General features: G+C 55.1%; 54 protein-coding genes and 1 pseudogene (2 of these 55 cut by a window edge). 13 read left to right on the top strand and 42 right to left on the bottom strand.

The features are described 5' to 3' along the window. The 7 genes and pseudogenes from ACQ4N8_RS10540 to ACQ4N8_RS10510 all read right to left on the bottom strand — a co-directional run. Positions 1-353, bottom strand: a pseudogene (locus tag ACQ4N8_RS10540) (DnaJ family domain-containing protein) (it extends 12 nt beyond the left edge of the window). A 179-nt stretch (positions 354-532) separates the two neighbouring features. After that, positions 533-1,342, bottom strand: coding sequence for an SDR family oxidoreductase (locus ACQ4N8_RS10535; protein WP_430704314.1), 810 nt, complete (start codon positions 1,340-1,342; stop codon positions 533-535). Between the two features lie 103 nt (positions 1,343-1,445). Beyond that, the gene (locus tag ACQ4N8_RS10530) at positions 1,446-2,081 is read right to left on the bottom strand and encodes an ABC-2 transporter permease (RefSeq protein ID WP_430704313.1); all 636 of its coding nucleotides are present in this window, start codon (positions 2,079-2,081) and stop codon (positions 1,446-1,448) included. Beyond that, positions 2,074-2,940: an ABC transporter ATP-binding protein gene (locus tag ACQ4N8_RS10525; RefSeq protein ID WP_430704312.1), complete on the bottom strand. Its 867-nt coding sequence runs from the start codon at positions 2,938-2,940 to the stop codon at positions 2,074-2,076. Before ACQ4N8_RS10525 ends, ACQ4N8_RS10530 begins: the two co-directional genes overlap by 8 nt. Before the next feature lie 2 nt (positions 2,941-2,942). Next, positions 2,943-3,326, bottom strand: coding sequence for a GntR family transcriptional regulator (locus tag ACQ4N8_RS10520; RefSeq protein ID WP_430704311.1), 384 nt, complete (start codon positions 3,324-3,326; stop codon positions 2,943-2,945). Between the two features lie 631 nt (positions 3,327-3,957). Beyond that, positions 3,958-4,170, bottom strand: coding sequence for a hypothetical protein (locus ACQ4N8_RS10515; RefSeq protein WP_430704310.1), 213 nt, complete (start codon positions 4,168-4,170; stop codon positions 3,958-3,960). 32 nt (positions 4,171-4,202) lie between these two features. Next, entirely contained in the window at positions 4,203-5,024 is an 822-nt protein-coding gene (locus tag ACQ4N8_RS10510) for a hypothetical protein (protein WP_430704309.1), read from the bottom strand. Between the two features lie 367 nt (positions 5,025-5,391). On the opposite strand from ACQ4N8_RS10510, the gene ACQ4N8_RS10505 reads away from it, so the two are divergent. Beyond that, a complete protein-coding gene (locus ACQ4N8_RS10505; protein ID WP_430704308.1) occupies positions 5,392-5,631 on the top strand; it encodes a hypothetical protein in 240 nt (79 codons plus the stop codon). Positions 5,632-5,706: 75 nt separating this feature from the next. Here the strand turns inward: ACQ4N8_RS10505 and ACQ4N8_RS10500 are convergent, their stop codons facing one another. Next, entirely contained in the window at positions 5,707-6,927 is a 1,221-nt protein-coding gene (locus ACQ4N8_RS10500) for an MFS transporter (protein WP_430704307.1), read from the bottom strand. 163 nt (positions 6,928-7,090) lie between these two features. Here ACQ4N8_RS10500 and ACQ4N8_RS10495 point away from each other — a divergent pair, with 163 nt between their 5' ends. Then, a complete protein-coding gene (locus ACQ4N8_RS10495) occupies positions 7,091-7,885 on the top strand; it encodes an alpha/beta hydrolase (RefSeq protein WP_430704306.1) in 795 nt (264 codons plus the stop codon). Positions 7,886-7,949: 64 nt separating this feature from the next. On the opposite strand, the gene rsgA is transcribed toward ACQ4N8_RS10495, so the two are convergent. The 3 genes from rsgA to ACQ4N8_RS10480 form a co-directional block, all read right to left on the bottom strand. Then, positions 7,950-9,137: a ribosome small subunit-dependent GTPase A gene (gene rsgA / locus ACQ4N8_RS10490; RefSeq protein WP_430704305.1), complete on the bottom strand. Its 1,188-nt coding sequence runs from the start codon at positions 9,135-9,137 to the stop codon at positions 7,950-7,952. Between the two features lie 575 nt (positions 9,138-9,712). Then, positions 9,713-10,405, bottom strand: coding sequence for an HAD family hydrolase (locus ACQ4N8_RS10485; protein WP_430704304.1), 693 nt, complete (start codon positions 10,403-10,405; stop codon positions 9,713-9,715). Positions 10,406-10,502: 97 nt separating this feature from the next. Then, positions 10,503-10,973: a DUF3939 domain-containing protein gene (locus ACQ4N8_RS10480; protein WP_430704303.1), complete on the bottom strand. Its 471-nt coding sequence runs from the start codon at positions 10,971-10,973 to the stop codon at positions 10,503-10,505. 226 nt (positions 10,974-11,199) lie between these two features. Here ACQ4N8_RS10480 and ACQ4N8_RS10475 point away from each other — a divergent pair, with 226 nt between their 5' ends. Next, positions 11,200-12,183 carry a YpdA family putative bacillithiol disulfide reductase gene (locus tag ACQ4N8_RS10475; protein WP_430704302.1) on the top strand — a complete coding sequence of 328 codons (984 nt, stop codon included), beginning with the start codon at positions 11,200-11,202 and terminating at the stop codon, positions 12,181-12,183. 90 nt (positions 12,184-12,273) lie between these two features. Next, positions 12,274-12,726 carry a DUF441 domain-containing protein gene (locus ACQ4N8_RS10470; protein ID WP_430704301.1) on the top strand — a complete coding sequence of 151 codons (453 nt, stop codon included), beginning with the start codon at positions 12,274-12,276 and terminating at the stop codon, positions 12,724-12,726. Positions 12,727-12,738: 12 nt separating this feature from the next. Here ACQ4N8_RS10470 and ACQ4N8_RS10465 read toward each other — a convergent pair whose 3' ends face one another. Then, positions 12,739-14,511 carry an ABC transporter ATP-binding protein gene (locus ACQ4N8_RS10465; protein WP_430704300.1) on the bottom strand — a complete coding sequence of 591 codons (1,773 nt, stop codon included), beginning with the start codon at positions 14,509-14,511 and terminating at the stop codon, positions 12,739-12,741. 42 nt (positions 14,512-14,553) lie between these two features. Next, entirely contained in the window at positions 14,554-14,853 is a 300-nt protein-coding gene (locus ACQ4N8_RS10460; protein WP_430704299.1) for a hypothetical protein, read from the bottom strand. Between the two features lie 151 nt (positions 14,854-15,004). Here ACQ4N8_RS10460 and ACQ4N8_RS10455 point away from each other — a divergent pair, with 151 nt between their 5' ends. Next, entirely contained in the window at positions 15,005-15,508 is a 504-nt protein-coding gene (locus ACQ4N8_RS10455) for an ADP-heptose synthase (RefSeq protein WP_430704298.1), read from the top strand. Between the two features lie 124 nt (positions 15,509-15,632). On the opposite strand, the gene ACQ4N8_RS10450 is transcribed toward ACQ4N8_RS10455, so the two are convergent. After that, the gene (locus ACQ4N8_RS10450) at positions 15,633-15,932 is read right to left on the bottom strand and encodes a HesB/YadR/YfhF family protein (protein ID WP_430704297.1); all 300 of its coding nucleotides are present in this window, start codon (positions 15,930-15,932) and stop codon (positions 15,633-15,635) included. A gap of 975 nt (positions 15,933-16,907) precedes the next feature. Between ACQ4N8_RS10450 and ACQ4N8_RS10445 the strand changes: the two genes are divergently transcribed. Both ACQ4N8_RS10445 and ACQ4N8_RS10440 read left to right on the top strand, forming a co-directional pair. Continuing rightward, a complete protein-coding gene (locus ACQ4N8_RS10445; RefSeq protein WP_430704296.1) occupies positions 16,908-18,665 on the top strand; it encodes an ABC transporter ATP-binding protein in 1,758 nt (585 codons plus the stop codon). A 3-nt stretch (positions 18,666-18,668) separates the two neighbouring features. Next, positions 18,669-20,741: an ABC transporter ATP-binding protein gene (locus ACQ4N8_RS10440; RefSeq protein WP_430704295.1), complete on the top strand. Its 2,073-nt coding sequence runs from the start codon at positions 18,669-18,671 to the stop codon at positions 20,739-20,741. Between the two features lie 148 nt (positions 20,742-20,889). Here the strand turns inward: ACQ4N8_RS10440 and ACQ4N8_RS10435 are convergent, their stop codons facing one another. The 4 genes from ACQ4N8_RS10435 to ACQ4N8_RS10420 form a co-directional block, all read right to left on the bottom strand. Next, a complete protein-coding gene (locus ACQ4N8_RS10435; RefSeq protein ID WP_430704294.1) occupies positions 20,890-21,777 on the bottom strand; it encodes a protease complex subunit PrcB family protein in 888 nt (295 codons plus the stop codon). Between the two features lie 73 nt (positions 21,778-21,850). Next, positions 21,851-22,249 (bottom strand): PqqD family protein, encoded by a 399-nt coding sequence (locus tag ACQ4N8_RS10430; RefSeq protein ID WP_430704293.1) that lies wholly within the window; start codon positions 22,247-22,249, stop codon positions 21,851-21,853. A gap of 4 nt (positions 22,250-22,253) precedes the next feature. Continuing rightward, positions 22,254-24,167: an OPT family oligopeptide transporter gene (locus ACQ4N8_RS10425; RefSeq protein ID WP_430704292.1), complete on the bottom strand. Its 1,914-nt coding sequence runs from the start codon at positions 24,165-24,167 to the stop codon at positions 22,254-22,256. 213 nt (positions 24,168-24,380) lie between these two features. After that, the gene (locus ACQ4N8_RS10420; protein WP_430704291.1) at positions 24,381-25,400 is read right to left on the bottom strand and encodes a CobW family GTP-binding protein; all 1,020 of its coding nucleotides are present in this window, start codon (positions 25,398-25,400) and stop codon (positions 24,381-24,383) included. 154 nt (positions 25,401-25,554) lie between these two features. Between ACQ4N8_RS10420 and ACQ4N8_RS10415 the strand changes: the two genes are divergently transcribed. Next, the gene (locus ACQ4N8_RS10415) at positions 25,555-26,067 is read left to right on the top strand and encodes a MogA/MoaB family molybdenum cofactor biosynthesis protein (RefSeq protein WP_430704290.1); all 513 of its coding nucleotides are present in this window, start codon (positions 25,555-25,557) and stop codon (positions 26,065-26,067) included. A gap of 75 nt (positions 26,068-26,142) precedes the next feature. On the opposite strand, the gene ACQ4N8_RS10410 is transcribed toward ACQ4N8_RS10415, so the two are convergent. From ACQ4N8_RS10410 to ACQ4N8_RS10395, 4 genes are all read right to left on the bottom strand, one after another. Then, positions 26,143-26,682 (bottom strand): hypothetical protein, encoded by a 540-nt coding sequence (locus tag ACQ4N8_RS10410; protein ID WP_430704289.1) that lies wholly within the window; start codon positions 26,680-26,682, stop codon positions 26,143-26,145. 102 nt (positions 26,683-26,784) lie between these two features. Next, the gene (locus tag ACQ4N8_RS10405; RefSeq protein ID WP_430704288.1) at positions 26,785-27,783 is read right to left on the bottom strand and encodes an acryloyl-CoA reductase; all 999 of its coding nucleotides are present in this window, start codon (positions 27,781-27,783) and stop codon (positions 26,785-26,787) included. Between the two features lie 847 nt (positions 27,784-28,630). After that, positions 28,631-30,937 carry a thiamine pyrophosphate-dependent enzyme gene (locus tag ACQ4N8_RS10400; protein WP_430704287.1) on the bottom strand — a complete coding sequence of 769 codons (2,307 nt, stop codon included), beginning with the start codon at positions 30,935-30,937 and terminating at the stop codon, positions 28,631-28,633. Between the two features lie 24 nt (positions 30,938-30,961). Further along, positions 30,962-31,969 carry a 2-oxoacid:acceptor oxidoreductase family protein gene (locus tag ACQ4N8_RS10395; RefSeq protein WP_430704286.1) on the bottom strand — a complete coding sequence of 336 codons (1,008 nt, stop codon included), beginning with the start codon at positions 31,967-31,969 and terminating at the stop codon, positions 30,962-30,964. Between the two features lie 284 nt (positions 31,970-32,253). Between ACQ4N8_RS10395 and ACQ4N8_RS10390 the strand changes: the two genes are divergently transcribed. Next, the gene (locus ACQ4N8_RS10390; protein WP_430704285.1) at positions 32,254-33,156 is read left to right on the top strand and encodes an SDR family oxidoreductase; all 903 of its coding nucleotides are present in this window, start codon (positions 32,254-32,256) and stop codon (positions 33,154-33,156) included. Positions 33,157-33,258: 102 nt separating this feature from the next. Here the strand turns inward: ACQ4N8_RS10390 and ACQ4N8_RS10385 are convergent, their stop codons facing one another. Next, entirely contained in the window at positions 33,259-34,755 is a 1,497-nt protein-coding gene (locus ACQ4N8_RS10385; protein WP_430704284.1) for a DHA2 family efflux MFS transporter permease subunit, read from the bottom strand. A gap of 256 nt (positions 34,756-35,011) precedes the next feature. On the opposite strand from ACQ4N8_RS10385, the gene ACQ4N8_RS10380 reads away from it, so the two are divergent. Next, the gene (locus ACQ4N8_RS10380; RefSeq protein WP_430704283.1) at positions 35,012-35,617 is read left to right on the top strand and encodes a TetR/AcrR family transcriptional regulator; all 606 of its coding nucleotides are present in this window, start codon (positions 35,012-35,014) and stop codon (positions 35,615-35,617) included. A 167-nt stretch (positions 35,618-35,784) separates the two neighbouring features. Here the strand turns inward: ACQ4N8_RS10380 and ACQ4N8_RS10375 are convergent, their stop codons facing one another. The 7 genes from ACQ4N8_RS10375 to ACQ4N8_RS10345 form a co-directional block, all read right to left on the bottom strand. Then, a complete protein-coding gene (locus ACQ4N8_RS10375; RefSeq protein WP_430704282.1) occupies positions 35,785-37,239 on the bottom strand; it encodes a nicotinate phosphoribosyltransferase in 1,455 nt (484 codons plus the stop codon). A 6-nt stretch (positions 37,240-37,245) separates the two neighbouring features. Further along, positions 37,246-37,794 (bottom strand): cysteine hydrolase family protein, encoded by a 549-nt coding sequence (locus tag ACQ4N8_RS10370; protein ID WP_430704281.1) that lies wholly within the window; start codon positions 37,792-37,794, stop codon positions 37,246-37,248. A 53-nt stretch (positions 37,795-37,847) separates the two neighbouring features. Continuing rightward, the gene (locus ACQ4N8_RS10365; protein ID WP_430704280.1) at positions 37,848-38,627 is read right to left on the bottom strand and encodes an NUDIX domain-containing protein; all 780 of its coding nucleotides are present in this window, start codon (positions 38,625-38,627) and stop codon (positions 37,848-37,850) included. Between the two features lie 90 nt (positions 38,628-38,717). Next, entirely contained in the window at positions 38,718-39,110 is a 393-nt protein-coding gene (locus tag ACQ4N8_RS10360) for a PaaI family thioesterase (protein ID WP_430704279.1), read from the bottom strand. Positions 39,111-39,254: 144 nt separating this feature from the next. Further along, positions 39,255-39,707 (bottom strand): RicAFT regulatory complex protein RicA family protein, encoded by a 453-nt coding sequence (locus ACQ4N8_RS10355; RefSeq protein WP_430704278.1) that lies wholly within the window; start codon positions 39,705-39,707, stop codon positions 39,255-39,257. A gap of 18 nt (positions 39,708-39,725) precedes the next feature. After that, positions 39,726-41,276, bottom strand: coding sequence for a tRNA (N6-isopentenyl adenosine(37)-C2)-methylthiotransferase MiaB (gene miaB, locus ACQ4N8_RS10350; protein ID WP_430704277.1), 1,551 nt, complete (start codon positions 41,274-41,276; stop codon positions 39,726-39,728). A gap of 244 nt (positions 41,277-41,520) precedes the next feature. Then, positions 41,521-41,727 carry a DUF1657 domain-containing protein gene (locus tag ACQ4N8_RS10345; protein ID WP_430704276.1) on the bottom strand — a complete coding sequence of 69 codons (207 nt, stop codon included), beginning with the start codon at positions 41,725-41,727 and terminating at the stop codon, positions 41,521-41,523. Between the two features lie 366 nt (positions 41,728-42,093). On the opposite strand from ACQ4N8_RS10345, the gene ACQ4N8_RS10340 reads away from it, so the two are divergent. The 3 genes from ACQ4N8_RS10340 to spoVAD are packed head-to-tail and all read left to right on the top strand — an operon-like array spanning position 42,094 to position 44,462. Then, complete coding sequence (locus ACQ4N8_RS10340) at positions 42,094-42,954, top strand: DUF421 domain-containing protein (protein WP_430704275.1); 861 nt, start codon at positions 42,094-42,096, stop codon at positions 42,952-42,954. A gap of 13 nt (positions 42,955-42,967) precedes the next feature. Continuing rightward, complete coding sequence (gene spoVAC / locus ACQ4N8_RS10335) at positions 42,968-43,456, top strand: stage V sporulation protein AC (protein WP_430704274.1); 489 nt, start codon at positions 42,968-42,970, stop codon at positions 43,454-43,456. 1 nt (position 43,457) lies between these two features. Further along, positions 43,458-44,462, top strand: coding sequence for a stage V sporulation protein AD (gene spoVAD, locus ACQ4N8_RS10330; RefSeq protein WP_430704273.1), 1,005 nt, complete (start codon positions 43,458-43,460; stop codon positions 44,460-44,462). A gap of 92 nt (positions 44,463-44,554) precedes the next feature. On the opposite strand, the gene pduL is transcribed toward spoVAD, so the two are convergent. From pduL to rimO, 12 genes are all read right to left on the bottom strand, one after another. Next, positions 44,555-45,127 carry a phosphate propanoyltransferase gene (pduL, locus tag ACQ4N8_RS10325; RefSeq protein ID WP_430704272.1) on the bottom strand — a complete coding sequence of 191 codons (573 nt, stop codon included), beginning with the start codon at positions 45,125-45,127 and terminating at the stop codon, positions 44,555-44,557. A gap of 120 nt (positions 45,128-45,247) precedes the next feature. Further along, positions 45,248-46,114 (bottom strand): 2-oxoacid:ferredoxin oxidoreductase subunit beta, encoded by an 867-nt coding sequence (locus tag ACQ4N8_RS10320; RefSeq protein ID WP_430704271.1) that lies wholly within the window; start codon positions 46,112-46,114, stop codon positions 45,248-45,250. Beyond that, a complete protein-coding gene (locus ACQ4N8_RS10315) occupies positions 46,101-47,876 on the bottom strand; it encodes a 2-oxoacid:acceptor oxidoreductase subunit alpha (protein WP_430704270.1) in 1,776 nt (591 codons plus the stop codon). Before ACQ4N8_RS10315 ends, ACQ4N8_RS10320 begins: the two co-directional genes overlap by 14 nt. Positions 47,877-48,093: 217 nt before the next feature. Further along, entirely contained in the window at positions 48,094-49,056 is a 963-nt protein-coding gene (locus tag ACQ4N8_RS10310; protein WP_430704269.1) for a dipeptidase, read from the bottom strand. A gap of 86 nt (positions 49,057-49,142) precedes the next feature. Further along, positions 49,143-49,403, bottom strand: coding sequence for a stage V sporulation protein S (locus ACQ4N8_RS10305; protein ID WP_006286829.1), 261 nt, complete (start codon positions 49,401-49,403; stop codon positions 49,143-49,145). Positions 49,404-49,567: 164 nt separating this feature from the next. Next, the gene (locus ACQ4N8_RS10300; RefSeq protein ID WP_430704317.1) at positions 49,568-50,362 is read right to left on the bottom strand and encodes a TIGR00282 family metallophosphoesterase; all 795 of its coding nucleotides are present in this window, start codon (positions 50,360-50,362) and stop codon (positions 49,568-49,570) included. Between the two features lie 107 nt (positions 50,363-50,469). Further along, positions 50,470-52,011, bottom strand: coding sequence for a ribonuclease Y (gene rny, locus ACQ4N8_RS10295; protein ID WP_430704268.1), 1,542 nt, complete (start codon positions 52,009-52,011; stop codon positions 50,470-50,472). 311 nt (positions 52,012-52,322) lie between these two features. After that, positions 52,323-53,165 carry a regulatory protein RecX gene (locus ACQ4N8_RS10290; RefSeq protein ID WP_430704267.1) on the bottom strand — a complete coding sequence of 281 codons (843 nt, stop codon included), beginning with the start codon at positions 53,163-53,165 and terminating at the stop codon, positions 52,323-52,325. Between the two features lie 115 nt (positions 53,166-53,280). Beyond that, positions 53,281-54,342 carry a recombinase RecA gene (gene recA, locus ACQ4N8_RS10285; protein WP_430704266.1) on the bottom strand — a complete coding sequence of 354 codons (1,062 nt, stop codon included), beginning with the start codon at positions 54,340-54,342 and terminating at the stop codon, positions 53,281-53,283. A 983-nt stretch (positions 54,343-55,325) separates the two neighbouring features. After that, positions 55,326-56,576, bottom strand: coding sequence for a competence/damage-inducible protein A (locus tag ACQ4N8_RS10280; protein ID WP_430704265.1), 1,251 nt, complete (start codon positions 56,574-56,576; stop codon positions 55,326-55,328). A 41-nt stretch (positions 56,577-56,617) separates the two neighbouring features. Then, on the bottom strand, positions 56,618-57,205 hold the full coding sequence (gene pgsA / locus ACQ4N8_RS10275; protein WP_430704264.1) for a CDP-diacylglycerol--glycerol-3-phosphate 3-phosphatidyltransferase: 588 nt from the start codon (positions 57,203-57,205) through the stop codon (positions 56,618-56,620). Continuing rightward, positions 57,202-57,671, bottom strand: the final stretch of a protein-coding gene (gene rimO, locus ACQ4N8_RS10270) for a 30S ribosomal protein S12 methylthiotransferase RimO (protein WP_430704263.1). It continues 859 nt past the right edge of the window; only the last 470 of its 1,329 coding nucleotides appear in the window; the start codon falls outside the window, past its right edge — the gene reads right to left on this strand; its stop codon occupies positions 57,202-57,204. Before rimO ends, pgsA begins: the two co-directional genes overlap by 4 nt.

Here is a 57,671-nt window from a genome sequence, read left to right as displayed (position 1 = left end):
TTGGCGAATCGCGTCCTCATACTGCCGGAACGCCGGATTGTCCTGCAGGCCCCGCTGGTCGGCCAGCAGGTTCAAACGCAGCTGCTGCTCCGACAGCCGCTTCTTCAGTTCCTGCTTCTCCGGCCCGTCCTCGCAGGCGGCGATCAAATCGCTCAACCGCACCATCTCGTTGTGCAGCATGACCTCCTCCGGTACGTACCCGGCGTTTTTCATCAGCTTGAAGGCCATCCGCAGGTCCTCGGGACTCCTGACAAATCCTCCAATTGCAGCGGCTTGCCTTTTCCGGGCAAATGATCGAATTCCCCGCGTTTCATCGCTTCGGCGATTTTTTGTTCCGCCAGCCAAGACAACATCATCGCTTCCTCCTTTTGAGATCAAATGTTAACCAAGTCGCCTTCGTTCTTTTCGCTGCTTCCATCATACCACAGACGCCGCAACGGCTTCCCGGCCACCCCCTCGGGCTGGTCCAAAGAAAATGAAAAGCGCCTCCGCGACCGGCGGAAGCGCTTATGCGCAATAGAACCCTGTACGGTTATAGCAGCGACTCCGCGCCGTCGATGACGATGCGGGCACCGGTAACATGAATCGCTTCGTCCGAAGCCAAGAAGGCTACCAGATCCGCGACGTTCTCCGGCTGCCCCGGCCCGTCGGCGAGCGGCTGGGAGCCCTCCGGATATTTGACGGGAATGATGATTTCCTCCAAATCCTTGCTTTTTTCCGTCGAAGCGTCGATATTGGTCGCGATTGCGCCGGGGCTGATGGCGTTGACGCGGATTTTGAATTGGGCCAACTCCAGCGCGATCATTTTGGCGAAAGCGACCTGGCCCGCTTTGGTCGTGCTGTATGCCGACATGCCAAAGCCGGAGAACGTGTCGTTTCCGTTGATCGAGCTCGTGATGACGATGCTGCCGCCGCCCCGCTTTTTCAAATAAGGGACCGTATGCTTGACCGTGAGGAACGTGCCGGTCAAATTGATGCTCAGCGTCTTCTCCCATTCCTCGAAGCTAAGCTCGTCGACCGGGGCTAGTTTGCCGTTGATCCCCGCGTTGGCGAAGACGATATCGATGCCGCCGAAATGGTCGGCCGCCTCGCGTACCGCCCGCTCGACCCGCGCGGGGTCAGCCACGTCGACGTCGAAGGCGCGCGCCGCGCCTTCGCGCATCGCATTGATTTCCCGCGCCGCCTGTTCCGTGCGCTCATCGAGCAAATCGAACAGCGCTACCTGCGCCCCTTCGCCCGCCAGCTTGACCGCCGCCGCTTTGCCGATGCCGGAACCGGCCCCGGTGATAATCGCCGTTCTCCCCTGAAAGCGCCCGCGGTTCGTCGTCTGATTTCCTGTCATGCCGTCACACTCCTGTTATGAATAAATGGGTTCTTGGCGTTGGTTTTCCTGCCTCTTTCCAGATTGCCCATTTAGGGGTGCGGTTTAGTCAACAAGACGCGTTTTACAAATCCCGGCGGGCAAATATCGCACGGGACGCCAGGTAAGAAACGACCACCGACAGTACGGCTGCACTCCCCCCCAGAAGGCCGGCCGCCACCGGATGCTCCGCAGCGGTCGCCGCAAGCCGCAGGGTTTCGTCGCCGCTTAACAAACCTGACGCAAGCTGGCTGCCGATCATGATGACGATGATCATCGCCACGTTCAGGTACTGGGCCCCATTCAAGCCAAGCCAGTAGTAAATGGGAATATAGAGCGACATAAAGAGGATCTGTGCCAAGAAGATGCTAAGCATTTGCCCGAGGTTCCAAACCACCGGCTGACCATGTACTGCGGTGGCTCCGGCATTCAGCAGCATGCTGAACACAAAGGCGAACAGCATCATGATGAAGGTGGAGGCGTACTTGGACAGAACGAGGAAACTCCGCCGTACCGGCAAGTTGACCAGAAATTGCTGACTGGGCAGCCGCATGTCGGCATTCAGCACCAAGATCAGCACCATTCCCGGCAACATGCCGTACAATGGCGAGCTGTCCGTTTGCACGAACCCGGAGAAGACGACCGCATAAATAACCAACAGCCAGATGTACCGCTGCATCAGCAGCACATCCTTGCGCACGAGATGAACGAGATTAGGCATACGCTTTGCCCCCTTTTGCCGTAAAATACATGATCTCTTCCAGCGTAGGACGCTCAAACAGCGCGTTGACCCCGAAAAGGGAGAGCGCCTGCTCCCGGTCCTTCGCCAGCGCTTCGAAGCCGACCGCCGTTTCACGGATGCCGATCAGTTCCCTGCGGACGTCGGCATCCAGAAGCTCCCCGCTTCCTTTGACGATCACGTAACGTTCCAGCACCTCGTCCTTGCTGTCCGCAAACACCAGCTCCCCGCGGTTCAGGAACGTAACGTAGTCCGCTACGCGATCCAAATCCGTGGTCAAATGCGTCGAGAACAGGATCGTATTATTTTCGTCCAAAATATAGTCGGCCAGCAAATCGAGCAGCTCCCGGCGGAACACCGGGTCCAGCCCTGCCGTCGGCTCGTCCATGATCAACAGCGACGGATGATGCGAAAGCGCCAAAGCGATGGCAAACTTCATTTTCATCCCTTTGGAGCAATCCTTGATTTTTTTGCGTTTCGGCAGCTCGAACAGCTCCATGTATTTGGTAAACAACGTTTCGTCCCACCGTTCGTAAAAAGGGGCAACGACTCGTTTCATCTGCTCCATTGTCAAATACTCATAAAAAATATTTTCATCGGAAATATAGCCGATCTGCTGTTTATAATTGCCGTCGTTTCCCGCGACAGATTTGCCCAATACGGTGATCCGACCTTCCTCCGGCAGCACCATGCCCATGATCGCCTTGATCACCGTGCTTTTTCCGGCTCCGTTGGGTCCGATCAATCCGGTGATATATCCTTTCGGTACCGCAAAGCTCAGCTTTGATAGGGAAAAATGGCCGTAATGCTTGACAAGGCCTTCTACTTCCAAAGCATTCATCTTCATGCTCCTCCTTCTTCGTGATCCAATAATCTGATCCAACCGATTAGCTCCTCGGTCGACATCAGGATGCTCCTGGATTCCTCCAGAACCTCCTTCAACTTGCCCTCAAACACCCGCAGCCGCTGCTCCCGGATAAACTCCTGATTGCCGCCGGAAACGAACGAGCCTTTGCCGACGACGGAATCGATCAACCCTTTCTGCTCCAGTTCGTTATAGGCCCGCTTCGTTGTAATGACGCTGATCTGCAAATCCTTGGCCAGCTGGCGAATGGAAGGCAATGCCGTACCCGGTGTCAGCTTCCCTTGCAGAATGCCGTCCCGGATTTGCCTGACGATCTGCAAGTAAATCGGTTCGCCCGAGGAATGGGAAAGCAAAATATCCATGCTTCACCTTCTTGCATTGTAAATTTTGTAGTCAATGTATATATACAATATACACACCAATAACAATAAAATCAACACTCTCTTGATGCCATTAAAGACGCCTTTCGGCGAATTTTCTAGGAAACCAGGCCATGCTTTCCCGCTTGATGCTTGATTCAGGTTGATCTTTTCCAGTCTGCCTGATCTTTTCGCGTCCGCCTTGGTCCTTTCTGGCATTCGATCCTCCTGCTGCCGTTCGTAACGGACCGTAATGACCGTAATAATATATTCAGCCCCATTTTCGGCGAAATAAGGGCTATGGTGTCCGTTAGGCCTCGTCATCTTGGGACTGCGCGTTTTGCACCGCAGTGCTCTTGGGACGGCCGCAGCTTCCTGCTTGTACACCGAAATCTCGCCAGCACCAAAATAGCGTCTTGCCGGAGTAGTCCCTGCGAGTGACCCCAATTCGCCTGTTCCAAAGCCACGCCCGTGCGCCTTATGCCCGCCCCCGTTCCAACCTCGTTTTCTTGTGGCAGCGGAAGCCCCGGCTCCGCAATTAATACATCATATATAAAAAAAGCCGCCCCTTCGTTCGGGACAGCTTTGCGTCTTATCATAGTTATGAATGGCATCCGTATGAATTATATCATCGCTAGGAAAAGAACTGGATCAGGCCTACTAAAATCATTCCCAGATACATGACGGCGATTACGACAAACAACGACAGAGCTATCCGAGTTAATCTGCCGCCCTTTCCCGTTCCCCGGCCTGAGTTGCCGATATGCCATACTTCCTGCTTCAAGCGCTCCACTTCTGCGCGGAGCTCCTGAACCTCCTGCTCCAGCCGGAAAATTTCCTGTTCCAATCGTTCAACCTCCCTTCCCGTGCTGTGAAAACCTAGAGCTCCAGCGGCTGCCGGAACCACATCAGCAGCATTTCCTGGAATTTTTGGCGCGGGGTGGGCGTGGCGATCATCCAGTCCTCCTCCTCCTTGGCGCTGAAGCGGATGAGCCAATTCATATGATCATTGTTGATAAATTGCATGTTTTGCGTTTCCCAGTCTTCTCCGCGTTTGGCATAGAAGCGAATATCGCCTTGCGAGATGCGCGTCTTGATGCATTTGGCCAGCGCGATCCCGCCTTCCTCGTCATCGGTCATTTCGGCAAGCCGCGACGTGATGCGGTCCAAATCCATTTCAGGCGCCTGATGCATCAGCGCCTCAAATTGCTTTCTGGACATCATTAAGGCCGGAAGTTCGCCGGTCGTACGCGTATTCCATTTCATTTTGCCGGCCAGCGCCCCGGATACCTGTCTTGCCCCCGCGGTCCGTTCCATCAGATAGCTTGGGGTTCTCCGGAAAAGACGTTCCAAGCGGATCAACTGTTCGCCGGCGATGTGCAGATATTCCTCGTATGCCCGTTTCCCGCTGACGTAGTTCAATCGGCAAGCTTTGCCGGCGTGCGATGCGGCAGTCAGATTATTCATTACGTCCAGAGGCAGGCTAACATGATCTCCATGCGCGCTAGGGGTGATGTAGCCTTTGCGCAGCAGCGATTCGCGTGCGTCCCCTGCGATCGGGTCCAACCCCTCTCGCAAAAAAACGTGAAAAGGATGCTTAGTGCCAAGCCAGCGGCTCATGCCGAGCCGTTCCGCGAGATACAACCATTCCCTCGCTTCCAAGACCACCGCTCCCTTGTTGGCCGGTTCCGTAATAAACATCTGTCCACCTCCTCCAGATTGGGTCTTGCTTCCGATGTTTGACCTACCTGCCGCATCGCCTTTCAGGTACATCGATGCCGTTCGGATGCAGTAATCATAACACTAATTAATTTAGCAATGCTCGGAAATATTTGCCAATCTATTACATTGTACCCATAAAAATAGGATGTGAAGCACGATTTTTCATAGAGATGAAACTTTTTTAATTCGGAAATCGTACTACATGTAGACGACGAAAAAGAGCGACTTACGTCCCTCTTTCCCGATGTCATCAAAGATTAATTGAATCATAATGTTTTCTTAATCTTTTTTTAAGTTTTCTACTTTACAATGATTACTATGAAACCACTGTATAGAGGTGATTACCATGAGAATTTTAATTAACTTCCAAAACAACCTTGTTCCGGTTTACTTCAACGTCGACAGCAAGCAGCCAGTACAGCGTACCTTGAAACTGCTGACCAGCGCGCTCGAGTACAAATATTATAACGGCAAGCAAGCTTTGAAGAAATGCCTTAACTCCCTGATCAGCATCGAGATCGACGGTTCCGAAGCGATTTTGCACAGCAAAAGCGAGTTCGACTCGCTCGCGCTTTCCCTCTATTAAACTATCGGCGCCGTCACATAGAAAGAGGCTCCCTCCCAGCCGTCAAGCCGGGAAAGGGAGCCTCTTTCGTTATGCTTAAAGCGTGGTTTTTGAGCGGACGCTCTCCTCCGCCCGTTTGCCGCGAAGCAGCGGCTGCAGCCGCAACGCGGCGGCCGTGCAGGCCAGCAGCGCCCCGTTCAGCACAAACACCACCGGGATGGAGATCCATCCGCCGATGGCCCCGCCCGCGATCGGTCCGACCATGTTGCCGAGCTGGCCGGCCGATTGATTCAAGCTGAACGCCCGGCCGCGAAATTCCGGTTTCGTCGCCTGCACGATCAGCGCGTTTAGCGCCGGGAATACCGCGGCAAAAAACAGGCCGTACACGAAGCGAAGCGCCCCAAAGCCCACCAAGGTGTGGAAGAAATGCTGCAGGACATTGCCGATGCCCCCGCCGATCAAACCGATCATCAGCGTGTTGCGGTAGCCGATTTTCTCCCCGATCTTCCCCCAAAGCGGCGCGGCGATCACGGTAGAAATGCCGACTGCCGAGAAAATAATCCCCGAGCTGAAGGACGCATTGGCCGCCGATGCCCCGAGATCCAGCACGTAAAGCGAAAGCAGCGGCTCCAGCACCATCACCGATGCCGTCACGATGAGCACCACAAGCAGTTTCCCCATGAGCGGACGGTTGGCCGACGCTTCCTTGAGATCGTCGAGCACATGCGAGCGTTCGCGGTTGCGGTCGAAGTTTTCTTCTTTGACGAAAATCCAGGCAATCAAGGCGGAGAAAAGCACCACGGCCCCTGCTGCCAAGAAGGATTCCCGGTAACCGATAAATTTGCTGAGCGATCCGCCGACCAGCGGCCCGATGATCCCGCCCGCCGCGCCGGCGGTCGACATGATCCCGAGCGAGAAGCCGACGTGCTTCTCGGGCGTATTCGTCGCGACCAGCGCGATCGCGGAAGGCACGTAACCCGCCAGGAGACCGGATAAAATGCGCACGGCGATCAACTGGTAAGGATCCTGCACGAAAGAGTTGAGAATATAGACGGCGCACAGCGAAAATCCCGAGCGCAACAGCATCGGCTTGCGGCCATACTTGTCCGACAGCGAGCCCCAATAGGGGGAAATCAACGCGCCGGCCAAAAAAGTAATCCCGAACGCAAACCCCGACCAGAGGGTCAAATGCTCGGTCACGCCGAGATCATTGGCAATGAACAAGGACATGAACGGAATAACCATGGAATAAGCAGTGCTGCAAAAAAACACCCCGATCCACAGCACGTACAGATTTCTTTTCCAGGGGAAACTCATACGCTCCACCCCCAGCTTGTCAACTTTGCTACCCTGGAACCAACCCGTTTCTCCATTTTAGCATGGTTTGCGGAAAACGATGGTGATATTTTACAAATCGGCGGCGATCCAAGGTATAATTTAGCTATATAATCAAGCCTAACAAAAAGGAGCATGGTATACCATGGCACTGTTTCAATGTCGCTTTTTCTCGGAAGTATTGGGGCTCAGCACGTCGATGACCGTCATTTTGCCGGAGCTCGCCCAATCGCAAATCGGCATGCCCGCCAGCGGAGCGGCCGGGCCTTATCCGACGCTTTACCTGCTGCACGGCATGTCGGACGACGACTCGATCTGGCTCCGCCGAACTTCCATCGAACGGTATGTTTCGGGGATGGGGCTGGCCGTCGTCATGCCTCAGGTAGATCTCAGCTTCTATACGGATATGGCCCAAGGCAACCGCTATTGGACGTTTGTCAGCGAAGAGCTTCCCCGTTTGTGCCGTTCGTTCTTCCCGTTGTCCGAGCAGCGCGAGGATACGTTCGTCGCCGGATTGTCCATGGGCGGTTACGGCGCCTTCAAGCTCGCCCTGCGCAAGCCGGACATGTTCGCCGCCGCGGCGAGTTTATCCGGCGCGCTCGATATTGCGAACAATCACCATAACATCGACGGGATTTCTCCGTTGTTCCTGCGGATATTCGGCGAAGCCGGGCCGCAGAACACCGAGAACGACCTGTTGACGCTGCTCGAACCGCTGGCCCAGGGACAGAAAGCCGGCAAGCCGGTGCCTAAGCTTTACCAATGCTGCGGAACGGAGGATTTCCTCTACGAGGATAATCAGGCGTTCCGCAAAGCTTGCAGCCGCGCCGGCCTGACGCTGACCTACGAGGAAGGCCCCGGCTCGCACGAATGGGGCTACTGGGACGCCAAAATTCAGGACGTGCTGAAATGGCTTCCGCTTCGCCCGAAGCATGCTTGATCCCGAAAGGAGGCGCCTCGGCGCCTCCTTTTTCCGTGCCGCAAAGGAACCCTTGTTGCACGGCCTATTCCCAGTCGCTCGCATACCGCCGGCGCTGCTCGCCTTTGCCGCGGGGCTCGTTGCCTTTGCCCGCCGCGGCCGAGCGGGCGGAACGCTGCCGGCTTTGCTCCTTGGCTGCTTGATACTTCAGCTCCCGCTGGGTCTTCAGGTAGTTGTCCAGCCGTTTGCGCTCCAGGTTGCCGCCGTTGATCGCCTCCCTGACCGCGCAGCCGGCTTCCCGCTGATGGCGGCAATCGCTGAACCGGCACGACTTGCCGAGCTCCTCGATGTCGCTGAACGCCTCCGACCAGCCGCCGTCGTCGTCCCACAGCTGCAGCTCCCGCATCCCCGGCGTGTCGATCATCACGGCCCCCTGCGGCAGCACGAACAGCTCCCGATGCGTCGTCGTATGCCGTCCGCGGCTGTCATCCTCGCGGATGGCCTGGGTTTTCTGCACGTCAACCCCCGCCATCCAGTTGAGGATGGTCGATTTCCCGGCGCCGGAAGATCCGGCAAGGGCCACCGTGACTCCCGGCCGGAGCAGCGCATCCACCTGCGCCCGGCCCAAATCCTCCAAGGCGCTGACGGCAATAACGTCAACGCCCGGCGCGATCGACTCCACCTCGGCGACGTATTGCTCCGGGTCTTCGCATAAATCGGCCTTGCTGAGCACGATGACCGGCATCGCTCCGCTGTTCCAAGCCATAATCAGATATCGCTCCAGCCGGCGAAGATTGAAGTCCAGATTCAGCGCCGCAACGACGAAGAGCAGATCGACGTTGGCCGCCACGATTTGCTCGGTCGGCACCGAACCCGCAGCCCGTCTGGAAATGCGGCTGGTACGCGGGAGCAATCCGTGAATGACGGCATCCACGGCGGCCCCGTCCAGAAAGCGGACCGCCACCCAATCCCCGACGGCCGGAAATTCGCTGCGTTCGCCCAGCTCGAATTGCAGGCGGCCGGACATTTCCGCCCAGCCTTCCCCGCGCTCCGACGCGATCCGGTATTTCCGGCCGTGATCGGCGATGATCCTCCCCGGGTGCACGCCACCTAGGCCCAGTTGATGCAAAGCGTTCTCCCGTTGCGGGTTCCAGCCCAATTGGACTAATTCGATGGCATTGCCCTTATCGCAATAATCGTTTGTTTCGCTTGCTACGTTTCCTGCGTTCATTTCATTTATCTTGTTCATTTCGTTCAATTCGTTCAAATTCAATTCGTTTTTCCTCCTCGAGCGGGTCGCTCCGTTTTCGTTGGTTTTATTGGTTTCATTGTGGTTAATTACGCTGGATCCCTGACGGCATCGCGCTGATCCCGTTGCCGCAGCCCGGCAGGCCTTCCCGCGTCAAGCGCTTCCGCAGCCCGTCGCGCCTAAAAGAAAAAGACGCGGGAACGTGCTCCCGCGTCTGCCACCTCAGGCATCAGGAATATACCGGCCTCCCCATCGTCTTCCAGATGGAGGTGCGCCGAATATTCCTGTGCCCGTATGAACTGCCGTCTCCCGTGGAATGACGGCAGCAAAAAGCCGCGGGACGTGAATGCGGTCCCGCGGCTGGATCAACCAAGCAAGCGCTGCTGCTTCGCGTTCGGATAGACTTCAGCTATTCCGTCACGCGATGCTGCGGCTCTTTTCCGTCAAGAAGACCGTATTCACGATATGAGATTGCACTGACGACACCGACGATAACGACATCATTGCGCGTACTCTCACCATAATTACCAGCCTCCTTCAAAGATTTGTACCCATCATAGTGGATTGCGGCGGACTTTGTCAATCCTTTCCTTCTTCCATTACCTCTCGTATTGTTCCAAGAGCTCGGGGATCTCATTCAGCTCCGAGACGGTCCGCCACGGCTTGCCGCCGTCCAGCCCCTCGTCCCAGGCATGCTTGCGCCGCAGCCAAATGCCGCGAAGGCCCGCTTGGGCAGCCCCCCATATATCGTTGCGCGGATGGTCGCCAACGATGATCGTCTCTTCCGGCCGCGTGCCGAGACGCTCCAGAGCCAAACGGTATATCCGCGGGTCCGGCTTGCCGATATCGACGTCGCCCGATACGATGATCGCATCGAAATAGGCGCGGAGGTTGAGACGATCGATTTTTCCATGCTGCAAATGGCTGTATCCGTTCGTAATGATCCCGAGGCGCAGCCCCATAGAACGGCATGTCTCCAACGTTTCGGCCGCAAAATCCATCGCCTTCGCATGCGCCATATAATTCCGGTCGTAATATTGCTTCAGCTCATACAGCGCGGGCTTCTTGCTCCAGGGCAGCGTCTCGATCAGCTCCAGAAAAAAACCTTCCTTCGGACGGTATCCATCCGCATCGCTTTCGATCATTTCGGTTACGAGCCGATCTTGCTGCGCTTCCTCCATCGGCACCAGGCATTCCCGCACCAATTGCCGGGCAAAATGGCGAAACGTATAATCCCGGTCCATCAACGTGTTATCCAAGTCAAACAGTACGGCTTTCAGCTGCAACTTCATTTCCCCACTTTCCCCAAGTCGTCTCTCTCTCTATTGTAAAACAGCCTGTCAAATAAAAAGAGCGCATCCCGGGGTTAGCCGGTTCTGCGCTCTGCCGTTAAATGACTTGCTTCGGACGATGGGTCAGCATCATTTCCTGTTCCGTGACGTACAGCGGAAAAGGCGGCATTTCTTTGAGATAATGCTCCCGCACCAGCAGCCGGAAATCAACCTCGAACTGCGGCGATTGCTCGACCACCGGCAGCTTCCCTTGCTCCTCGACGTAGTTGTCGACCGCCGACTGCACTAAATCCAGATAATACGGGATTTGGCGATCCTGCTCCGTAAAAATTTCATAGGTTTCCCTCGACAGGTAGAAACGTTGATCCGTGATCCCGCCTAAATATCGCGATAATCGCTTCATGTCCAGACTTCCGTCCGGAAGCAGCAACGATAAACGATTAATGCCATCGGGCATTTCGGCCTCATAACGCAGTACGGCCCGTCTCACTTCTTCCAATGTCACCTGAATAGCGGCAGGGACTCCGACACGAGTTGGTTTACGATGTTTTTTGAACCACGACAGCATATTCGGCACCTCCCAAAATTTCTTAAAATTTTAGGCAAACGCTTACACTACTAGTGTACTCTAAAATTCTCGTTTTGAACCTCCCAAACCTCAGATGTCATAGGATTGCCACATGTTCCGGCTGCAGCGAAATGCGGCGAACGGCTGGCTATTCGCGGATATTTGCTGTAGGATGGAATTGTTTTGAAACTGCTGTTGAAAATCTATGCAAACCTAGGAGGACCCCATGCAGGATGTCATCATTATCGGAGCAGGGCCATGCGGTCTGTCGGCAGCCATCGAATGCCAACGGCGCGGTCTGCAGGTGCTCGTTTTGGAAAAACACTGCCTTGTCCATTCCATTTACTCGTACCCCACTTATATGCAGTTTTTCAGTACGCCGGAGCTGCTGGAAATCGGCGATGTGCCGTTTGCCACGCCGAACGATAAACCTTATCGCCACGAGGCGCTCGCTTATTACCGCAAAGTCAGCGACCATTACGACGTGCCCGTGTCCGCCTATGAAGAAGCAACCGAGGTGCTGCGCCGGCCGGACGGCGCTTTTCTTGTCCGCTCCGTCAAACGCGGCGGCGAACAGGCGGAATATACGGCCCGTCGCGTCATTATCTCGACGGGTTATTTCGATCATCCCAATATTTTAGGGATTCCGGGAGAAAATACCGACAAGGTATCACATTATTTCCAGGAAGCCCATCCGTATACCGGCACCAAGGTCACGATTATCGGCGGCAGCAATTCCGCGGTGGATGCCGCGCTGGAGCTGGTTCGGGTCAACGCCGCGGTGACCGTCGTCTATCGCGGGGACGACTTATCGGGGAATATCAAGCCTTGGGTTCGCCCGAGCTTCGAAAGCCTGGTTAATAAGGGGAAAATCGCGCTGCGCCTGAATTCGCGGGTAATCGAAATCCACCCGAACCATGTCGTGGTCGAGTCGGCCGCCGGCGAGACGCTCACGCTGGCTAACGATTTCGTTCTGGCCTTGACCGGATTCCGTCCGGACCGCAAGCTGCTGTTCTCCGCCGGGGTAGACATGGCCGGCGACATGGAGAAGCCGGTGTTCGACCCCGAAACGATGGAGACCAACGTGCCCGGATTGTACGTGGCGGGGGTCATCGCCTCCGGCCGCAACGCCAACGAGGTGTTCATTGAAACCGGCCGCGGCCACGGGCGGTTGATCGCCGAGCACATCCTGACAACGTCCGGACGATAGATTCGAGCTTTCGCGATCGTTCAAATTCGCCGTTTCCGCTCGGCCGGGTTCCGTCATTGATGTGTATTTCCGCACCATAGGAGGTGGAACATGAATCAAATCGACATTACTTCGTTATTGTTATTGCTGCTCGCCGCGCTTGGGATCTTCAGCAACAATATGCCGATCACCGTCGCCATGATCGTTTTGCTGCTGCTTCGCGTGCTGCATTTGAACTACGCGTTTCCCTGGCTGGAGAAATACGGCTTGACGCTCGGCATCCTCATCTTGACCATCGGCGTCATGACCCCGGTCGCCAGCGGTAAAATCTCCATCCAAACCTTATGGGCTTCCTTCTTCCATTGGAAGTCCCTGCTCGCCATCGGGGTCGGCATGCTGGTCGCCTGGCTCGGCGGCCGAGGCGCCACCCTCATGGGCAACCAGCCGACGGTCGTCGCCGGCCTGCTGATCGGCACGGTGCTGGGCGTCGCTTTTTTCCGCGGCGTACCCGTCGGGCCGCTCATCGCTGCGGGCATTTTATCCCTGGTCATCGGGAAGCTATAGCGCTCCTGCGCCTCACACCGGTTCGCCGCTCGCCGCCGGACTCAAATTCTGGATGTTGTACAGCTGCGCGTACACGCCACCCGGGGCGGCCATAAGCTCGTCGTGCGTGCCGCGCTCGGCGATTTCGCCGTTCTTCATGACGATGATCTGGTCGGCATGCGTGATCGTCGACAGCCGGTGCGCCACGACCAGCGTCGTGCGGGAGCGCGACAACGTCTGCAACGATTGCTGAATCAGATGCTCCGACTCCAGATCGAGGGCCGAGGTCGCCTCGTCCAGCACGAGAATCGGCGGGTCTTTGAGGAAGACGCGGGCGATGGCGATCCGCTGCTTCTGCCCGCCGGACAGCTTGACGCCGCGCTCGCCGACTTCAGTATCATAGCCTTGCGGCAACTGCATGATGAAATCGTGAGCATTGGCCGCGCGGGCTGCCTCGACGACCTCCGCCTCGGCCGCCCCGGGGCGGCCGAACAAAATGTTGTCGCGCACGCTGCCGCTGAACAGGAAGTTGTCCTGCAGCACCATCCCGATCCGGCTGCGCAGGCTCTCCATCGTCCAGTCGCGGACGTCCCGGCCACCGACCGTCAACATCCCCCGCTGAATGTCGTAGAAGCGCGGAATCAACCCCACCAGCGACGATTTACCGCCCCCGCTCATGCCGACGAACGCCACCGTTTGCCCCGGATGCACCTCAAGCGAAATGTCCTTTAACACCCAGTCGCCCGGCTCCTGATATTTGAACCATACGTTCCGGAACGCCACGCTATGGCTGCCCTGCGGCAAAACCGCCGCATCCGGCGCATCGCTCATATCGTAGGGCTCCTCCAGCAGCTCAAGCACCCGCTCCCACGAAGCGGAGGCCTGCGTCAGCACCGTCGACGAATTGATCAGCCGCTTGAGCGGCGCATACAGCCGGTCGAGATAGCCGAAAAAGGCGACGAACGTTCCCAGTGTCAGATCCCCCCGAATGACCTGATAGCCGCCGTAGCCAATCACGAGCAGCGGCGCGATGTCCGTCATCGTGTTGATGATGGCGAACGTCCAGGCGTTCCAGCGGCTGTGGGCCAGCGCTTTGTGCAGAAACCTGCCGTTGGTCCCCTCGAACTTCTTCTGGTCATACCGCTCCAGCGCAAAGCTGCGGATGACCGATATCCCCTGAATGCGTTCATGCAGGTAAGCCTGGATGCCGGCGAGCGCCGCGGAACGGTCCTTGGTCAGCTTCTTGAGCCGCTTGTACAGGATCTTCACCGCCAAGGCGTACAGCGGAAAAATCGCGATCGACACGAGCGCCAGCCACGGGTTCAAATAAAACATGAAGCCCAGCACGAACACCAGCGTAAACGTATCGAGCCAGACATTCATCATGCCGACCTCGACGATGTTCTTGGTCTGCTCGGCATCGTTGATGAAGCGGGAGATCACTTCCCCGACTTTCGTATTCTGGTAGTATCTCAGCGATAACCGCTGCAAATGGCCGTACAGCCGGTTGCGCAGGTCGAACAGGATCCGTGCCGTGATCAACTGGGCAAAGTATTGCCGCGCATATTCCACCGGACCTCGCACGACGACGAACAGGAACATCGTTGCGCCCAGCACGATCATCAGTTGCGAGACCTTTTGGCTCAAATCGATCGCCGTATTCAGCAAAATGTCGTCCACCACGTATTTCTGCACCAGCGGCAGCAGCGACGGAATGCCGAATTTCAGGATCCCGATGCATAAGGTCAAAATAATCCATTTGGTATAAGGCCGAACAAACGTCCAATAAGCTTTCCAATGTTTCAACTTGTGAGCACACCCTCTATCTGATACTGTAAGCCGGTTTCTCTAGTCCGAAATCCGCCAGGCCATTTTGCGCACCAGGCTTTCGGCATATTCGTCCAACCGCCGGGCGATCAGCCGCGGCGTCAAACCGCCAAGCCCCGTATCGATCCAGTCGCGATACACCTCGGGCGGCCCCGGCAGCATTTCCTCCCGTTTTATTTTCACCCCGTAAACCGCCGATGATATTCCGCCTTTGAGGGGCGTGACCGTGACGACTCGGAATCCCGCGCCCGCCTGGCGCTCCACCCAGTTCAACGTCTCTTTCGACAGCAAGGATGATCCGCCAACCGTTGTTCGATTCAAGCCAAACTCCCCCTTTTCGCTGGATAAACGCCGATTTTCAAGCTGTAAAGCTGAATTTACTTACAGGATGTGGTATACTCCTTAATAAATTCATATGTCGCTGTGATTTGCAGGACAGCAACGAGACACAGGCTGCTTTAGGAGGATGACCATGTCACGCCAATTTGTGATTGAAGCCGTGATGGTGGCTATATACGGAGAATTGCTGGTGCCGCAGGCACCTGTTGAATATATTGTACCTTACACCACCGTCATGGAGCTTTACGAGTTTCAAAATAGTCCGGAGCCGCTCATGAACGACCCCGTCGACGATATGCACGTGAAAGAAAAAATAAGCGAGCTGATCGCCTATCTCGAGGAACCGCTCAACCGCAAGAAATTGGAGCGGGCTTTAAGCGTGCCTTGGTCCAAAAGCCCGTCGATCCTGTTCGGCGACCGTATTTCCTGGACCGTGATCAACGCGGTCGACAATGAACGCTACGGCGAGTTTCTCGACCCGATCGAAACGGAAATCGTGCTGACCGCCCAGCGGGAGAACGTCCCGGTCCTCACCGACCAGTTGGAGCTGATCCGCCGGATCATCGAAGCGGAGGTACCGGTTCAGGTGTACGATATCGGCGATTTCGAGTTCGCCATGGAAGACAGCATCATTTAGCCACATTGCGATCGTTGTCGGCTGACCTGCCGGCACAACTTTCAATAACAATAAGCGAAGGCCCGCGGTGACGGGCCTTTTTTTGCTGCGGTATGATCATCCCTGACCATACCGCGTATTATGATTAATTCGGAGCGGCCGCCTCGTATTCGTACTCGATGTCGCCAAGCCGCGGGTCGAATGACACGTTGAGATGGTAGCCGTCCAGATACCACAAATCCTGGTTTTCCATGTAAAACGTGATGCCGCCTACCTCCGAGGCAAGCCCCGGCGATACCGGCCTATCGACGTCAATTCCCAGCGAGAATCCCGGGTGCAGCTTGCCGCCCGCGCTGTAGCGCGCGAAGAACCGCACCGCCTGCCCCGCCTGAAGGCCAAGCTCTTGCTTGAACCATTCGGCAGCCTCATGTGTCACGTTAATCATCAGATTCTCCCCTCCACTTTCTGAAAAGCCGCTTTTTTACTCTATTCTAGACGAAACCGGCGCGATTGCCAAACCTAAACCTAACCTATAGGGTTCGTGTCTTGTTGTCTCTATATGCTCCTTTGCACGATTATCCCTTTCGTTAAGGGAGCTAGGGTAGGTTAGGTGAACGATAAAAAATAAGAAAAGGCGGTTCAGGTAAGTTTTTTGCCTTGATAAAGGAACGTATGTTCGGTATAATCAAATAAAACAAACGTATGTACGCATGTTATCGATTCGGGAGTTAGGAGAAGCGAAGCAGCCGGACGGGAGATTAAGGACAAGACGCGGTAAAACGAAAAGACCGTTATTTTGCTGGCAACCGGAACCCTTCTGTCTGCGGCAACGCCTGCCTCGTCAGGAAACCCCCACCTGTTTTTTTGCCTTAAGCTCGTCTCATGATCTCGAACTGATCTGTTTCTCCGCTCCCCTGATCAAACGGGATAATCGTGCAAAGCGTCCGGACAGCGAGTGTTGACCTGAGTGTTGATCTTACACCCAAATCGGCTGCCGGCTTGACGCCATGGTTCGTCGCATTTGCCCCTTAGCACCTGGTACCGAAAAAAATAACGTTTGACACATTCTTGAAACCGGTGCTAAAATCGGGAACATACGAGATCGCATTTCAAGTAATTACCAATGAGAAAGGGTGAGCAAGGTGTCGAAGTTCAAGTTCATGTTTACGCATCGCAATGCGTATAACCACACACAACCGAATACCGGAGCAACCCCTACCGGCTTGGATCGTACTTAGCGCTGACCGCCCCTGCTTATTTCGAGGGATTCGGCGATATCATACGCGGAGGTTGCTTGCTTACAAGTAACGGACGCGACATATGTTATGGTCTTTAAGGCATATCGTTTTCGGACGATATGCCTTTTTTGCGGTTTTTTGCAGGTATCGTAAGCTGTAATCAAAAAGGAGGTAACCACATCATGTTTTCCGTTTTAAAAAATTTGGGCTGGTTTTTCCGGCGAGAAAAAAGGCGCTATATGATCGGCCTGTTCCTGCTCATCGTCGCGGGGATCGTGGAGCTCGCTCCGCCGCGCCTGCTGGGCAGCGCCATCGATGAAATCGTGGCCGGCACGGTCACTTGGGCTTCGTTAACCCAATATATTTTGCTCATTATCGGCGTATTGATTTTTATCTACCTCATTACGTACATATGGATGCATTCCTTGTTCGGGGGATCGAACCTGGTCGAGCGGCTGCTGCGCACCCGGTTCATGAGCCACCTGCTGCGGATGACGCCGCCGTTCTTCGAGCGGAGCCGCACCGGCGACCTGATGGCCCGGGCTACGAACGATCTTCGTTCGGTCGCCCAGACCGCGGGATTCGGGATGCTGACGCTGACCGACTCGACGGCGTACCTCTCGGTAATCTTCATTGCCATGAGTACGCTGATCAGTTGGAAGCTGACGCTCGCTGCGATCATCCCCCTCCCTTTCATTGCCCTGGCGATGAAGATTTACGGGAAAATCATCCATGAGCGATACACGCTGGCGCAGGACGCCTTCGGGGACATGAACGACCAGGTGCTGGAGTCCGTGGCCGGCATCCGGGTCATTCGCGCCTATGTACAGGAGCGCCATGATGAGGGACGTTTTGCGGATATCACGAACGACGTGTATAAGAAAAACCTGGCGGTAGCCAAAGTGGACGCTTATTTCGAGCCTACAATCCGACTCTGCGTCGGACTCAGCTACGCGATCGGACTGACGTACGGCATCTATCTCGTTTTTCACAATGAATTGACCCTGGGCGATCTCGTATCTTTCAACATGTACCTGGGGATGATGATTTGGCCGATGTTCGCGATCGGCGAGCTGATCAACATCATGCAGCGCGGCGGAGCTTCGCTCGACCGCGTCAACGAAACGCTGAACGTCAAGCCCGACGTCGAGGACGTACCGCAGCCGGTGCATGTCGAAACGCCGGAAACGATCGAATTCAAAGACGTCACGTTCCGTTATCCGACTTCTACAATCAACAATCTGGTGGGGGTCGACCTGACGATCCGGCGCGGCGAAACGCTCGGGATCGTCGGCCGCACGGGCAGCGGCAAATCGACGCTGCTCAAGCAGCTGCTGCATGAATATCCGGTAGGCAGCGGCGAAGTATCGATCTCCGGCGTGCCGATTCAGAGAATCGCTTTGGATCGCCTGCACGGGTGGGTCGGTTACGTGCCGCAGGAACAAATCCTGTTCTCCAAGACGGTGCGGCAGAACATCCAGTTCGGGCTGAAGGACGCGCCGGACGAGGCGATCCTGGAAGCCATCCGCACCGCCGCCTTCGACCAGGACCTCGGCACCTTGTCCGACGGCCTGGATACGCTCGTAGGCGAGAAGGGCGTCGCCCTCTCCGGCGGCCAGAAACAGCGCGTCTCGCTGGCCCGGGCGTTTATCGCCGACCCGGATATCCTGATTCTCGACGATGCCTTGTCGGCCGTCGATGCCCGGACCGAAGCGCGGATCATCGAGAACATCCGCAGCCAGCGTTCCGGCAAAACCACGCTGATCTCCACGCATCGGCTGTCCGCCATCGAGCATGCGGATTGGATCGTCGTGCTGGAGAAAGGCCGCATCATCGAAGAAGGTACCCATGATACGCTGCTGGAGCTTGGCGGCTGGTACCGCGAACAATACGAACGTCAGCAGGTGGAATCGAACCTGACCGACGGGGAGGTGTCCTAAGTTATGCACACCCATACGGGTAAATCCTTATTCAAATACGCCTTGACGGCGAAAAATACGTTTATCCTTGCGCTCGTCATGCTGGCGATCGGCGTGGCCGCCGAACTCGCCGGCCCGTTCATCGCCCGCGCGATGATCGACGATCATATGCTGGCGATCGAGCAGCCTTTTTACGAGACGTCGGCTCAAGGCAAGAGCAACGTAACCTATGACGGCCGCACCTTCAAAAGAGGCGACCGTTTCGCGGAAGGCGAAGCCAAAGGCGCCGAGGTCCGCATCCTGCAGGTCGGCAAGAGCTTCGTGTTCGTCGACGCTTCGGTCGCGGACGTTTCCGGGGACCGAAGCTTCCGGGACGGCGTGCTTACCCTGACCCGGCAGGACGGCACGACCGCCGATTATCCGGCGCAAAGGCTGGATGCCGCAGGGCTGTTCGCTTTTTACAAACCGGAGGTGCCCGGGATCTTTTCGCTCATTGTCTGGTATCTCGTGTTTCTGGCCGTCTCCATCGTGATGGAATTCGGCAAGACCTACTGGCTGCAATCTTCGGCCAACCAGGTCATCCGGAAGCTGCGAATGGACGTCTACGCCCATATTCAGCGGCTGCCGGTGCATTTCTTCGATAATCTGCCGGCCGGGAAAGTCGTCTCCCGCGTCACCAACGACACCGAGGCGGTCAAAGATTTATTTATCGCCGTGCTGGCGAACTTCTTCTCCGGAATCATCAACATGCTGGGCGTTTATGTCGCCTTGTTCATTTTGGACGTACGGCTGGGCCTGATCTGTTTGTTCGTGGTGCCGATCATTTATCTGTGGATCGTCTTTTACCGCAAGTTTGCGACGAAGTACAATACGATCATCCGCTCGCGCTTAAGCGAAATCAACGCGATCATCAACGAATCGATCCAGGGCATGTCGATCATCCGGATTTTCCGCCGCGAGGCGCAAACGAAGGAAGAATTCGAAAACCTGAACAACGACTACATGAAGCACCAAAACAAAATGCTGAACCTGAACGCGTTCACTTCGCATAACCTGGTCAACGTGATCCGGAACCTGGCGTTTGCCACCGTTCTCTGGTATTTCGGGTCCGCCCAGCTCGGCGGTGCCGGCGTTATCTCGCTGGGCGTGCTTTACGCCTTCGTCGACGTGCTGGGTCGCTTGTTCCAGCCGATTACCGGCATGGTCAACCAGCTGGCCGCCCTCGATTCCTCGATGGTGTCCGCCGGCCGGGTGTTCACGCTGATGGACGAACCGGGCGAAGACGTGGTCGACGGCTCGATGCCGCGCTACAAAGGGAACGTGGAGTTCAAGGACGTCTCGTTCGCGTACAAAAAAGATTACGTGCTGAAGAATATTTCGTTTGAAGCGAAACAAGGCCAGACGGTCGCGCTGGTCGGGCATACCGGCTCCGGCAAAAGCTCGATCATCAACCTGCTGTTCCGGTTCTACGATCCGCAGCAAGGCACGATCACGATCGACGGGCAGCCCGTCACGGATCTGCCGAAGCAATGGATCCGCCAGCATATGGGGATCGTACTCCAGGACCCGTACCTGTTCACCGGGACGATCGCTTCGAACGTCAGCCTTGGCGATGAGCGCATCTCGCGCGAAACGGTAGAGAAAGCGCTGATCGACGTCGGCGCCGACCGGATCCTGGCGCATCTGCCGAAGGGGCTGGACGAACCGGTCGTGGAAAAGGGCAGCACCCTTTCCGCCGGCGAACGCCAGCTGATCTCGTTCGCCCGGGCGCTCGCTTTCGATCCGGCGATCCTGATCCTCGATGAGGCTACAGCCAACATCGATACGGAAACCGAGGCGCTGATCCAATCCGCGCTCGAGGTGCTGAAACGCGGCCGGACGACGTTCATCATCGCCCACCGCTTGTCGACGATCCGCAGCGCCGACCAGATCCTCGTGCTGCATCGCGGCGAAATCGTCGAGCGCGGCACGCACGAAGAGCTGCTGGCGCTGGGCGGACGGTATTATCAAATGTACCGGCTGCAGTTGGGCGCCGGCGAAGCGCCGGCCACGCCCGGTCACGGACCGGCCGTGGCGCCCGTGGCCAATCCGAGCTAAGCATGAACTAAATTGAAAGAATCTTCATTACCGCCAGGCTGAGATGCAGCGGCGGTATTGAAGGTTCTTTTTTATACAGAAAAAACAACCGCCCCAGGTTCGGGAACGGCTGTTTTTCGTTGCTTGCAAACGATGGAATGTTTAATGTTTATGGGAGACGTTTGATCTCGACCGTATATTGGCTGGAGACGAACGTTTCCGCCTTCGTATCGGAAATGACCTGGATGTAGCTTTGGCCCGGGTCCGGGGACAGCAGCTCATAGTAGACGGTCGCTTGCTTGCCGGAGAATTCCACCTTGGCCACCCGAATGCCGTATCCCGGATTCGGCTGCTGCGCACGGGTCAGCACGACCTTGTTGATCTGATCGTTTACTTTCTCTACGTTACAGCTGACGTTATCCTGCATGTTTTGTTCGTCATCCTTATACTTATTTACGAACTCGGCGGCGTTATACACAAGCCGTGCGGCGTCGATCCGGTTGATCGCCTGCTTCGAATCGAATTTGCCTTGCTCGTCCAGGCTGGCGATTTTCATCAGCAGCAAGGTCTGAATGTTATTCGCATAGTCCGGCGTCATTTGATTGGCATCCGCGACCTCGATATACATTTTGATCGTCGGATAGTTGCCGGTCGCGTTCACCGCCTGCATCAGGATATCGGCGAAGGCTTCCCGCGTCAGTTGAGCGTTCGGGGCAAAATCCTTCGGCAGCTTGATGCCGTTGTCTTCGGCGATCCGCAGCGAGGACGCATACCATTCGTTTTTGCCGGAAGGTTGGGATGGGCTGTCGGCTTTCGCTTTCAAATCCAGCGCTTTGACGATCATATGGACGCCTTGCGCTCCGGTCAGCTTGCCGAGCGGAACGAACTTGTCCTTCGAGACCCCTTGAATGATCCCCTTTTGCTGCAAGGCTTCCGTCATGCCGGCATCCTGTCCTTGTACATCGCTGAAGGCGGAAGCGGAAGATGCCATGAGCAGCGAGCCGGACATCAGCAGAACGATGGCCAGTTTCATCTTGCGGTTGGTTGTTGTTTTCATTTGTTCATCACCTCTGCCCTCCTAGACGGCTCGTCCGCCCGAAAAGTTGCATGCATCTTCCAATTCGCGGTCCCTAAACGCTTTCCAGCCGCATTTCCTCACGGTTCATGGCGTCTGCCCACAGAAGCCAGTCGTTGGCTTCCATGATCTCGATAAATTTGCTGAGCCGCGGCATCAGCGGCTCGGCTTCTTCCCCGAATTTCGTCCGGATGGCTTCGGCAATGTCCCCTACGCTATGGGTTCCATCGCAGCGGGTAACTACCTCGCTGCCGAGCGCGTCCAGATGAACATGGATCACGGCCGGCTGCTTCAGAAAACGCACCGACTGGCGCTCCAGCCAGCTGCGGCGCGGCAGCAGCAGCTCGGCTTTGCCGTCGTCGCCCGAAGCGACGCCCAGGTGAGGCCGCAGAAGCGGAACCATGTCCAGCAGGTTTTGCTCAGGCTGTTTGGAAGCGCGTTGTTTTTTCTTCATGCGCTTACCCCCTGTTCTCTTTGGTGATGCCGTTTTTGCTGCGTAAGGAGATGAACCCTAACAGGAACGTCACGATCAGGAAAATCAGGAACGGCAGCGTATTGCCCGCCACCGCGATCGTGGACGGAATTTGCACCCCGGACCAGATCAAAATGGCGATGATGACGCCGATCAGCGATTCCCCGGCGATCAGCCCGGAAGCAAGCAGCGTTCCGGTTTCGACCCGGCTTTTGAGCAGGGATTCGTTTTTCCGCGAGAAGAAACCGACGACCCAGCGCACCAGGCCGCCCACCATGATCGGCGTGCTGATATGCACCGGCAGATAGATGCCGACGGCGACCGTCAGCGAGTTCAGGCCCAAAAATTCGAAGACGACGGCAGCGGCGGCTCCGATAAAGATCAGGTCCCAAGGCAGGTTCTCCGACATGATGCCTTCGACGATCAGCCGCATCAGCACCGCTTTCGGCGCGGACAGCTGCTCCGAGCCGAGCCCGTACGTCGCATTCAACACGTTCAGAATAAAGCCGATGACCAGACCGGAAACGAGCACCCCGATCATCATCGCCACCTGCTGTTTCCACGGAGTCCCGCCGACAAGGTAGCCGGTTTTGAGATCCTGCGAAATATCCCCGGCTACGGCCAAGGCTACGCAGACGATGGCGCCCACGGTCAAGGAAGTGACCATCCCGGTCATGCCGGACATCCCCGTCAGCTTGTACAAAAAGGTCACGATAAGCAGCGTGGCGATCGTCATCCCCGACACCGGCGACGAGGAGCTGCCTACCAGGCCGACAATCCGCGAAGCCACGGTGACGAACAAGAAACCAAACAACGCGATGGCCACCGCCCCGATAATCCCGACGTTCGTAATCGGGTCAAAAGCCAGCAGCACGATCAGCACGGCGATCATCGCGAAAACCCATACCCCGGGGATGTCGCGGTTCGTCCGGTCGATCGTCACTTTCTCGTTGGATGCCGAGCGCTGCATCAGCCCTTTGAGCGTGGCGCTCAGCGAGCTGAACAGCATCGGCAGGGTTTTGACCAGCGTGATCAAACCGCCGGCCGCCACCGCCCCGGCGCCAATATAGCGGATGTAATCGCCCCAGATGCCCCAGGCATCCAACTGGGCGATCGGGGTTTGCGAAGGCGCGATGGCGCCCAGGGAACCGGCCCCGAAAAAGCTGATCATCGGAATCAGCACCAGCCAGGCCAAAATCCCCCCGGCCAGCATTTGTCCGGCGATCCGCGGCCCGATGATATAGCCGACGCCCAGCAGCGCCGGGTACGTATCCATCCCGATCACGGCGTTTTTGAAGCGGAAGACGGCGGTTTCGATTTCCGTCTTGAACAGCATAAAGCCATCGCCCAGCGCCTTTACCAGGCCGCCGACGACAAAGCCGAGCGACACCATGCGGGCGCTTCGTCCGCCCGTTTCGCCGGACACGAGCACTTCCGCGCACGCGGTCCCTTCCGGATACGGCAGCGTTTCATGTTCATTCACGATCAGCAGGCGGCGCAGCGGCACCATCATGGCTACGCCTAAGAAGCCGCCGACCAGCACGATAAAGCTGATCATCTGCTGACTTGGATCTAGGTCCCACATATACAGCGCCGGCAGCGTAAATATCGCTCCAGCCGCGACCGCTTCCCCGGCCGTGGTCATCGTCTGTACGATATTGTTCTCCAGAATCGATTTGCGCCGGAACACCCCGCGCAGTACGGCCAGCGAAATCACCGCCGCCGGTATGGAAGCGCTGACGGTCAGGCCGATTTTCAAGCCGAGATAAGCGTTGGCCGCCGCGAACACGACCGCCAAAATAATCCCGAGCACGACGGCGACCACCGTCAACTCAGGCAAGGAACGCGAAGCCGATACGTAAGGAACGAACTTCGCGGAGCTTTTCTGTTTATCATTCATGTCAATCTCTCCCTCTTTATGAAAAAAGCAGTTATAGGTTGCCCTGAGCCTGCCGCAAATAAACGAAACAAAGAAGAGAACCCGCTGCGGCACGCGGTCTCTTCGGTATACGCCAATTCGTTTCCATGTTTATGCCTTGAACTATGTAGTGCTATGAATGCGGTTCGTCTTTCAGCGATTAACGGTGAAAAAAATTAAGGCCATTTTTCACCGCTATTCTGCTCCTGTTTGCTTCCGCTCCAGTTCCTTCAGCTGCGCGGCGATCCGATTCCGGTCGAAGTGCTCGCCGATGAACACCGCCACATCCGGGACGTTCCCTTGCGGCGTTATTTTCAGATAATCGGCTTCGCGGTACGCATATTGGAACAGAAACCGGCTCGCCGTATCGGAGAAACGCAAAATCCCCTTGCCGCGATAGACCTCCCGGGGCAAATCGGCAATAAACCGTTCGAATTCTCCGCTGTCCACCGGTCCTTCGAAGTAATGCGTGTACACCGTCACATGTTCATGCGAAGCATGGGCGTGGTTATGCCCATGATGATGATCATCATGGCAGCCATCCCCATCGGGCTCACCGTTATGCCCGTTGTCCGCTGCACCGCGTTGAACCGGAGGCCCGGATGCAGCATGCTCTTCCGCCCCGTTTAGCAGCTCCGATAAATCAACCTCGCATTTTACTGCCGGGACGATGCGGGCATAGGGATTCGTTCGGTGCAAGAAGTCGGTCATCTCCTGCTGCCAGTCCGGGCTGATCAAATCGATTTTGTTCATTACGAGCACGGAACCGCAACGGATTTGCTCGATCATCAAGCGGTAGGTTTTCCCTTTCTGCGTGTGATGCAGATCGGCCAGATGCGCCGCGTCAACGACCGTGATCATCGGCTTAATGTCCAATTTCAGTATCAGCGACACCTCGGTTACCGCATCGAATATTTCCAGCGGATTGCCTGCGCCCGTCGCCTCGATGATGACCAGATCCGGCCGCTCCTTAACGATCAGCTCCGACATCTGTACGCTCAAATCCCCGCGGATCGTGCAGCAGATGCAGCCGCCGAGCATTTCGGCCATCGGTACCTCGCTGGATACGAGCAATCCGTCCAGGTTCACGTCTCCGATCTCGTTCATAATGACGGCCGGCCGCAGCCCCTGATCCTGCCAATAGCGGATGAGCCGCTGCAGCAGCGTCGTTTTGCCGCTCCCCAAAAATCCGGACAATATATAAACTGGTGTCACCTTTGTTTCACCTCATCTCCTATGATTTGGAACATAAATGCATACGAATGCGAGTTTACACCAACCTTACAGGACATGCAACTACATTTCCCCCAAACGTTCATCCGTAACGTGGTAAAATAGAATTAACGCCCAAGGAAAGGAAGCGAAATGGATGAGATCAGTCGATCAGCACCGAAGCGAAGCCCCTGACATGGTTTCCTGCCTGGTCATTACCGTCTCCGATACGCGAACGGCCGATACGGATACCAGCGGCCAATTGATCAAGGAGCTGCTCCAGCAAAACGGATACCGCGTGGCCCGCTACACCATCGTTAAGGACGATTACGACGGTATCCGCCAGCTGCTGCGGGAGGCGGCCTCCGACCGCGGCATCGAAGCCGTCCTGCTCAGCGGGGGCACCGGGATTGCGCCGCGGGATACGACCTACGAAGCCGTACGCAGCTTGTTGAACAAGGAAATGCCGGGCTTCGGCGAAATTTTCCGTTACCTCAGCTTCACTGAGGATATTGGTCCGGCTGCCATTCTGAGCCGCGCGATCGCCGGAACGATCAGCAATAAAGCCGTGTTCTCCATGCCCGGCTCGCAAGGGGCCGTGAAACTGGCCATGGAGCGGATCATCATTCCGGAACTGCGCCATGTCATGCGGGAAATTTACAAAAAATAAATCCTTCAACCCAAAAAACCAACTTCTTATCCCCGGATTCTATCAGGATAAGAAGTTGGTTATAGGTTAATCTCCTTATTCCGTGCGGTCGTTCATTTGCTCCAGCAACCGGCCGAACACCGCCTTCATTTCGTCGCGGTATTGGCTCTCCTTTTGCACGCTGGAGGCATAAACCAGCGCGGTATTGCCCCGGCTCGAGATTACGGAAGCCTGGCTGGAAACCGCCGCCGCCTCCGGTCCCTCGGTTCCGTCCCCGGATCCGTAGATTTCCGATATTTCGCGAATCCGTTCCTGCTCGCTGGGGAACACATGCACGATAATAAAATGCCGGGCATCCCCATTGATGAAATAACTATAGCTAATATTCCCGTCCAACCCCTCGGCATAGGTCTCATGCGTTAAACGGATGCCCCTTTGCGCGCATTCCGCTTTCAGCGCCTGCAGCATGGCCGTATTGAGCGTCGTCCCGCTCGTCAGCTGGCGTTCGTTCCCCTGCCGGTAGCTTTTCATATTGTATTTGTTCATTTCTTCCTTCGCTACCCTTTGCATGCCGCTGCAGCCCGTTGACAATGACAACGCCAGGGCCAGCCCCAATCCAACCTTCCACCATCTCATTGGCATCCCATCCTTTGCACAAAGCTTGTTCGCCAGTTGCAGCCGATGATGTTAGGTTGTCACAACGCCGTCCATTTTATACCATTGCAAGGCAGGTTCGATCTAGTTCGATAAGGAAATCACCTGACGTCCAACCGCTTTGCCCGCAAGCACGGTAGACAGCGCTTCAGGCAGCCGCTCCAGCGGAAATTCGGTTACCCCTTCAAGAAGCGCGGGCTCGGGTTTCCATGCGCCGGCCAGGAGCTCCCATAGTTTGAGCCGCAGCGGCATCGGGCAAAAGACGGAATCGATGCCGAGCAAATTAACGCCGCGCAATATAAACGGATAAACGGAGGTCGCGACCTCCCCGCCGGCGGTAAGCCCGGACAAAGCGACGGAACCGCCGTACTTGACCGCCTTGAGCAAATCGGCCGTAACAGCGCCACCGACCGGGTCCACGACGGCCGCCCAGCGCTCCTTGCCTAGCACGCCTTTGGCGCCCGAAACCGCCTCTTCGCGGGATAGGACGTCGGCGGCGCCGAACGCCGACAGCTTCTCGCGTGCTTCCGGTTTCCCGGTCACGCCCGTCACGTCAAACCCCAGCCTGCTGAGAATCGCGACGGCCATGCTCCCTACGCCGCCGGTGGCGCCGAGGACCAGCACGGGGCCGTGCCCGGGCTCAAGCCCGCCCGCCAGCAGGCGTCTCACCGACAGCGCTGCCGTAAACCCGGCCGTCCCGATCGCCATCGCTTCCCGGGCCGTTAAACCCTGCGGCAGCCGGACCAGCCAGTCGCCCGGCAAGCGGGCGACTTCGGCAAATCCGCCTTCATGCGTCACGCCAAGGCCGTAGCCGGTGCACAGCACCAGATCCCCGGGCCGGAACCGCGCATCGCGGGATTCGGTCACTTCCCCGGCCAAATCGATGCCGGGGATGAACGGATAACGTTTGACGATTTTTCCCTCCGGGGTACTCGCCAAACCGTCTTTATAATTGACGCCGGAATAGTGGACCGAAACGGTCACGTCCGCGTCGGGCAGGGCGGAGCCATCGATCAGCTCGACCCCCGACCGGAATCCCTGCTCGTCCTGATGCACGCGAAAAGCGCGAAACTGCTTCTCCATTGAATTCGCCTCCTGCTTCTCCATTGAATTCGCTTCCTTGAGTTAACCCATCGCCGGTTGCTCTGCATCTTCCTTGCAACGAAAGAAAGCGGCAAAATGCCGCTTCTCTCGGGTAATAAAGTACTTGAACCACAAGTTTTATAGTACTTGAATTACTATTTCAATAAAGGTTCAAAAAGTCGGCTTTTCAGCCCCGAAGCCTATGCTTTCGAAAGTGCGTTTTTACAAAACGCTAAGCCTATGCTTTCGAAGTGCGTTTTTACAAAACGCTTTAGGTCGGATGAAGCTAGGGATGTCCGTAGCGGGGCTGATCGTAACCGCGCTGAACGTAACGGACCGTAATGACCTTATTTGCCCATTTCCCGGCTATTTCCCGCTGTAACGGACTCCAGAGACCTTATTCAGCTCTTATAGCAGCCATTTAGCTACTTTTGACCGAAATAAGGTCCCCTCGGTCCGTTAGCATCGGAAGTTGCCCAAAAGCGGGCCAATAGCGTCTCTGGTGTCCGTTAGCGTAGCTGGGAGCTACGTGAGCAACTGAAATGTTTCCGCAGGAATCATACCTCGGAAGCATCCGCTTAGGCCCGGCTGAATTCAAGATTCAACGTCGAATAAGCTCCCTGTTCTTGCATCGTGAACCAAAGACGACTTTTTGAACTACCGTTTCAAGAAAGGTTCAAAAAGTCAGGTTTGGAGCACCGAGAAGGTTGGATGAAGCTAGGGCATGAGTAACGCAGCGTAGGCAGACCTACGTGAGTAACGGAAGGCCCGGCTGAATTCAAGATTCGATGTCGAGTCCGCCTCTTTGCTTAAGCTTCGTGATCCAAAGATGACTTTTTGAACTACCTTACAAATACGGATTTTCGTGTTTGGCCTGCAGTACCTTCCAGCGCCGCTCGACCTCATGTTCGAATTCCGCCAAGGCAGCGGCATTTTCCGGCTTCGTCAGATGGCGCGTCTTGCCCATCGTCTTCAGCCAATCCGTCAACGGCACGCGATTGCCCTTCTCTTCCGGGTTGTACGTAATCGCCGTTTGTCCGTGTTCGACCTCATACAGCGGGAAGAAGCAGGAATTGACGGCCGCATCGATGATGTTCGTGCCCTGATCGTCCGGAGAAATCCAGTTGAGCGGGCAGGCAATCAATATTTTACCATAAACGAGTCCTTCGTTCTGGGCATACCATTGCGCCTTGGCGGCTTTTTTGACCAGATCCTGCGGATAGGCTTCGCTGCCCGTAAAGACGTAAGGGATGTTCGTCGCGGCCATGATTTGCGGCGTATCTTTATGCTGGAACGCCTTCCCTTGTTGCGCCTTGCCGATATTGGACGTGGAAGTCCGGTGGCCGAGCGGGGTCGAATATGACAATTGCGCCCCGGTATTCATGTATCCTTCGTTATCGTACTCAATGATGATCATCTTATGATTGCGCAGCGCGGCACCGATCGCCGGTCCCATGCCGATGTCCATCCCGCCGTCGCCGGTGACCATGACAAACGTGAAATCGTCCTGCAGGCCCAGATCGTCCAGCTCGCCTCTGCGTTTTCTTTCCCAGAACATCTCCACGACGCCGGAAAGAGTCGCCGCGCCATTCTGGAACAGGTTATGGATGTACGTCGCTTTATGGGATGAATACGGATATCCCGTCGTCACGACCATCGCGCACCCCGTATGGAACAGAGCGACGATATCGCCTTCGATCCCTTTGAAGAACAGCTCCAGCCCGGAGAAAATGCCGCAGCCCGGACAAGCGCCATGTCCCGGAGCAATCCGTTTCGGCTTCTTCGTTAAAGCGCGCAGCGGCGGAATCCGCACGCCCAGCTTGCCGGTTTCTTCGTTTTTGGTGACGGTGATCAGTCCGGTTTTCAAATCCTCGAATTTGAGCGGATTCAGCACCCGTTTCGGCAATTTGTCTTTATCCCCCGGCGTATGGCCGTAGTAATCAAAAGGGATCTCGACGTAGGTTTTCTTCGCCGCCTCGATCGCTAATTCAAACAGATGATGCCCGTCTTCGGCGTAAAACTCCTTGCCCCCGAGGCCGTAAATCCGGCTGATGACTTGCGTCGTATGGTTGCCGTACGTAAACAAGGCGGCCTTGATCTCGTTCACCATGTTGCCGCCGTGAGCACCGTAGGAATCGCCGCGGTCGCCGACCGTGATTGCTTTCACGTTCTTCAACGCTTCGGCGATTTGCTTCTGCGGGAACGGGCGAATCATGTTCGGCGCGATCGAGCCGGCTTTGATGCCTTGGCGGCGCAGATCGTCGACGACATCTTTGATGATCTCGGAAGCCGAGTTCATCAGGAAGACCGCCACCTCGGCGTCCTCCATCCGGTACATATCGAGCATTTTGTATTCGCGGCCGGTCAATTCCGTATATTCGTCCGCAATCCGCTCGAATACGCGTTCCGCGTTGTACATCGCTTCGGACTGCTGGTAGCAGTTGTTGATATAATCCGGTTCGTTCATGTAAGGTCCGACCGTGATCGGGTTGTTGCGGTCCAACGTGTGCGGGAAACCGCCCGGCGGACGTTCGCCGACGAATTTCAGGACGTCCTCCTGCTTGGCGAAAGTGTGCACGCGGCGCTTTTGGTGGGACGTAAAATAACCGTCCGAAGCCACCAGCACCGGCAGTCTGACTTCCGGATCTTCCGCCAGCTTGATCGCGATCAGGTTCATGTCGTATACCGCTTGCGGATCGCGGCACATCAAGATCGGCCAGCCGGTGTTCAAGGCAAAATACAAGTCCGAGTGGTCGCCGTGAATGTCCAGCGGCCCGGAAATCGACCGGCAGACCAGGTTCATGACCATCGGGAACCGCGTCCCCGACTGGACGGGCATTTGCTCCAGCATGTACAAATAACCTTGCGCGCTGGTCGCGTTGAACACCCGTCCGCCGGCGGTCGAGGCTCCATAGCAAATCCCGGCGGAGCTGTGCTCGCCGTCCGAAGGGATCAGTTTGATGTCATGCTGGCCGCTCGCTTTCATCAAATCGAGAAATTGCGCTACCTCGGTGGAGGGGGAAATCGGAAAATACCCCATGATGTGATAATTGATCTGGCTGGCCGCATAAGCTGCCATCTCGTTGCCTGATTCATATACTACGCGCTGCTCTACCGTGCCAGCGCGGCGTTCTTTTTCCATATCGATCGCCATTGTTCGAAACCACCTTTCGTATCTTTAGCGAACCGCCAAGTCAAACAGATGCGGAACCCGGTTGGCCTCCGCATATCCGTCTTCCTCCCGCTCCCCTGACAATGCGTCGGTCGGGCAAGCATGGATGCATTTCAAGCAGCCTTTGCAGTATTGATAATCGATCCCTTTCAGGAACATTTGCGGACGCCCTTTTTTATCGGGACGCTCTTCCCAAACGAAGCAGTTGTCCGGGCAAACATTATCGCACTGGGCGCAATGAATGCAGGTTTCTTCCTTGAAATGCGGCATCATCCCGGAACGGGAAATGCTGAGATCCTTCAGGATGCTGTTGCCCGGATTGATGATGATCCCGCCGATCGGCTGGGTTTCATAGCCGAGTACCGGCGTGTCCGCCCGAACGAAGGCAGGCATGCTGACGCCTTCCGGCAACGCGAACGTTTCGAATACGACCTCATTGTAACCGCGCTCGAAGGTCGCCAAAGCCGGCGCGACGGTTTGCGGGTATTTCTTCTCCAGGGATTTGCGAATAACGTCCTTCATCGTTTCCGGATCCAGGAACGGGCATAGCCGGAACAAAGCCCCCAGCATGGCCATATTAACCCGGTTTTTCTCCTCGAGGGCAATGCCCGTCGCATCGATGACCGCGATCGTCCCGCCGATCAGTTTCATTTTCTCCTTCAGTTCTTGCGGCGTTTTGCGCGAGTTCACCAGCACGGTGCTATCCTCGTAAATGCCGCTGATGACGTTCACCGTCTTGGCTAGCGCCTCCTGAAAAATCCCCACGATATGCGGCCGTTCGACCGGCGACGTATCGCGGATCGGCGTGTTCAGATCACAGAAGCGAATATGCGCTTTGACCGCGGAGCCTTTTTTCTCCGAGCCATATGAAGAAAAGCTGACCCCATTCAGTCCGGCCCCTTCGACTCCGGCTTCGGCCAGCATTTTTCCCGCCAGGTTCGCCCCCAGCCCCCCAATGGATTCCAAACGGATTTCAAAAAAACCTAGCTCGTTCAATCTCGGTAGTTGTACCACGCGTTTGACCCCCTTCTTCGCAAATGCGAGTTCATAACGACGCAAATAAGTGCAAAATATCACACAATAAATATTTCTTTTATAATTTTAAAATTTATCATAGATGGGGTGTGACTTATGTAACAAATGTCATATAGACATTCTTGACCGACTCGGCAAGAAAAGAAAAGAGCAAGCGCCGGCGGCCGACCGCCAACGCTTGCGCTTGGGATTAGGCGAATGCACCGCCCAGACACGAAACGAATACTATACCTTAAAATCACGAAACCAGGAGGAGCGTTCACATGATTCCCATGTACCCTTACTACAGCTCAAAAATGAAATGCGAAGAGCAGCCGATCACGTTTCCGCCACAGCACCAGCCGAGACAGCCCGGACTGGAGACGCTGATGGCGCCGCCCCCGATCTCGGAGAATCCCGCTTACGCCGGCAGCGGTAAGCTTAAGGATAAGGTCGCGATCATTACCGGAGGCGACAGCGGCATCGGCCGTGCCACGGCGATCGCCTTTGCCAAGGAGGGCGCGGATCTGGCCATCGTGTACCTATACGAGCACGAGGATGCCCAGACCACGAAAAAGCGGGTGGAAGAACTGGGCCGGCGCTGCCTACTTATTCCCGGCGATCTGCGGCAGGAGGCGTTCTCCAAAACGGTGGTGGAACATACGCTCCATCATTTCGGAAAAATCGATATTTTGGTGTTGAATCAAGCCGTTCAATATCCCCAGCAAAAAGGCATCGAGGCCATATCCACCGAACAGCTGCACCAAACCTATGCCACCAACATTTTCCCTCACTTCTACATGACCAAGGCGGCTTTGCCTCACTTGCGTCCCGGCAGCGCCATCATCAGCACCGCTTCGATCACTGCCTACGCCGGCGCCCCGCTGCTGATCGATTATTCCTCCACCAAAGGCGCGGTCGTCTCTTTCACCCGCTCTCTGGCGCTGTCGCTCGTCGACCGGGGCATTCGGGTCAACGCCGTGGCTCCGGGACCGATCTGGACGCCGCTCATTCCTTCCAGTTACTCGGCGGAGTACGTCTCCACCTTTGGCCTGGAAACCCCGATGAAGCGGGCCGGACAGCCGTTCGAGCTGGCGCCCGTGTACGTGTTCCTGGCCTCGGACGATTCCAGCTTCGTCACCGGACAGACGATTCACGTGAACGGCGGAGCCATGATTACGGACTGAGTCCCCGGAGATCAATGGGCAGCAAAAAAAGCATCCTTTCCCATTTGGAAGAAAGGATGCTTTTTGCTACTACTTATTGCATCATTGAAATTTAGAACAACCTTAATGGCCGATCATCATGCCAGGGTCCGTCTGAGCCCCTTGCGCCGATTGCTCTTCAGCCGGTTCAGGCTGTTTTTTAGGTTTGGACAGCATCAAAGTCAATAGACAACCGGCAAAAGCTAAGCCTGCCGCCAAGAAATACGTATCGCCGAAACCGGCCACGGCGGCCTGCAAAGGATTGCCGCTCTGCGCCGCTTCAGCCAGATGGCTGCTGATTTGCGACGTTAAATATCCGGTCAGGCCGGCCACCGCAAACGATACGATGACCTGCTGCGCCGCGGTCATCAGCGGCGTGACCCGGGCGACCAAATGACGTGGTGCGGCATTGAGGATATGCGTATTCAGCGGCATCATCGTCAAACCCATCCCGCTGCCGAGCAGTCCCAAAGGCAGCAGGATCATGCTCAAGCTCGTATCGACCGTGATTCGCGACAACAGGAACAAAGCGGTCGTGACCAGGCCCAACCCGGTAAATGCCAGCGGTCTCGCGCCCACTCTGTCGAACAGGCGGCCGCTGATCGGCATGAAGAAAGCCGAAGCCAGCGCTTGCGGCAACAGGTAAATGCCGGTTTCCAGCGCATCGTAACCTCTCACCTGCTGCAGATAAAGCGGCGTGACGATCATGGAACCGAACAGCGCCGCTTGCGCAATCCAAACCAGCACGATTCCTCTCGTAAAGTGGGATGAACGGAATACCCGAAGCTCCAGCAAAGGCTGTTTGTGCCTGAATTCGGCGAAAATGAATAAAATCAAAGCCACGCCGCCGACGATAAGCCCCGTAAGGGTTGTCGCGGATGTCCAACTGGTTCCTCCCTCGCTCACTCCATAGGTCAGCATGGCAAAAGCGATCGGAGCCAGAATCATGCCGAGCTTATCCAGCTGCGGCGCTTTGCGCCGTTCGGATTTGGGCAGGAACCGCAAACCAATCAAAAAGGCGATGATGCCGATCGGCAAATTGATCAGAAAAATCCAATGCCAGCTAACATTCTCGACCAGCCAGCCGGACAATACCGGACCAAGCGCAGGTGCCAGCAGCATCGGAACGCCCAGCACGCCCATAACCGAGCCCCGTTTTTCCGGCGGGGCCAGCTTAAATACCATGGCAAACCCGATCGGCGAAACCATCCCGCCGCCCAAGCCTTGAATGACGCGGAACAAGATCAACTGCTCCGGCGTTTGCGCCACCGCGCATAATACGGAACCGAGGGTGAACAGCGCGATCGTCAACAAAAAAATGCGCTTCTCCCCAAATTTATCGGTCATCCAGCCGGCCAACGGGATTACGGCGGACAATGCCAGCGTATATCCGGTAATGGTCCATTGCACCGTCTTCAGATCGGTAGCGAAGAAGTCGACCAGCTTGGGGACGGCAACGTTCACCACCGTGCTATCCAAAATAACCATGATCATGCCGACGATGACGGCCATCAGTGGAGCGATGATCGACCGGATGGAAAATTCCTTGTTTTCAATTGAACTCCCCACAGTTTGTGGCATTCTCTCACTCTGCTTTCTCTGTATAATTTTAAACACCGTTTAAAACAATGTTTAATTCAAATTTAAACTCCTGCCTATGGTTTGTCAAGGCGGAAGACGCCGGTTTTAGCACCAGTAGTTAACTGATGATCCAGCATGGCTGTTCTTGACACGTTTAACCGATGCGTATTAAGGTGAATAGGAAAACAGGTTTTAAACTTGCGTTAACATTTGATATACTGAGCAGGGATGATTTATGCCATAAAGGAGCGGGAATATGGGCAATTGTACCGATGGGCTGACCACCAAACAGAATATTATCCAAGCTACGTTGGAGCTCATCAAGACGGAGGGGGCCGATCAGGTCACGCTTCGCAAAATTTCCGCTGTGGCGAACGTCAACCTTGCGTTGGTCAACTATTACTTTGGTTCGAAGGACAAGTTGATTAACGAAGCTTTGAAGCTGCTGCTGACTTCGTTTCAGACGAATTTCGAAGTCCTTGACGACCCTTCTCTGAATCCCAAGCAGAAATTGAAAGCGTTTATTCTTAAATACGTCGATTCCGTTCAGCAATATCCCGGATTGCTTCAGGAGGTGCTCGGCAAAGGCAACATTACGTTCGAGTCCAGGCAGGAGTTCGTCGGATTTTTAAAAACGACCGGGTTCGGCAAGCTTAGCGGAACGCTGGAGGAAATTACCGGCGAGACCGACACGGAAATTCTCTACATCATGATGATGCAAATTAACGCAGCCGTGTTATTCCCGATCATTATGGCCCAGCAAATTAAACATTTGGACAACCGTCCAGGCAAGGAGGCCATCGGACGGCATATCGATATTTTGTTTGCGCATTATTTTGCCAAATACGAAGGGGACCATTAACGCAATGAATCACCTCGGATCACTTGTCGAATTTGGCGGGCAACCAAGCCGATTTATAGCGCTTTTTGCGCTTTCCCGAGAAATAATTTCCACGCCAAAAAAAGATTGCTCCGCCATCCTTCGGCCAAGCAATCTTTTTATTTGCGGCGCAGCTGCGCTTTCCGCTTCTACTCTTCCAGCTGCAACATATATTCCTCTATCATCTTTTGCTTTAACTCCCATGCTTCCTGGCTCAAGCTGATGCGGAATATTTCCGGATTCAGCTTCCGCAGATATTCCGGCCAGAACAGGTTCAACTGCTCCCGGTGGTATTGGCGTATCTCTTCCAGCGTCGGCAGTTCATAGACCAGCTTGCCGTTCTCGAAGATCGGCTGCAGCATCGGCACCGCTTCGAAGTCCTTCACCGCTTTTTTGATGTACGGATGAACCGGATCGAACAACCGTAGATTCCCGCCGGTGCGGGCCTGCTGCTCATGCGGGAAGCAGACGTAATCGGCGATTGCCTTTCCGCTGCCTTTGTTGACGATGCGCAGTACGTCTTTTTTGCCCGGTGTGGTCACCTTCTCCGGGTTGCCGGAAATCTTGATCGTCGGTTGCATCCGGCCGTCCTTCTCCCGCTCCACCAGTTTATACACGCCGCCCAATGCGGGTTGGTCGGCAGCCGTAATCAGCTGCGTGCCAACGCCCCAAATGTCGATTTTAGCCCCCTGCGCCTTGAGGTTAAAGATCGTATTCTCGTCAAGATCGTTGGAAGCCACGATTTTTACGTAGGGAAGTCCTGCCTCATCCAGCATCTTGCGTGCCTGGATCGACAGGTACGCCAAATCGCCGCTGTCCAGGCGGATGCTGTTCAACCGTTTTCCGGCCGCTTCCAGCATTTTGGCGGTCCGGATCGCATGCGGCACGCCGCTCTTGAGCGTGTCGAACGTATCGACCAATAACGATACCTGATCCGGCATTGCTTTCGCGTACAGTTCGAAAGCCTCCAATTCCGAATCGAAGATTTGCACCCAGGAATGGGCGTGCGTCCCTTTCGTCGGAATCCCGAAGGATTCGCCGGCCAGCAAATTGGAGGTTGCGTCAAAACCGGAAATATACGCAGCCCGAGCCCCCCAAATCGCCGCATCGGCTTCCTGCGCCCGGCGCGTGCCGAACTCGAGCAGGACGTCGTCTTCGGCCACCCGTTTCACGCGCGACGCTTTGGTCGCGATCAAGGTTTGAAAATTCATGAAGTTCAGCAGCGCCGTCTCGACGAGTTGGGTCTCCATGATCGTTCCTTCCACGCGAATCAACGGCTCGTTCGGAAAACAAAGCGCCCCTTCCGCCATCGACAGTAGCGTGCCGTGGAATTCAAAGCGGCGCAGCAGGTCGAGAAATTCCGGCTTATATCCTTCTTCCTGTTTGGCCAAATAGCCGAGGTCCTCCTCGGTAAAGCGCAACCCGCGAATATAATCCACGATCCGTTCAAGGCCTGCAAATACCGCATACCCGTTGCCGAACGGCAGCTTTCGGAAGTAGGCCTCGAACACCGTTCTCCTCAAATGCGTGCCGTTCATCCAATGCGCGTAGATCATATTGATCTGATATTTGTCGGTATGCAGTGCTAATCCCTCGGTAGGCATCGTCGTTCATCCTCTCTGGCTGTTCGTTACGTTCGCTCCCATACTGCCGCGGAAATGCTCCAACGCCCAGGCATGGCCTTCCGGGTTAAAGCTGGCGACCGCATCCTCGTAAACCGTGATGACAAAACCTTTGTTATAGGCATCCACGGCCGTATGCAGCACGCAAATATCCGTGCATACGCCGATTAAATGCACTTCGGTGACCCCGCGTTCCCGCAGCTTCAGCTCCAGGTCCGTACCGCAAAAAGCGCTGTACCTCGTTTTGTCCATCCAGTAAATCCGTTCCTTGTTCCGCTCGTAAACCTCGGCCAATCTGCCGTAAAGCGCACGGCCCGACGTGCCCCGCAGATTATGGGGCGGAAACAGCTTCGTTTCCGGATGCCACCGATCCTCGCGCTCATGCAGGTCTACCGCCATGACAACGAAATCCCCCTGTGCGGCATAGGTCTCCGTCAAGCGGCAAATCGCCGGTTCAATCTCAATTGCCGGTTCTCCGACCGGCAGATTCCCGTTCACGAAATCATTCGTGAAATCGATGACGATCAAAGCCCTCATCTTCTCTTCACCTCTCCGCTCCGCTTCATAAACCATCATGTAAAATCCAGAGGTCAGGTATAAATCGACAGCTGCGGCGTAAAATCGGTAAACCGGTACAATTGCGCCGGACGCTGCGAATACTGATTGGACAGCATCGGTTTGCCGTTCTCGTCCCGAACTTCCTCCAATATCCCCTGACGGCTGCGCGTCGATGTAATTTTGCGGATGAAATTCAGCTCGGCAAAATCCGGAACGACGGTCTGGATCACCTGGTACAGTTCGCCCAGCGTAAAATGCGGCGGCAGAAACTGTTTGGCGATGGTCGTATGCAGCATTTGCTGCTGGATTCTCTTATAGGCGTCCTGCAAAATTTCGCGATGGTCGAAAGCCAACTGCAAATCCTCCAGCGCTTCTCCCACGGTAAACAAGCCGACCTCCTGGGCATCGTCCGCCGATTGTCGTTTCTCCAGCACCCATTCCTCGACCAGCGCAAAAAAAGCGTGCGAGATGATCCACCCGCGCGGATCGCGCCCCGGTTTACTGTATACGCCTAAATATTCCAGATGAGATCCGTCCACGCCCGTCTCTTCCTTCAGCTCGCGCCTCGCCGTCTCATACAACGATTCATCCTCCTGCGAGAAACCGCCCGGCAAGGCCCAAGCCCCGGCAAACGGCCAACTCCGCCGGCGGATCAGCATGACCTTCAGGTCAAAGCGCGGCAGCGACTTGGTGGATGCTTTGCGTTCCTGCCTCGCTAACGTGAACATGACGATGTCGGCCGGAATGCCGTCCGGCGTGCGATATTTCTTAACCTCATTAACTAGTTTCCCCTGCTCTTGTTCATTGTTCATCACGTATCACCACATAGTCATAGGATAACGCCAGTTATGTAAGCTAAAGCCTGGCATTCCGAAATAAAGCAAACGGGGCCGAGTTCCCGGTTATTTAGGCAAACGGAAGGTAGCCGTCGAGATGCAGCCGAGCGTGCCTTCCCCGTCCCGGATCTCGGATCGAAGCGTCATCGTGCGGTGGGTCTCATGCAGTGGATAAGCCGATGCCACCAGCTCTCCCGTACGCATCGGGCTAAGGAAATTGACGTTCAAGTGAGTCGTCACCCCTAACCTTCCCTTAACTGTAGCCACGAGCGTCCCCATTGCCTGGTCCATCATGGAGGACAATACCCCGCCATGGACGATGCCCATGGAATTCAAATGGGAGCTTCCCGCCGTTAAGCCAATCTCCACGCGGTCCTTCTCTGCCGAAAGGAGATGCAGCCCCAGCAATCCCCAGAACGATTGCTCGTCGCGTTGCCGTATTTCCTCACTCCAGTTCATGGTGTGTCCCCCTATCCATCCCATCTCTTTGTCTATATATAAATATAATATTCCGAAGAATCGGCCGTTCAATCAAAAGCCGCCAGCGATAACTGGATTCAAAAAAGTGCGGAAGGGCTTACCTCCGCACCGTCCTATTGCCAATTACTCCCCATAGCCGGATGTCACGGCCGGTTCGCTGCTGTCCGATTCCACATTGACTTTGCTGGAGACCGTGTCGCGGATCACGGAAACGACCAACTGCAGCAAGTAATTAATATCGCTTTGGCTTTGCTGGAACTCCGTCACGAGCGGAATGCCGTCAAGTTCATCCTGGAGCTCCTCGATTTCGCGTTCGATCTTTTGCACCATTGCCTGATTCTGAAAGCTTTCGAACGCAACGATTTCCTTTTGTTTTTTCTTGATCGCGCTGATCAGCCCTTGCACCCGTTCATGCTGCTGAATCATCTTCTCCGCTTTTTGGAACTGTTGCACTTCTTCGCTGGTGCCGATCAACTCGGCCAATTCCTTGGCTTTGCTCATAATATCCTCGCGGATCACCAGATCCCGGGAATCGAACTTGGGAATACCGCAATCGGTTTGGTCATTATGCTCCATAGTCATTTCCTCCTTGCGTTATGCCAAATTGGCGGTTTGGGTGACGATATTGCCTTTGATATACCAGGTCATCGGATCCGTAATCTCTACGTACACGAACGTGCCGATCAAATCGGCTCCGCCTTCGAAATGAACGAGCTTGTTCGTGCGGGTTCGGCCCGACAATACGTTTGAGTTGTTTTTGCTCTCGCCCTCGACAAGCACCTCGACGATTTGGCCGCGCAGCTCATCGTTGCTGCGCCGGCTGAATTCGTTCACCGTGTCGTTCAACCGGGCCAGGCGCGCCTTCTTCTCTTCGAACGGAACATTGTCCTCCATCACGGCGGCCGGGGTGCCCTCCCGCGGGGAATACACGAACGTGTACGCGGAATCGTAACCTACCTCGCGCACGAGGGATAAAGTCTCCTCGAACTGCTCCTCCGTCTCTCCCGGGAACCCGACGATGATGTCCGTCGTCAGCACGACGTTCGGAATCTTGGCCTTGATCTTCCGCGCCAACTCGAGATAGTGCTCGCGGGAATATTTGCGGCTCATCTTCTTCAGCACTTCGCTGCTGCCCGATTGCACCGGCAGATGGATGTGCTCCACCAGGTTGCCGCCTTTCGCCAGCACCTCGATCAGCGCGTCGTCGAAATCGCGCGGATGCGAAGTGGTGAAACGAACGCGCGGAATATCGATCCGGCGGATATCATCCATCAGATTCGCGAACGTATAGCGGATATCGGTAAAATCCTTTCCGTACGCGTTCACGTTCTGACCAAGCAGGGTGACCTCTTTATACCCCTGACGCGCCAGTTCGCGCACTTCCGCGATGACGTCCTCCGGACGGCGGCTGCGCTCCTTGCCCCGGGTAAAAGGCACGATGCAATAAGTACAGAATTTGTCGCACCCGTACATGATGTTGACCCACGCCCGCATGCCTTCGCGTTTCTTAGGAAGGTTTTCGATGATGTCGCCCTCCTTGGACCACACCTCGACGACCATTTCCTTGCTGAACAGGGCTTCCTGGATCAAGTACGGCAGACGGTGAAGGTTATGCGTGCCGAAAATCATGTCCACAAAACCGTGCTTCTGCAAAATCCGCTTTACGACGCCTTCCTCCTGCGACATGCAGCCGCAAACGCCCAGCAACAGATCCGGCTTCTCCGTCTTCAGCCCTTTCAAATGGCCCAACTCGCCGAATACTTTATCCTCGGCGTTCTCCCGAATGGCGCACGTATTGAGCAAGATGATGTCGGCGATCTTGCGGTCTTCCGTCGGACGATAGCCCATCTGCTCCAGCAGTCCTTTAATCGTCTCCGTATCGTGCTCGTTCATTTGGCAGCCGAACGTGTAGACAATATAGTGCTTGCCCGCTCCGATCCCCTGCATTTCTTCCGGAACCGCATTGTCGTAAAGGACTTGCACATCCTCTTTCCCGCGTTGCTTCTCCATTCGGTGGTTCGGTTCTGACAGGATCTGAATGTCCCTCCCGCGAATTCTGATCTTCTTCCCCCGCTCATCCTCCGAAATGACCCGGGCGTCCGAGAAGTCAAAATATTTGGAGTAGTCCTTGGTTTCCTTAGCCATGCTGCCCGCTCACTCCTTTACCAATCTATCTTCGTTCTTTATGGGTGGAAATCGTTCATCACTAAAAATGCATTACACTAAATTATAGCATGGGGCGGCCCGGATATCCAGATAAAGACCCTGCGGGAGCTTAGAAGGAAGGGCTTTCGGAGCCGGTCGACTGCACGCAAAAACAGCCCGTTCTCTTGAACGGGCCATCGTGACTAGCGACTGTGATGTGAAGTACATGCTACCGTCGGGCGGACTAGAAGCCTTTATATTGTGGCTCTTCGTTTTCCAAGTCTTGAACGCGTCCCTCCACTTGCGTAACGATTTGCTGCGTTTGTTGCGCGCATTGCGTAAACAAATCCTTAGCTTGTTGGTTTTGCGTATTCAAAGCGAATTGCTCCAGGTTCGCTTGAGCGCTTTTCAGCGAGGCCAGCGTCGTTTTCACTTGGGCTGCTACTGTCATTCTTTCACCACCTTTAGTTATAGAGGTTGTTCAAAAAGTCATCTTTTGATCACGAAGCAGTTCAAGAAGTGGATTCGACATCGAATCTTGAATTCAGCCGGATCTTCCGTTGCTCACGTAGATCTGTCTACGCTCCGCTACTCAGCCCCTGCTTCATCCAACCTTCTTGGTGCTGAAAAGCCGACTTTTTGAACTTGCACTAATAGTATGATCCTTCGGACAAAGCATAATTTTACCTGACGAAAGCCGATTCATGCGACCTGCACTTTTCCACATTTTGTCTTAGTAAAACCTCTTGCGCTCGCACATAATTGGATTATCTCACCTTGTATTGTTAACTGAATGAGGCCGAAAGGAGGATCCGTAATGCCGTTATGGTTGGAAATCGTCGTCAGAACGTTGGTTGCCGCGCTCGTGTTGCTTCTGCTCACCCGATTGCTCGGGAAAAGGCAGATTTCCCAGCTTTCCTTTTTCGAATATATTACCGGGATTACGATCGGCAGCATTACCGCTTATATTTCCCTTGACGTGGATACGGACTGGTATCTCGGCCTGATTGCCGTGACTGTCTGGTTCCTCGTTTCGCTCGGGATCGAATACCTGCAGATCAAAAGCAAGAAAGCCCGGGATTTGATCGACAGCAGTAGTACCGTGCTAATTAAGGATGGGAAGATCCTTGAGGATAACTTGAAAAAGGAGAAATTAAGCAACGAGGAACTAATGGAGCAGTTGCGGAAAAAGAGCATCTTCAAGGTGGCCGAGGTGGAGTTTGCGGTCATCGAGCCGGACGGGGAAATCAACGCGCTGTTGAAAAATGAATACCAGCCGCTTACTCCCTCGCAATTAGGCCTGAAAGTCGCTCCGGAGCCGGAGCCGCAAACGGTAATTATCGATGGAAAAATCATGGACGAGCCGCTGGCCACTTTGGGGCTGAATCGCCATTGGTTGAACACCGAACTGGAGAAGCTGGGCGTCTCGTTGGACAACGTGAACCTAGGGCAAGTCGACGCCTATGGACAATTTTATGCCGATTTGTACGACGATCAGTTAACAGTTCCGCAACCGCAGGAAAAAGCAGTTTTGCTGGCCCAGTTGAAAAAATGCGAAGCCGATCTGGAAATGTTCGCCCTCTCCACCGAGGAGGAAGCCGCGAAGAAGCTTTACGGGGACTGCTCATCCAACCTGCAGCAGGTGATCGATCAGGTCAAACCGTTATTAATTCAATAGGAGGATTGGGAGCATGGCCAAGAAAAAAAATAAGCAGTTGACCCCGACGCAGCAGCAGTATCAGCGGTTGGCGAACTCCCACGAGCCGAAGCGACCCATAGCCGTCAACTGCGTGCGGGCCTTTCTGGTCGGCGGGCTGATTTGCGTGCTCGGAGAATGCATCCGTCAGGCTTTCATCCATTTTGCCGGCATGAGCGAAAAAGAAGCCGCCAATCCGATGGTGGCCGTTCTCGTCATCATTTCCGTGCTCCTGACGAGCTTTGGCGTCTATGATAAAATCGCCCAATGGGCCGGAGCCGGCACCGCCGTTCCCGTCACCGGATTTGCCAACTCCATGGCCTCAACGGCGATTGAACACCGCCCCGAAGGGCTGGTGCTCGGCGTAGCCGCAGGCATGTTCCAATTGGCCGGCTCCGTCATCGTTTTCGGTACGGTAGCGGCTTTTATCGTCGGAATCATATATGCCGTGTTTGTTCCGGGATACGCGGGAGGAGGTCACTGAGATGCTGAAGGGCCATCAAAGCTGGGTGTTCGAGAACAAACCGAAAATCATCAGTACCGCCACCGTGGTTGGTCCGTTTGAAGGCCAAGGGCCGCTTGCCGAGGATTTCGACATTATTCATGCCGACCTGTACCTCGGCCAGGATAGCTGGGAGAAAGCCGAAAAAACGCTGCTCGAGGAGTCGGCGACGCTGGCGATCGAACACGCCGGGCTCACGAAAGAGCAGATCCAGTTCTACTTTGGCGGCGATTTGATGAACCAGATCATCAGCAACAGCTTTGCCGCGCGAACGTTAAGCATTCCGTACATCGGCATGTTCGGCGCTTGCTCGACCTCGATGGAGACGCTGGCGATGGCCGCCTATGTCGTCAATTCGGGCGGAGCCCAATACGCCGTAGCCGGCACCTGCAGCCACAACGCCAGCGTGGAGAAGCAGTTCCGTTATCCGACGGAATACGGCTCGCAGAAGCCGCCGACCGCACAGTTTACCGTAACCGGTTCCGGTTCGGCCGTACTGTCGCCCAAAGGCGATGGACCGTCGGTCACATCGGCCACGATCGGCAAAGTGATCGATATGGGGATTACCGACCCGTTTAACATGGGCGCGGCGATGGCGCCGGCGGCAGTCGATACGATTCAGGCCCATTTCCGCGACTTACAAATCGAACCTTCCTTCTACGACCTGATCGTCACCGGCGATCTGTCCAAGGTCGGGTTCGCGATCGCCAACGACCTGTTCGTGCGCCATAACTTCCCGATCAACCAAACGACCTACCAAGACTGCGGCATGATGATCTATAACTACGAGAAGCAGCAGGTTCAGGCCGGGGCCAGCGGCTGCGCTTGTTCGGCAGTGGTTACTTATGGGCATCTGCTGAACCGGATAAAGCGCGGCGAACTGAAACGGATTCTCGTCGTGGCTACCGGGGCACTGCTCTCCCCCCTCTCCTTCCAGCAAGGAGAAAGCATTCCCTGCATCGCCCACGCCGTATCGATCGAAGCCTGATCTCCTTGCATAGGCAACGCAAAAAGGGCTTGACCTTTCAGCAGCAAGCTGCCGGGGTCAAGCCCTTCGCTTTATTTAACGCTGTTTGCGGACTAATCGATGATTTCCGCCGTATCGCCGGTTTTGGCGCCGGCAGCGTTCGCTTCGTCCGTATCGATATGCATATCCAGCGCAAAGTTGTCCGATACGCGCGCGATGACGTTCTCCAATACCAAACCGCGTTCTCCGCCCAAACGAACCTTCAGCAGCTGCTTGTCTTGAATGCCCCAATTCTCGGCATCCGAGGTATGGAAGTGGATGTGGCGTGCTGCGACGATAACGCCTTTGTCCAATTCGATCTCGCCGGCAGGACCTTTTACGGTAATGCCTGGCGTACCTTCAATGTTGCCCGATTCGCGAACCGGAGCCTTCACGCCGATCGCAAAGGAGTCCGTGCGGGAAATTTCCAGTTGAGAAGCCGGACGGGCCGGGCCCAGAATGCGGACTTTATCGAACCCGCCTTTCGGTCCGATGACAGCTACCTGTTCGTTCGCAGCAAATTGCCCCGGTTGGGACAAAGGCTTGAATTCGGTAAGCTGATAACCTTGTCCGAATAAAATTTCGATATGCTCTTGCGTGAGATGGATATGACGTGCGGAAACGCCGACATTTACAGTCTTGCTCATTTTTGCAAACACTCCTCGTATATTCTCTATGTCGATGACGATTCACATCGGAATCCATTATACACCTATTGTCGACAAAAAGGAAAAGACGTCCATCGGAAATGGACGCCTTTTGGGTTATTATCTGAATTCTGCTACAAGATTGTCAAACTCATTTTCCGATAAAGCGAGCTGCTGGGAAACCAGCGGCTCCGGTTTGAAGCCGTGCACCAAATTCTCGTAGCTTTTTTTCTCTTTGTTCTGGTAGATGAGGCCGGTGATCATGCTGCCCGTCTCCATCAGCTTCGCCATCGCCATCGCGCGGTTGCTTGGATCGTAATCCGGAACCGTCTCCAGGTTAATGATGTTTTCCTTGAACCAATCGTACGTGTTCACCTTGTTGAAGGTGACGCAAGGACTAAACACGTTGATGAGCGAAAAGCCTTCATGCTGGATGCCCTGTTCGATCAGGGAGGTCAGCTGCTTCAGATCGCTGGAGAACGACTGGGCCACGAAAGTCGCTCCGGACGCCAAGGCGATTTCGAGCGGCGATAACGTCGATTCCACCGAACCTTCCGGCGTGCTTTTCGTCTTGAAGCCCTCGCCGCTGCGCGGGGACGTTTGTCCTTTGGTCAACCCGTAAATCTGGTTATCCATGACGATGTACGTAATGTTGATATTGCGGCGGATCGCATGGACCGTATGCCCCATCCCGATCGCAAACCCGTCGCCGTCGCCGCCGGAGGCGATGACGGTCAGATCGCGGTTGGCCAGCTTCACGCCTTGGGCGATCGGCAGCGCGCGGCCGTGAATGCCGTGCAAGCCATAAGCGTTAATGTATCCGGAAATGCGCCCGGAGCAGCCGATGCCGGAAATGACGGCCAGGCCCTCCGGCTCGAGGCCGACGTTCGCCGCAGCCCGCTGGATGGCGGCTTGGATGGAGAAATCGCCGCAGCCCGGACACCAGTTAGGTTTTACGTTATTACGAAACTCCTTAAAGGTTGCCATTTTTCACCAACTCCTCCTGCGCTTTGTTCCCGGATGCCTTCTTGCACTCTTCATAGACTTCGGAAGGAAGGAACGGATTGCCGTTATATTTCAGGACGTTCACGATTTTGTCGTGATGTCCGACGTTTTGCTTGATCAGGTTCGCCAGCTGTCCCGTCGCATTGTTTTCCAGGACGACTACCTTCTTCGCCTTGGCGATTTGCGGCAGCACTTGCTCCGTCGGGAACGGATGCAGCAGGCGTACCGTCATGTGGTTGGACTTCACGCCATCCGCTTCCAGATGCCCTCTAGCTTGATCGATCGTGCCGCCCGTGGATCCCATGCCGATGATCAATACATCCGGCTCGGCATGCGGAGCCTGCAGGAGAATCGGATCGGCCACTTCCAGCTGAGCCAGCTTGCGCAGCCTTTTATCCATCATCTTCTTCCGGTTGACCGTGCTTTCCGACGGACGGCCCGACTCGTCATGCTCGACGCCGGTCACATGGTGAATGCCGTTCTTCTCGCCGGGAAGCACGCGAGGAGAGATGCCGTTCTCCGTGAAAGCATAGCGGTTGAACATGCTCGAATCTTCGCGATCCGGAATATCCTTCACGAGATAACCGCGATCGATCGTTACTTTGCTGTAATCGAGCATTTCGCAGGATTGTTTGCCAAGAGACAATTGCAAATCCGTAGCCAAAATGACCGGGACCTGATATTTGTCCGCCAGGTTGAAGGCTTGCACCGTGTCGTAGAAACATTCTTCGATCGAGCTAGGCGCCAGCACGATTTTGGGGATTTCCCCATGTGTGCCGTAAATCAGCGCGTTGATGTCGCTCTGCTCCTGCTTCGTCGGCAACCCCGTGCTCGGGCCGCCCCGCTGCGTATCGACGATCACGACCGGTGTCTCCGTCATCCCTGCCAGGCCGATGGCCTCCATCATCAGGGACAGGCCGGGACCGGCCGAAGCCGTCATCGTCCGGACTCCGGCGTAACTCGAGCCGATCGCCATCGTAATCGCGGCGATTTCGTCCTCGGTTTGTACGACCGTTCCGCCGAACTTCGGCAACTTCTTAATCAAATATTCCATAATTTCAGAAGCTGGCGTAATCGGGTATGCGCTCATTATCCGGCAACCCGCCGCTACGGCCCCAAGTCCGATGGCATCGTTGCCGATCATGAACAGCTTTTGCTTGCCGTCGGCCGGCTCAAGCTTGAATTCGTCCAAGGGACCTCCCGCAAGCTCCAGCACGTAATCCGCGCCCCGTTTTACCGCTTCGATATTTTTCTCCACGATCGCTGGCCCTTTGCGGCCGAATTCCTCTTCCACCGCTTTATTGAACACCTCGAGCGGAAGCCCGAGCAACGCCCAGGATGCACCGGAAGCCACCATGTTCTTCATTAGCGAAGTACCGAGTTCTTCCGCGATGCTCGTGATCGGAACCGGGAACAAACGTGCATCCACGCCTTCCGGAACCGTTGGACCAAACTTGGCGTCCGCCACGATTACTCCGCCGCTGCGCAGTTCCTGCGCGTTCAAATCGATACTTTCCTGGTCAAAAGCGACTAAGATGTCCAAGTCGTCGGAAATCGCACGAATCGGCTTAGTACTAATCCGGATTTTATTGTTGGTATGCCCGCCCTTAATACGGGAAGAGAAATGCCGGTACCCGTACAAATAGTATCCCAACCGGTTCAAGGCCGTCGAAAAAATCCGGTCCGTACTTTCAACGCCCTCTCCTTGCTGACCACCGATCTTCCAAGACAATTGACTAATCAAGATCGCCCACCCCTTTAAACGTATCGCAATGGAAAAAATAGAATTAAGTTCAGTTTCGAATGTTAACGTGCAAGAGATCACATTCCGCCTCGTTGTTTGTGAACATTCTGTTTCAGAGTCATGTCAATTTTATGTCTCAACTACGTAAAAAGCAAGCGTTTTCTAGCCTTTTTTCATATAGTAGTTTTCGATCATTTCGATCTCGTAAATGGATGGATTAAAGCGCTTTCTTATGAGAGGGCAACCATGCCCGCAGGAACGAGGCTGCGTTGTCGTACAACCATCCGCGGACAAGCTCTTCCGGGTAATAATTCAATAGCGTTTCCTGCCATTTGGCGTAATGTCCCGCATGCTGCAAATCGCTTAAATGCGATTCGATCCCGTCGAAATCCGAGCCGAACATGATGTTCCCTGACCCGCCGAGTGAGCAAATCCGTTCAATGTGCGGCAGCAAATCGCGGCTGGACGCGTTTGTCCCCTCTTTGACGAACCAAGGGACATAGGTAACGCCGATTCGCCCGCCCAGCTTGACGATGGCCTGGATCTGATCGTCGCGCAGATTCCGGGCATGGGGACATACGCTGTAGGCATTGGAGTGCGAGGCGATAAACGGCTTGCCGGCTGACTCGGCGATCTCTTGCAGCTCCCAAAAACCTTTGATCGATAAATGCGATACGTCAAGAATCATCCCCAAATCATGGCATTTCTTTACAAGCTCCAGCCCGGCTGGCGTAAAACCGCGACCCCGGGGCTCCATGATGCCGTCAGCCGCCCAGTTGGCGAAATTCCAGGTCAGGCCGAGAAAACGTACGCCCCGATCATAACACACCTGCACGTAGTGCAGGTTTCCCTCCAGCCCATCGGCGCCTTCCAGGGACAGCAGCCCTCCCGTCCCGCCGGATTGTTCCAGTGCCTCCAAGTCTTCGGCATGGCTGACCGGGGTTATGCCAAGGCGATTGATTTGTTGCCGGAACAGGCCGAGCTGGTCCAAGATATGCTCCATCTTCGGGGTGCCGAGGCGCTCGGACAGATAGACGGCAAAGCACTGCAGCCCCACCCCGCCTTCCTCCAAACGCCGAAGGTTGACGTCCAGCCTCTTATCCTTAGCAAAGTCGAGTTTGGGATCAAGCTGCATTTTACTTAAGGCGTCGCAATGAAAATCGATGACCGGCAACTTCATGACCATTCCTCCTCTTCCTATTGATTTCCGGAAATACAAAAAAACCTGTCTACAAGAGTAAACAGGCGTCATCTCTATCGAAACGATTATCTTGGTTCTACAATCAGCTTAATGGCTGTACGGTCCTCGCCATCGATCACAATGTCGGTAAATGCCGGAATACAAATCAAGTCGACACCGCTTGGTGCGACGAATCCCCGGGCGATCGCTACGGCTTTGATGGCTTGGTTGAGAGCCCCAGCCCCAATGGCCTGAAGTTCAGCAGCGCCACGTTCTCTTAGAACTCCGGCTAGCGCACCGGCAACGGAGTTGGGGTTGGATTTTGCTGAAACTTTTAATACTTCCATGGTTAGTACCTCCCTGGGAATAGTCGTTTGATTCCACTACTTAGAAGATATTCGTGAGAACTCAAATAATTCCTTCTTTTTCCCCGGGGGGAAGTTTCGGGAGGCCTTGATATCATGGACTTATTGGCGTTTGGAATGATATGGAAGCGCACTTCCGCAGCTTCTTAATCCATCAACCACTCATCCTCCAGGAGGCGGATTTTCTGGATTTTTTGCGCTTTCCCGGTAGCGTCGTCGAGATCGACGAGCACCGCGTGAAAATGCCATTTGCCTTCGCAAACCTGGAACCGGACCGGGAGCTGGGTCGTGAACTTGCGCAGGACCGCGGTACGCTCCATGCCAAGGATGCCCTCGCGGGAGCCGACCATGCCGGCGTCGGTCAAATAGGCCGTTCCTTGCGGCAGGATGGTATCGTCATTGCTTTGCACATGCGTATGCGTACCGACGACAAGCGAGGCGCGGCCATCGAGATGCCAGCCCATGGCGATTTTCTCCGAAGTGGCTTCGGCATGAAAATCGACCAGGATGCATTTGTGTTTTTTGGACAGCTGGCCGATGATTTCATCCGCGGCGCGGAAGGGGTCATCGATCGCCGGCAGAAAAGTTCGGCCCATCAAATTGACCACGGCCAACTCCTTGCCGTTCGCTTTGATCACCGTCGAGCCGAGTCCCGGGGTGCCCGGGGGAAAATTAGCCGGACGTACCATGCGCGGTTCGTCATCAATAAAATCAAAAATCTCTTTATTGTCCCACGTATGATTGCCCATCGTTAAGCCGTGAACGCCCTGATCGAAAAACTCCTTGGCGATGCCGGCGGTAATGCCGCGCCCTGCCGCCGCGTTCTCGCCGTTGGCGATAATGATATGCGGATTGTATTTCGATTTAAGATGAGGCAATGTGGCTTTCAGCGCTTTGCGTCCCGTATTCCCTACGATATCTCCGATAAACAGAACTTTAATGATGTTCCCTCCTCTAACAACTGACCTGCGGGCAGCCCATTGGCAGCCCACCGGTCGTCCAGGCAATGAAAAAGCGGCCCGCGAGGGGCCACTTTTCAGCATAACCTTTACTTGGCGTATTCAACCGCCCGCGTTTCGCGGATGACGGTAACTTTGATATGACCCGGGTAATCCAGTTCACTTTCAATCATTTTGGTGATGTCGCGCGCCAAGCGGAATGCTTCCGCATCGTCGATCTTATCCGGCTGCACCATTACACGCACCTCGCGGCCTGCCTGAATGGCAAACGACTTCTCGACGCCTTCGAACGACTCGGAAATCTCCTCGAGCTTCTCCAAACGGCGAATGTACGTTTCCAGCGTTTCGCGCCGCGCGCCCGGTCTTGCCGCCGACAAAGCGTCGGCCGCGCCAACCAGCATGGCAATCACGGAAGTTGCTTCGCAATCGCCGTGGTGGGACGCGATACTGTTGATGACCACCGGATGCTCTTTGTATTTCTTTGCCAGCTCCACGCCGATTTCGACATGAGACCCTTCCACTTCATGATCGAGCGCTTTACCGATATCATGCAGCAAGCCTGCCCGTTTAGCCAGCGCGATATCCTCGCCGAGTTCTCCGGCCATTAATCCGGCCAGGTAAGCAACTTCCATCGAATGCTTCAGCACGTTTTGACCGTAGCTTGTCCGGAACTTGAGACGTCCCAAAATTTTAATCAAATCAGGATGCAATGCGTGTACGCCCACCTCGAAGGTGGCTTGCTCGCCGTATTCGCGAATGCGTTCGTCCACTTCCCGGCGGGATTTCTCGACCATTTCTTCGATTCTTGCCGGATGAATCCGTCCGTCCGCCACCAGCTTCTCCAGCGCCGTGCGGGCAATTTCGCGGCGAATCGGGTCAAAGCCCGACAGAATCACCGCTTCCGGCGTGTCGTCGATAATGAGATCGATCCCGGTTAACGTTTCGAGAGCCCGGATATTCCGGCCTTCCCGGCCGATGATCCGCCCTTTCATTTCTTCGTTCGGCAGCGTCACGACCGAAACCGTAGTTTCGGCAACATGATCGGCGGCACAACGTTGAATCGCCAGCGTAATAATCTCGCGGGATTTCTTGTCCGCTTCCTCTTTCGCCTGCTGTTCAATGTCTTTAATCATCTGTGCCGTCTCATGGCGAACTTCCTGCTCGACATTGTTCAAAATGATCGTGCGGGCATCTTCCATGGTGAGATTCGAAATCCGTTCCAATTCCTGAACCTGATTCTTGTAAATCAAGTCGATTTGCTGCTGAGTTTCTTCGATCCGTTTCTCTTTGCTAACCACTTGCTCTTCTTTACGTTCAAGCGATTCCAATTTTTTATCCAGCGACTCTTCTTTTTGCAACAATCGTCTTTCTTGTCGTTGAATTTCATTCCGACGTTCACGAATGTCTTTATCAGCCTCGGATCTGAGCTTGTGGACTTCGTCCTTCGCTTCCAGAACCGTTTCCTTTTTCAGTGCTTCTGCGTCTTTCTTCGCATTTTCCAAGATCTGACTGGCAGCTTGTTCCGCACTGGAAATTTTAGCTTCGGCAAGAGACTTGCGAATAAAATATCCGATCACGAACCCAAAGAATAAAGCGGCTGCAACGAGAACGATCCAGATTTCAATAGCCATCTGTTCACCTCCCCGTTGTTTCCTCCAAGGCATTCCTTGGGATGTTTGCAGTTGTAATTACGTTTCTTAGGTTCATCATTCATACAAAAAATTCATGACTTGCCCATTCAGTTCAGCTGTTTCATGCTATGCATGACCCTTCCGCAGAAAATCGCGGATGTACATTGCCTTCATGATTGGAGAACAGAATCGCATGCGCAGCCCATAATTTTGGAAGGAAAAAAGGGACTTTCGCGATATGGATTCATGTTCATTTTATTATTTGACAAAAGATATTGTCAAGCAAATGACAGCAGTTACCTCCCGCTCCTTTATTCTTCGTACCCATCGTCCATCCCATTCCATCCTTCTTTGCGGCTAAGCTCGCCAAGAACTTTGGACACGATGCTTCCGCTAAACCCCCTGCGCTGCAAAAAAGCTCCGGTTTTCCGTTTTTTATCCAACGGCTCTCCCGAGGTGCTTCCCCATTTCTTGAGGCCAAGCTGCAAAGCGCTGTCGAATTCATCGTCTTCGCTGACTTCGCCCAGCGCCTCCTCGATCAGCGGCTTGGAGACCCCCTTCTGGCGCAGCTCATGCCGAACCCACAGCTTTCCCTTACCGCGGTTCTTCACGCGCTGAGAGGCCCATTCCTGCGCGTATGCCGCGTCATCGACGTACCCTTCCGTATGCAAGCGCTCGATCACATGCTGAATCGTTTCTTCGCCCCAGCCCTTCTCGCCTAGCCGCATGGAAATTTCGTAGGCGGTTCGCGGCTTTAAGCTTAAATATTTCAACGCATCGGCATATCCCTGCTGGCGTTCGTCCGCCGACACGATTTCTTCCAGCTCCGTTTTGTTAAATACCGCGCCTTTGATCATGCGGTATTTGATCATGACGTCCTCATGGACGTCCAGCGCGTAAGCTCCGAAAGAGATCCGGTATCTATGCTTGGGGCGCTTCAGCATCAGCACCGACGTGATCGTCAGATCCGTATCCTCCGGAATTGCGTCCAGGCCGGCATCCTCTTCCTGCACCGCATCATCCCGTTCCGTCGCGCGCGGTCTCGGTTCCCAAAACAACTCCTCGGAAATATCCACGATTTCGCGATCCTCGGCTCGTTGCTTGCCGTACCCCCTGCTTTCTTCCGGTTTCCCTCGTTTTCCCCACTGGTTCACCTGCTGCCCCTCCCGTCATAAATATTCGTCCGCAAGATAATGAAACGTCCTTTATTACGCAAAAGCGCTCTGCCCCGGCGAATGCCAGCGGTCAGAGCGCTTGATGACAACCTGCTTATTCATCTCCGAATAGCGCTTGTTCCTCTTGTCCTTCGAGTTCCAGATCACTTGCGGAGGCCGGAGCCACCGATGTCGTCAAATTGCTGGACTCCCGGATCTTCCGTTCGATCACATCCGCAATTTCCGGATGCTCCTTCAAATATTGCTTGGCATTCTCCCGGCCTTGTCCAAGACGCTCACCGGCGTATGAATACCACGCACCGCTCTTATCTACGATATCGAGCTCAACCCCGATGTCAATAATACTGCCCTCTTTAGAAATGCCTTCGCCGTACATAATATCGATTTCGGCCTGTTTGAATGGTGGAGCCACTTTGTTCTTCACCACTTTAATCCGCGTCCGGTTCCCGACCATGTCATTGCCCATCTTGATCGTTTCAATGCGGCGCACGTCCAGGCGCACCGTCGAATAGAACTTCAGTGCCCGTCCGCCCGGTGTCGTTTCCGGATTTCCGAACATGACGCCAACCTTCTCGCGCAACTGGTTGATAAAGATCGCGATCGTTTTCGATTTGCTGATCGCACCGGACAACTTCCGCAAAGCCTGCGACATCAAGCGAGCCTGCAAGCCGACATGGGAATCCCCCATCTCGCCTTCGATCTCCGCCTTCGGCACCAACGCGGCAACCGAGTCAATGACGATAACGTCAACCGCGCCGCTGCGTACGAGCGCTTCGGCGATCTCCAGCGCCTGTTCCCCCGTATCCGGCTGGGACAGCAGCAATTCATCGATGTTCACGCCCAACTTGCTGGCGTAAGAAGGATCCAACGCATGCTCGGCATCGATAAAGGCAGCTTGTCCGCCGATCTTCTGAACTTCGGCGATGGCATGCAGCGCTACCGTCGTTTTACCTGAAGATTCCGGCCCATACACTTCGATAATCCGACCGCGAGGAAGCCCGCCCGTTCCGAGGGCGATATCCAGGGCGATCGATCCGCTTGGGACGATCTCCACCTGCATGTGCGTCGATTCCCCCAGCTTCATAATCGAACCCTTACCGAATTGCTTTTCTATTTGACGAAGCGCCATCTCCAGCGCCGCTTTACGATCTGACAATCAGCTCACATCCTTATTTGATATAAAATACATGAATTTATTAACGATTCCAAACGGAGTTTCTATGTTTTAATTATACCTTGTTTTGGTATGTTTGCCAAGCGTTTTTTCGAACATACATTCGCAAATATATCTCAACCCTCTGACTCATCCCACCCAAACCCTCCCTTACCGTAAGGGAGGGCCCCAAGGGCCTGCCGCCCTTTGGAATCCCGCAAACTGGAGGAACGTAGGAGGGAGAGAGGCGCTCCTCCTCGCTGTTCCCTTTGGGAATGCGCTCATCTTTTGCTCCAAACTAGTTAGCGCGCTTGTTTATGAATCTGTATGATTTTTCATATAAAATTCGTCGAAATTACCTGAAATGATGGATTGTATTCGATTTATCATACAGATTTCTCGATTTTGCCTCTCCTAAGCGCAAATGTGTTTGATTTTTCATACAGATTTCTCAAATATCCTCTTCGAGGCACTAATTATGTTCGATTTTTCATACACAATCCGGCGCTCCAAACACTATACACGCCAGGATTGCGATCAAGTGACTACATTAACTTAAGGGCGACAACGGTCTTTCCGGCAGAACGGCTAGAGGTACAACAGCGATCGTAAGAACATTTCACACGGCGGCCCGCTATCCGATTCGCTAATGAATTCCGACACCAATATTCCACTATCCCTCCTCCCCGCAACTCCAACAAAAAAAGAACCGCAGCACAACTGAATCAGTTTGCTACGGTTCTTCCGTGCCTTGATTATATGCCAATATCCCCCAAAGCGCAAGGATGAGCTGAAGGGAGTTCCGCTCACCCCCAAGCGCTGCTGGATAAGCAATACCTTTGCACTTAAGGAAGGGAATAACGAACCCTCCGGGAGTTTACGTCCGCATTTGAGAGCCGCTCGTCATCCCTCTTCCTAATCAGCGGCGGACAAGAGCGGCCTGAGATCGTTATTCACTTGCCCTGCCAGCAAAGTAATCACCTGCTCTATCCCTGCAGCGCCCCCCACAACCGATACAGGATCGTCTTCGCCGCCCGCATGCGGATCGCATCGCGGTTGCCTTTGAGGTTCAGCTCATACACGGCGGTATCCGAGCCGCGCCGCGAGATGGCGATGTAGACGAGGCCGACGGGCTTGCGCTCGGAATGGCTCGGTCCGGCGACGCCCGTAATCGACAGGCCGAAGTCGGTGCCGACGGTCAGGCGCACCTGCTCCGCCAATACCTTGGCGGTCTCTGCGCTAACGGCCCCCGGAGCGCCTTCGCCTTCCAGCAGATCGCGCGGTACGTTCAGGAGCTTCTCCTTCATCTCATTGGAATAGCAGACGACCCCGCCGGCAAACACGGCCGAGCTGCCGGGCAGTGCCGTGAACATTTCCATCAGCAGTCCGCCAGTGCAGCTCTCGGCCGCGCTTAGCGTCAAGCCGCGCTCCGTCATCAGATCCAGAATCGTCTTCTCGATCGGCTCGTCGACGTTCGCGTATAGGTGCTCCGGCAGCCGCGAAGCGATTTCCCGCTCCATCGCATCCAGCTTCGCCATCGCCTCCCGTTCGTCCGCCGCCTTGGTGGAGATGCGAATCGTCACCTCGCCCTCCTTCGCGTAAGGAGCCACCGTGGGATCGGTTTGCTCCTGGATCAGGTCCAGCAGCTTCGTCTCCAGCGCCGATTCGCCAATCCCGGCAAACTTCAGCATTCTGGAGTAAATCGGCATCTCCCCGGTCAGTACCTGCTGAAGAATCCAAGGCTTCGCCTGGCGCTCGAACATCGGTTTCATTTCCTTCGGCGGTCCGGGCAACACGATATAAAACTTGCCGTTATGTATGATCGCATTGCCTACGGCCAGCCCGGTCTCGTTCGGGAGCGGCGTACCGCCTTCGATGGCCAGTGCTTGGCGGCGGTTGTTCTCCGTCATCGGCACGCCGCGACCCTGGAAGAAACGGTCGACGTTCTCCATCGCCTCCGGGTCGATGTACAGCGAGCGCCCCACGACCCCGGCCAGCGCCTCCTTGGTCAAATCGTCTTGCGTCGGGCCGAGCCCCCCGGTAAAGATCAACAGATCCGCTCGCCCCGTCGCCGTCTCCACGGCCTGAGCCAGCCGGTTCATGTTATCGCCGACCACGGTCTGGAAATAAACGTCGATCCCCAGAGCGGCCAGCTCCTGGGACAAATATTGCGCATTAGAGTTCACGATCTGGCCAAGCAGCAGCTCCGTGCCGACCGCGATGATTTCCGCTTTCATGGTTCACATGCCTCCTTATGGCTTCAGCTCAACAACCAAGTTTATGCTTTGGAAAAAGAAAGCACGCTTTTATTTTTTACGAAATAATCGATGCCGGAGTACAGCGTAATGATCGCCGCCAGCCACATCGCGATATCGTCGAACGGAAATGCCAGCCATTCGAACGGAAAATTGTTCAGCAGCAGCGCCGAAATGGCGATGATTTGCGTGATCGTTTTCGCTTTCCCCCACTTGCTGGCGGCGATGACGGAGCCCTCCAGCAGCGCCACCTCGCGCAGCCCGGTCACCGCAAACTCGCGGCTGATGATGACGACCGCGATCCACGCGTCGCATTTTCCGAGCGCGACCAGGCCGATCAATACCGTGCCTACAAGCAGCTTATCGGCCAGCGGGTCCAGTAATTTCCCCAAGTTGGTGACCAGATTGTATTTGCGGGCGATATATCCGTCTATCCCGTCGGTACTGGCGGCAACGATGAACAAAATCGCCGCGATCAGCTGATTCACCGGCAACGCATAGCTGCCCAGCACCAGCTCGTGGGACAGCCAGCCCGCATCCACCAGCAAGAAGACCAGCATCACCGGGATCATAAATATACGCGTTAAGGTAATACGGTTGGGCAGATTCACAGGACGGCCTCCCCGGACAAATCGTAGTCATAAGCATGCGTGATCCGCACCTTGGTCATTTCCCCGATACTCGCGGAGCAATTCGTAACGAATACTTCTCCATCGATTTCCGGAGCGTCGAACTGAGAACGTCCCACATACACGTCGCTGCGGCCGTCATAGCGTTCGATCAGAACGTCCACCACTTGGCCGATGTGCCTGCCGCTGTTCTCGTTGGCAACCTCCCGTTGTATTTCCATCAGCGTATTGGCCCGCCATTCCTTCACTTCTTCGTCCACCTGATCAGGCAGACGCGACGCCGGCGTATCCTCTTCTTTGGAATAAGTAAACACGCCTAACCGGTCGAATTTCACTTCGCGCACGAAGTCGCACAGACGCTCGAAATCCCGCTCGGTTTCCCCCGGAAAACCAACGATCAAGGATGTCCGCAAAGAAACGTTCGGGATACGGGAACGAATTTTGGCGA

Source organism: Paenibacillus macerans, from assembly GCF_050565405.1.
Classification (GTDB): domain Bacteria; phylum Bacillota; class Bacilli; order Paenibacillales; family Paenibacillaceae; genus Fontibacillus; species Fontibacillus macerans_B.
This window is presented reverse-complemented; position numbering and strand designations above follow the sequence as displayed.

Bases quoted from the DNA above. Each gene is read 5' to 3' on its own strand.
- ACQ4N8_RS10280 (WP_430704265.1), bottom strand. From the start codon at position 56,576: ATGAAAGCGGAAATCATCGCGGTCGGCACGGAGCTGCTGCTTGGCCAG.
- miaB (WP_430704277.1), bottom strand. From the start codon at position 41,276: ATGGCTAAGGAAACCAAGGACTACTCCAAATATTTTGACTTCTCGGAC.
- ACQ4N8_RS10390 (WP_430704285.1), top strand. From the start codon at position 32,254: ATGATTCCCATGTACCCTTACTACAGCTCAAAAATGAAATGCGAAGAG.
- ACQ4N8_RS10450 (WP_430704297.1), bottom strand. From the start codon at position 15,932: ATGATTAACGTGACACATGAGGCTGCCGAATGGTTCAAGCAAGAGCTT.
- ACQ4N8_RS10470 (WP_430704301.1), top strand. From the start codon at position 12,274: ATGAATCAAATCGACATTACTTCGTTATTGTTATTGCTGCTCGCCGCG.
- ACQ4N8_RS10375 (WP_430704282.1), bottom strand. From the start codon at position 37,239: ATGCCTACCGAGGGATTAGCACTGCATACCGACAAATATCAGATCAAT.
- ACQ4N8_RS10345 (WP_430704276.1), bottom strand. From the start codon at position 41,727: ATGACAGTAGCAGCCCAAGTGAAAACGACGCTGGCCTCGCTGAAAAGC.
- ACQ4N8_RS10360 (WP_430704279.1), bottom strand. From the start codon at position 39,110: ATGAACTGGAGTGAGGAAATACGGCAACGCGACGAGCAATCGTTCTGG.
- ACQ4N8_RS10305 (WP_006286829.1), bottom strand. From the start codon at position 49,403: ATGGAAGTATTAAAAGTTTCAGCAAAATCCAACCCCAACTCCGTTGCC.
- ACQ4N8_RS10415 (WP_430704290.1), top strand. From the start codon at position 25,555: ATGAGATCAGTCGATCAGCACCGAAGCGAAGCCCCTGACATGGTTTCC.
- ACQ4N8_RS10485 (WP_430704304.1), bottom strand. From the start codon at position 10,405: ATGAAGTTGCAGCTGAAAGCCGTACTGTTTGACTTGGATAACACGTTG.
- ACQ4N8_RS10495 (WP_430704306.1), top strand. From the start codon at position 7,091: ATGGCACTGTTTCAATGTCGCTTTTTCTCGGAAGTATTGGGGCTCAGC.
- ACQ4N8_RS10380 (WP_430704283.1), top strand. From the start codon at position 35,012: ATGGGCAATTGTACCGATGGGCTGACCACCAAACAGAATATTATCCAA.
- ACQ4N8_RS10505 (WP_430704308.1), top strand. From the start codon at position 5,392: ATGAGAATTTTAATTAACTTCCAAAACAACCTTGTTCCGGTTTACTTC.
- ACQ4N8_RS10430 (WP_430704293.1), bottom strand. From the start codon at position 22,249: ATGAAGAAAAAACAACGCGCTTCCAAACAGCCTGAGCAAAACCTGCTG.
- ACQ4N8_RS10405 (WP_430704288.1), bottom strand. From the start codon at position 27,783: ATGGAGAAGCAGTTTCGCGCTTTTCGCGTGCATCAGGACGAGCAGGGA.
- ACQ4N8_RS10445 (WP_430704296.1), top strand. From the start codon at position 16,908: ATGTTTTCCGTTTTAAAAAATTTGGGCTGGTTTTTCCGGCGAGAAAAA.
- ACQ4N8_RS10440 (WP_430704295.1), top strand. From the start codon at position 18,669: ATGCACACCCATACGGGTAAATCCTTATTCAAATACGCCTTGACGGCG.
- spoVAD (WP_430704273.1), top strand. From the start codon at position 43,458: ATGCTGAAGGGCCATCAAAGCTGGGTGTTCGAGAACAAACCGAAAATC.
- ACQ4N8_RS10310 (WP_430704269.1), bottom strand. From the start codon at position 49,056: ATGAAGTTGCCGGTCATCGATTTTCATTGCGACGCCTTAAGTAAAATG.
- pduL (WP_430704272.1), bottom strand. From the start codon at position 45,127: ATGAGCAAGACTGTAAATGTCGGCGTTTCCGCACGTCATATCCATCTC.
- ACQ4N8_RS10510 (WP_430704309.1), bottom strand. From the start codon at position 5,024: ATGTTTATTACGGAACCGGCCAACAAGGGAGCGGTGGTCTTGGAAGCG.
- ACQ4N8_RS10425 (WP_430704292.1), bottom strand. From the start codon at position 24,167: ATGAATGATAAACAGAAAAGCTCCGCGAAGTTCGTTCCTTACGTATCG.
- ACQ4N8_RS10365 (WP_430704280.1), bottom strand. From the start codon at position 38,627: ATGAACAATGAACAAGAGCAGGGGAAACTAGTTAATGAGGTTAAGAAA.
- rny (WP_430704268.1), bottom strand. From the start codon at position 52,011: ATGGCTATTGAAATCTGGATCGTTCTCGTTGCAGCCGCTTTATTCTTT.
- ACQ4N8_RS10370 (WP_430704281.1), bottom strand. From the start codon at position 37,794: ATGAGGGCTTTGATCGTCATCGATTTCACGAATGATTTCGTGAACGGG.
- ACQ4N8_RS10500 (WP_430704307.1), bottom strand. From the start codon at position 6,927: ATGAGTTTCCCCTGGAAAAGAAATCTGTACGTGCTGTGGATCGGGGTG.
- ACQ4N8_RS10455 (WP_430704298.1), top strand. From the start codon at position 15,005: ATGTCACGCCAATTTGTGATTGAAGCCGTGATGGTGGCTATATACGGA.
- ACQ4N8_RS10520 (WP_430704311.1), bottom strand. From the start codon at position 3,326: ATGGATATTTTGCTTTCCCATTCCTCGGGCGAACCGATTTACTTGCAG.
- spoVAC (WP_430704274.1), top strand. From the start codon at position 42,968: ATGGCCAAGAAAAAAAATAAGCAGTTGACCCCGACGCAGCAGCAGTAT.
- ACQ4N8_RS10355 (WP_430704278.1), bottom strand. From the start codon at position 39,707: ATGGAGCATAATGACCAAACCGATTGCGGTATTCCCAAGTTCGATTCC.
- ACQ4N8_RS10400 (WP_430704287.1), bottom strand. From the start codon at position 30,937: ATGGCGATCGATATGGAAAAAGAACGCCGCGCTGGCACGGTAGAGCAG.
- ACQ4N8_RS10525 (WP_430704312.1), bottom strand. From the start codon at position 2,940: ATGAATGCTTTGGAAGTAGAAGGCCTTGTCAAGCATTACGGCCATTTT.
- ACQ4N8_RS10385 (WP_430704284.1), bottom strand. From the start codon at position 34,755: ATGCCACAAACTGTGGGGAGTTCAATTGAAAACAAGGAATTTTCCATC.
- ACQ4N8_RS10530 (WP_430704313.1), bottom strand. From the start codon at position 2,081: ATGCCTAATCTCGTTCATCTCGTGCGCAAGGATGTGCTGCTGATGCAG.
- ACQ4N8_RS10410 (WP_430704289.1), bottom strand. From the start codon at position 26,682: ATGAGATGGTGGAAGGTTGGATTGGGGCTGGCCCTGGCGTTGTCATTG.
- ACQ4N8_RS10435 (WP_430704294.1), bottom strand. From the start codon at position 21,777: ATGAAAACAACAACCAACCGCAAGATGAAACTGGCCATCGTTCTGCTG.
- ACQ4N8_RS10480 (WP_430704303.1), bottom strand. From the start codon at position 10,973: ATGCTGTCGTGGTTCAAAAAACATCGTAAACCAACTCGTGTCGGAGTC.
- ACQ4N8_RS10535 (WP_430704314.1), bottom strand. From the start codon at position 1,342: ATGACAGGAAATCAGACGACGAACCGCGGGCGCTTTCAGGGGAGAACG.
- ACQ4N8_RS10340 (WP_430704275.1), top strand. From the start codon at position 42,094: ATGCCGTTATGGTTGGAAATCGTCGTCAGAACGTTGGTTGCCGCGCTC.
- ACQ4N8_RS10320 (WP_430704271.1), bottom strand. From the start codon at position 46,114: ATGGCAACCTTTAAGGAGTTTCGTAATAACGTAAAACCTAACTGGTGT.
- ACQ4N8_RS10475 (WP_430704302.1), top strand. From the start codon at position 11,200: ATGCAGGATGTCATCATTATCGGAGCAGGGCCATGCGGTCTGTCGGCA.